Raw genomic sequence first — 57,671 nt, 5'->3', positions numbered from 1 at the left:
TCGAACCAAACGTTAGCGGGAGATCGGCCTTGAAGGCCTCTATGGGATGTATTGTGGTAAATCTCGATTTGCAGGGTCAGCCAAACTAATAGCCTAGGGAAAGTTACAGTGGCATTTATTTCGCCTTGAGGCCTTTGGCTGACACTCGACATAGTAGTCCCAGGTAGGGAGTGTACTTTTCGCATCAATGTCCCAATGACACGCTCCACAATACCACCCCAATGTTTTTTCCCTATGGGTCGCCATTCTACCCGAATATTATTTAGGGAGCAGGCTCGTACAAATTTTGAACTACGAAATTCAACAGCATTATCAACAAATATCAACTCTGGTTTGCCATAGAAAGGGTAAGTTGCCGAGCTTGCTCCGATCGCATTTAGAAAGCTAGCTTTTGTAAAGCACGCCATCGATAACGCTGCTGCAACTGATACCGCCGATGGCGGATGTAGAGCAAGATAAAAGCCTAGTATTACTCGTGTATAGCTGTCGATCACGACCGTGAGCCAAGGTCTCACTGCACGCTCACCGTCTTCGGTACCTGCCAATAATATATCGACTTCCGTGTGATCAATCTGCACTTGTTCCAGCGGGCGAGATAATACTAACTTACCGGTTTTGAGCCCTAACTTTTCCTTGGCATAATCAGCGCCGTGGATCGCGGTCATTTTCTCGAGCGGACTGAGCTTTCTAACCCTACGCTGCACGGTGCTCAGGCTGGGCGGGGATAATTCTAATCGCCTGCACTCTTCAATTATACTGAGGTGAATTTTTTTTACTGTAGCGCCTTTCCCTCTATAATTTTTTGAAATTGCGGCATCCATAACTGCCTCAACCGGCGCCTGTAATGCGCTAAGACCCAACTTTCTCCCTTTTTTATTCGCCAGTAAAGCCATGACGCCGTCCTCCTTTGCGAAGCTACGGCGAAGTTTGTAAATTGTGGATACTGATAGATCGAGTTCTTCGGCTGCTTGAGATACGGTTATTTCATTATTGACACACTTGTTTAGTACCACATACCTCTTTTGAGCGATCTCTGCACTTTCGATAGAGGTATCGTGAAATCTGTACATTGCTTCCGAAAGTCGCGGCTTCGGAACTGAATCTTTCTCGGACAAATTAATGAGTTCTATTTCATCAATCGTAAGAACATGGCGGGATCTATCCTTTTTTAGCTGAATTTCAACCTTTCCGTTAGGCATAAGCTTATTGACGAAAGCCAGCGCTCCCAACGCGATTACAGGCATTCCCTCGGCCAAGGTGATTTCCATACCTTCTCCCGTGCTATCAACGAACCGAATACGCTTTCGGCAGAAGTCATAGAATGCGCTAGAAAAGCTGTAATCGGAGCTGATTTTCCAGCATTCAGTGAGTTTTTTATAAGATATATCGGAAAATCAATTACTTATCGGCGTGGCTAATTTCGTGACTCACCACAGAGTTGCGAGAACTCGCAGGACAGCGACACCACGGCTCACTCAGCAGCCGTGTCAGCGCAACGTGCGCCGACATCGTGAGTCTCTGAGCATCTTGTGCTCTTCGGTGCGTATTACTCCAGACGAACGCTCCGCCTAGACGGACTTCGCTGCTGACTTCACTGCAGCCTCATCGTCAGCATGTGGCTGCTCGGGTTCACGCCCACGACGCCAGCGCTGCAGTCGTTCGGCCCAGATCAGTGGACGTTTCGCGCTGTGTGCCTGCCGCCATGCATCAGCCACCGCAATGCTGGCCTCAGCCATGCTTGGATTCAAATGCACAACGCGATGCAGCTTGTTCAAGCCCAGCTTGTGCTTCATGGCAAGGACGAAAACACCCAGCGCTTCGCTAGCGCCGTCGCCTACGAAGGTCACGCCGAGGATACGGTCGCGGCCACGTTCAGTGATCACTTTGACGAATCCTCGATTGCCGGCGCTCAGGTGAGCCAGTGAGAGTTCTTCAAGATCGAGCAGCGTGACTTCGTACTCGGTTTTTGCGGCCTTTGCTTGCGCTTCGGTTACCCCGACCATGGCAACCTCCGGCGAAGTGAACGCTGCAACGGGCACCACACGATCACTAACCACAATGCGGCGCAAACCGGAGAACAGTGCATTCATCGCGGCAAACCAGGCATGGTGAGCCGCTTCATGGATTGAGGCATCAGGACCGGAAACCGCGCCTACGGCGAAGATGTTCGGGTAACGGGTGGCGAGGTATTCATCCACCTCAACGCTGCCGTCTTCGCGGGTTTTCAACTGTAAATCTTCCAGTCCAAGGTTATCCGCCTGAACCTGCCGGCCCATCGCGACCAACACTCGATCGAAGGATATCGACATATTCTGTTGATCAGCCGTTTGGCATACCAATTGGAAGGCTTCGTCCGTTCTGTCCACCTTTTGTGGGGCGTGGTCCAACAATATCTGAACGCCGTCCGCACGCATCGCGTCGCAGACAGCCTGACGCGCTTCGGGCTCCAGCCCTTCGAGCAAGTCTTGGTCCTTGCTCAGTATCGTCACTTGGCAACCCAGTCTCTGCATGGCTTGAGCCAGTTCGCAGGCATTGCGGTCGCCACCCAGTACCAGCAAACGATCCGGGCGGTCTTCGAGCTGCCAGAGGCTTTGTGGGGTAAGAGGCTCTGCGCGATCAAGGCCCGGAATATCTGGAATGAAGGGTTTGCTGCCCGTCGCCAGGATGATCGAGCGTGAGCTGATTTCGCGGTCACCGACCTGCACAGTCCAAGGGGACGTCAGCCGCGCCTCCCCGGCCATTACTTCAACGCCCATGGTTCTGTAGGCATCCGCCGTAACGCGATCCTGTGCTTCGCCAAGTGTGTGGCGTACCTGCTGCATGACCTGAGTGAAATCGACCTCCTTATTATCGCCACCCAAAGCCTCGCTCTGGCGGAGCGAGTGGGCGGTGTTGGCGGCTTTCATCAGAACTCGGGCCGGTACGCTGCCGCTGTGCAGCGCGGCACCACCTAGCCGTCCGTGCTCGATCAAGGCGACCCGGGCTTTCTTCGAGGCCGCAATACGGGCAGCCGTAAGCCCCCCGCTCCCGGCCCCGATCACCACGAGGTTATGCTCGAAATACTTGGGCTTCTGCCACCCGCGAAACGCCTTACGCGCCTTGAAGTGAGTCAGTAATCGCGTCGCGGCCAGTGGGAATACCGCCAGCAATATCAGGGTGCCGATCATGCTCGGCGAGAGAATGTCGGAAACGGATTGCAACTTCGCCAGCTGGCGTCCGGCGTTCACATAAATCGCGTTGCCCGGGAGCATTCCAGCCTGAGTCGTCCACCAGAACGTCCATACGCTCACACGAGTGAGGCCCAGTGCGGGATTGAGTAGCACGAACGGCACTAATGGAATCAACCGCAACGAGAACAGATAGAAGGAGCCGTCGCGCTCCAGGCCGCGGTTGATGCTTGCGATCTGTTTGGCGAACCGCCGCTGTACCCAGTCGCGCAACAGGAATCGGCTGATCAGCATCGCAATCAACGCGCCGACATTGCTTGCGAAGGACACCAGCAGCGTGCCGCCCATCAAACCGAACAGCGCGCCGGCCAGCAAGGTGAGAATCACCGTACCGGGGAAGGACAGCACGGTCAGCGCGACATAAGCCGTGAAAAAGATGATCCCCGCCCACCAAGGGTGCGCCTGCACCTGGTCTCGAAGCGCCCCACTCCTCGACTGAATGTTTTCGAGGGTCAGGTATTCACCGAGGTCGAACCAAAAGAAGCACACTCCCGCCACGACGAACGCAAGGATGATGAGTATTCGTGTCAGTTTCATCGCTGCCCTGCCCTCCACTGAAAGCCGACACGCACAGGCAGATTACGAATAGCTCGGTGAACCGGTACGCACAGAGGACAGGCTGAGTGGCCAGAAAATGGGCGGCAGATGATCAAAAGGAAGACTCTCGTTCGGGATGCCTATTTTCGAACCTGCCAAATGACTGGTGTTCCGATCTGGCGACGATCAGTCATGACGGCAGGATCAATCATGCAGCGCCAGGATCCTTTTCCAACCTCTATGACGCTGAACGATGAAAGACGCAGGCCGTCTAGAAAGAGGTTGCAGAGACTGCCTCTGCACGAAAGGAACTGACCAATCTGGCGAAGGGATTGCCATCCTCTGACTGGAGATTCCAATGCAATCAGACGATCACCTTCCTTCCCGCCGCAGGCTCATTCAGGGTGCTGCAGCAACACTGGCGGCTGGCGTCGCGATACCCGCCTTCGCCCAATCATCAGCGGGCGCCGCAGCGCAACCCAACTCCCCCGCTCCGTTACGTGACCCTACCAAGCTCTATGCGCAGCCGCCCTTCAAAGAGCAAAAGCAGCCATGGCCCGGGCTTGCCCGTGATATGGAACCCAGACCGGATCATGGCGAAGAAAGCTATCAGGGAAGCAACCGCCTCGCCGGCCGCAAGGCGTTGATCACCGGTGGCGACTCTGGCATAGGCCGAGCGGCCGCTATTGCGTTCGCCCGGGAAGGTGCAGACGTTGCGATCAACTATCTGCCGGATGAAGAGCCCGATGCACAGGCAGTCGTCGAGCTGATTCGCCAGGCGGGCCGCAAGGCCGTTACCTTGCCGGGCGACATTCGTGATGAGGCCTTCTGCCGCAGCCTGGCGGAGAAGGCATCCGAAGCACTGGGCGGCCTCGACATCCTCGTCAACAACGCCGCACGGCAGCAAAGTCATCCATCGATTCTCGACATCAGCAGCGAAGAGTTCGACTGGACGGTAAAAACCAATCTCTATGCGATGTTCTGGATCACTAAGGCGGCGGTGCCGCTCATGCCGGCTGGATCCTCGATCATCAATACCTCATCTGTGGTCACCTACGATCCGCCTGAAAACCTGCTCGATTACTCCATGACCAAGGCAGGCATCGTCAACTTCAGCAAGGGCTTGGCCAAACAGCTGATCGAGAAAGGCATCAGGGTGAACGCGGTGGCACCGGGCCCCTTCTGGACCCCGCTGCAGGTGTGTGGTGGTCAGACGATGGAGAACCTAACGAGCTTTGGCAGTGAATCGCCTTTGGGGCGCCCTGGGCAGCCCGCCGAGATCGCGCATATCTACGTCTATCTTGCTTCCACCGAAGCCAGCTACGTTACCGGCCAGGTCTACGGTGCCTCTGGTGGCAACGGGCACCCATGAGCACCGCGCTAGGAGCGCGCAAGAGGCAAGCAATACGTTTTTGAGTTTGTCTCTTGCGCCAGCGAGGGCGGTGTAACTGTAGGATCGAATTTATTCGACCGGAAAGCGCGCCGTGGTCGATGGGGTTATTCCGTGCTATTGGGCGAACAAGTTCGCCCCTACGGCCGGCTCGGTGTAGGAACGCTTCCTTCCGGCCGGCCGGGCCGGACTAATCTACTGGCAAGCGATGCGGGCAGAGGTGCGCACTAATTGGATGGTGGATTGGCTGAAGCCTGATCCGTCACTTCATCCCCAGCTGCTCGCGCATTTCTTCAGTGATGCTCTGATGCGTCTCTTTCATATCCGCCCAGGGGTCATCAGCGCCCTGCTCTTCCAGCCGCGGAATCAGGTTGCGGATCGTCCAGAGGTTCGCGCCTTTGAGGTCGGCCAACTCTTCGCGGTGGATCGGGACCGATACGCCGAGCCCTTCCCTGGCACGAACCGAAAACGCGGAAACGGTACTGGCGCCCTGGCTGTTGCGCAGGTAGTCGATGAAGATCCGACCCACGCGATTCTTGGGGCCGCTGACTGCCGAAAAATGTTGCGGCATGAGTTTGGCCATGTACTGCGCAATGGCTTGACTGAACGCCTTGACCTCAGCCCAGCTATGCACTGGATCAAGCGGCACCATTATGTGCAGCCCCTTTCCACCACTGGTCTTGAGGAACGACCGCAGGCCGATTTCATCAAGCAGCGTCTGGGTTAGTTGAGTAGCTTCGATCATGCGTTTCCACGGCAGTGCCGGGTCAGGGTCGAGATCGAGCACGAAACGGTCCGGATGATCGAGGACGGGGGCAATCGCGTTCCAGGTGTGCAGCTCGATGGTGCCCATCTGTGCGGCACTGACAAGCGCTTCGACCGTGTCGATGGTCATCAGCGCTGCGTGCTTGGGATACAGCGCCGTATCAAGTTGGGTGACATGCGCAATGCTCAGCTTCTCGATGTGTTTCTGGAAAAACAGCTCGCCGTCGATGCCTTCAGGCGCCCGCACCAATGCCAGCGGCCGCTGCCTTATATAAGGAAGAGCCCAGGGCGCCACCTCAGCGTAGTAGCGGGCAAGCTCCATCTTGGTGGCGCCGATCGACTTGTCGATCACGCGTTCGGGATTGGAAATCTTGATCTGGCCGGCACCGGCTGCCGGCTTCTTACTGTTTGAACGCTTGGTGCTCGAAGTTGGCTTGCCGCCCGCAGCCGCCGCTTCTGGTCGTTCATGGGTAATCGATTGTGCCGGCTTGTCCGAGCGCAGCCCATGAAAGACCGAGTGCCGTACCACACCCTGCCGGGTCATTTCCGCATAAGCGACTTCGCACATCAGATCAGGCTCTAGCCAGTGCGCACCGCGCACGTCCGCGGCGGGCGGCGCTTTGGTCAGGGGGCTCTTATCGACCTCCAATGCCTTGAGTTTGGCGTGCAGGCTCTTCAAGGTCGCCTGATTGAATCCGGTGCCGACTTTACCGGCATACAGCAGGTCGCCCTTGTCGTCATGCAACCCCAGCAGCAGTGCGCCGAAGCCGCTTCGCGCACCCTTGGGATCGGTGTACCCGACGATGATGAATTCCTGGCGATTCTTGCATTTGATCTTCACCCAGCTGTTGCTGCGTTTGGATACGTAAGTGCTGCCGGCGCGCTTGCCGATCAGCCCTTCGAGATTCATCTGGCAGGCGCTTTCCAGCACGCTTTCGGGATGCTCGGTGAAGTCGGCGGAGAAGCGAAGCAGGTCGCTGTCGCTTTGCCCGAGCACCTGATCCAGCGCGGCGCGGCGTTCTTCCAGTGGGACTTCGCGTAGATCCATGCCGTTGAGATAAGGCAGGTCGAACAGGTAATAAACGATAGAGCCGCTTCGGCCGACCTCGAAGGCATTCTGCAGTGCCTGGAAATCCGGCGTGCCCTCTTCGTTCGGCACCACCACTTCGCCATCCAGCCAGGCTGACTCCAGGCCCAGCGCTGCGAGCGCCTCGGCCTGCTGCGGCATCTTCGCAGTCCAGTCATGGCCATTGCGAGTAAACAGCTGAACCTTGCCTGACTCGATTCGCGCCATGATTCGATAGCCGTCGAACTTGACCTCATAACGCCAGTCACCCTCGGGCACGGACTCAACTAGCGTCGCCAGCTGCGGCTTTATGCTGTCTGGCAAAGGTGCGGGTTTGGCGCCGGACAACGTGGTTTTTTTCGGGGCTTTCTTACCTGAAACAGGGGCCGGCGTCTTGACCGGCTTGGCATCGACTTCGAGTTTCTCCTTACCGCGCTTGCGGGGGATCAGCGTTCGATCGCTGAGCACACTGTCGGGCAGCTCCTTGACGATGTCGTAATCTTTCTCGGGTCGGGCAGCCCCGTCGTTGGACTTGATCAGAAACCACTGTTCCTTGCCTCCATCCATCTTGGTCCGGACAAGATTCCAGCTGCCGCTGAGCTTTTCGCCTTCCAGGCTGAATTTGAGCTTGCCCTTGCGATAGCCTTCCAGCGGATCACCCTCTGGCTGCCAGACTCCACGATCCCAGACTATTACTTCACCTGCGCCGTAATGCCCAGCCGGAATGGTCCCCTCGAATGTGGCGTATTCGAGCGGATGGTCCTCAACGTGCACCGCAAGGCGCCGTGACTTCGGATCGAGCGACGGGCCTTTAGGCACCGCCCAGCTTTTCAGCGTGCCATCGAGTTCGAGGCGGAAGTCGTAGTGCAATCTCGTGGCGTCGTGCTTCTGGATGCAGTACTGCAGCGCATGACCGGCGCCGCGCTTGCGCCCCGACCCGGCCTTGCCACCGGGCTCCGGTGTGGCCGCGAAGTCTCGTTTCCGGTTGTATTCGTCGAGCGCCATGGCGCAGCCTCCGTGATTACGCCACTGAGACCTTACTCGAGCGTGCCCGGGTCCGACGCCGAATCAGTCGGCCCACCGTGGTCCGAATGTCGACCTGGCTGCACGGAGCGATCTTCAACGCCCGGGGCAGATTCGCCTTCGGTCTCCGGAGGAGTGGCTACCAGGTCTCCGTCCTCGGTAACGGTCCGGCCCTGGCTGTCCTTGTGCGTATCCAGCGTTTCTTGTGGCGCCGGATTGCCCATAGGGCTGGGCCGCGCACCTTTCTCGGACTCGGGTGTACCAGCCGGCCACTGAGCAAAAGCTGAGGAAGCCACCAGGCTTGCAAATATGAATGTCGTGATCGATTTCATGCTGTCACCTCTCAAACGGAGTTTGCTGTGCGATCAGCCCCACAACGAGGCCAGGTTCGTCCCACTGCCGGCTAGCAGCCAAGGCAAGCGAAACGGCGTTACCGTCGTCTCGGGCGATGTTCCGCCGAGCGGCGTCAAATGAATGTTTACAACGCTGAACGCCCTGCTAGCGTTCAGAGATGCTGCGGTCGAAAAGCCGCAGCGCTCACCTGCGAGCACGCCCGCGGAATCTGGACTCACAATGGGAGGAAGGATCATGGCTTCACGTCTACCTCTGCTGACGATAGAAAACATCCTTCACAACTACCTCCATCCATTCCGGTGTGACTGTCATGTCCAAGATGAAAGCCGTGTCACCGTCCGCCTTTACGAGGCGCATTCGGACGGTGAAGAGCTGACCGTTTTCGGCATCACTGACGAACAATGTCGCGATGCCGCCAATTTGGTACGACTCGCTCAGGAACTGCGCTTCGAACTCTATGCAACGCGAGGCGGCCTGATGACCGCCGAGTTACCCGCGAAGATTGCCGAACGCTGATTGATGCATCCGGCAAACCCGCTCGTTCTCAGCGCTTGGCTTCGGTGTTAGGCGCTTCGGAACGTGTGAGATAAGCCTGCGTCAGTTCCGCAAGATGGCTGCGCATCCAGTCCGCCATGGCTACCTCTTCCGCAAGAATGTTCCTGCAGACTTCTGCCGTCTGATTGTCGCCCACTGCTTCCGCTGCGGCGATCAGGATTTCGTACGAAGCGATTTCAAGGTTCTCAAAGACGTAGCCCATCTGAGCGCCCTTGACGATTTCGTCATTGACCATCATCCCGCCCATGGCCTGCCCCATCGCCATCATCTTGCCGCCCAGATCCTTGAAGCCTGAATAGGACTTGTCGTAGCGCTGCAGGCAGCCCTCGATCAACTTGGACTGGTTCTGGGTCTCGGTGATGTGCTGCTCGATACGGGCCTTGAGCTGCGGGTAGTGCTCGATGCGGCTGGCCTGCTTGTTGAGCATTGTTTCCGCCTGCGCCTCCATCGCGTGAGCGTCACGAAGCCACTCGATCAGGCGTTCAATGCGGACGTCGTTACCGGTTTGTGCGCTTTGCATGGCATCTCTCCCATAGGGTTCTGATTGCGATCTGGTTAGTCAAATCAACCTGATAAATGTGAGAGGAGCTGCGCTGGGGAGTTCCAAACATCCGACTGAGTGCATGCGCAGTCAGGGCTGACATGAACTTTGCAGAGGTCTAGTCAGTCATTGATGCAACTTTGGATGGAGCAGACTTATCGACGCCCTCGAAATCCCGTTGCAGTGGGAACAGTACATAACCGAACCCGCCCTGCGGACGCTGCTGGCCGCCACCCTGGTCGTGGTGCTGTTGAGTGTGTTCAGTCGGGTATTGACCGCAATCATGCTGCGTGTCGGGCGCGGCTTTCTCTTCACCAAGGCAGTGTCCGAGCAGCTTGAAAAACCCATCCGTGTGCTGCTGCCCTTGCTCGGGCTGCAAGCCGTCCTCGCCACCGCCAGCAACGACCTTGCGCTAATTGGCGTCTCCCGTCGCGTTACCACGCTGTTGATCATCGGCTGCTTCACCTGGCTGGCGATGCGGCTGCTGCGCGGGCTTGAACAAGCTGTGCGACTGAAGAATCCGGTTGATGTCAGCGACAACCTGCGCGCCCGGCAGATACAGACGCAGTCGCGCGTGCTGCTGCGCACCCTGGGCTTCTTCGTGCTGCTTGTCGGTGCAGCCGGCATGCTGATGACCTTTCCTGCAGCCCGCCAGTTCGGTGCGAGCCTGCTGGCCTCAGCCGGTCTCGCGGGACTGGCTGTCGGTTTCGCCGCCCGCCCGGTGCTGGCCAACCTGATCGCCGGTATTCAAATCGCGATCACTCAACCGATCCGGCTGGACGACGTTGTAATCATCGAAAACGAATGGGGTCGCATCGAGGAAATCACTGGCACCTACGTGATCGTGCGTATCTGGGACGATCGGCGGCTTGTGGTGCCGCTCCAGTACTTCATCGAGAAGCCGTTCCAGAACTGGACGCGGCGCAATTCGAGCATCATCGGCTCGGTGTTTCTGTGGGTTGATTATTCGTTGCCACTGGAGCCTGTGCGAGAGGAGCTGCGCCGGCTCTGCGGCGAAGTGCCCGAGCTGTGGGATGGTCGCGTCATCGTGCTGCAGGTGACCGATACCAGCGAAAAATCGATCCAGTTACGGGTTCTGGTAAGTTCGCCGGACTCTTCGCGCAACTGGGATCTGCGCTGTCATCTGCGGGAATCGCTCATCGGCTTCATCCATCGACAGTACCCGCATTCGCTGCCCCAGCTACGCGCGGACCTGAGCGTGGGGCACAAGCCGAATATCGACAACAGCGTGCCGGACCACGTGGAGCCTGAACGCCAGCCCCCGGTGTGATGCTGCTCCCTGAGCGGATATGCGGTGCTGCATGACGGGGCGTCAGGCTTGTGCCTGTCACGTCCCGGTGCATCCATGAGGAGTCGACGCGTTCAGTCGTGCTCGCGCAACTTACGCAGCAGTTGTTCGTATTTGCTCGGCAACTGCTCTAGCCCGTACCGAGCTGCCTGTTTGCGAATGGCCACCCTATCCCCTTCGAACTGAACGGTCTCGCTGACACTCACCTGGCGCTCCCCTTGCATCAGCGCATAGGCGTAGCACTGGGTGCCGCCGGTATCTTCTTCGCTGTCGTCGGCGACGCCGGTATTGGAGATTGCGATGTCCGCGACGCTGGCGTTCAGCGCGCCGATGGCCATTTCGGTAGCGACTTCTTCGCTGGTCAGCCCGTAGGTCTCGATCGTTTCGAAACTGACATGAAGCAGGCGGTTCTTCGCCTTTGGCGAATAGACGACGAACCCGCTGTCGAGGACCTTACCGCACCCCGGGATGTCGCCTAACAGCGAAGCCATAAGGCCACAGGTACAGGATTCGGCGGTGGTCAGCTTCATCTCTTTGTCGCTTAGGAAGCGCACGATTTCAGCGAGGTCTTGCATGGTCTTAGCTCCGACTGACAGCACTAATTCACACGGCCTGGATCAATTTTCGGAGCTGCCTGCAATTGGCAAAGTTCCCGGCATGTTCATCCGTCGAAAACTAAGAACTAATTCATAGCGCTCCGGTCTTTTTTTAAGGTAGGGCCACTGCAGCCCTGAGCCGCTGAACAGGCGGCCTCAACAAAAAAAACACTCTTGCCGTGCTCATGGTTCGCAGCTCTCGAAGGGGCTGTGTGGATACAACGTGCTTGTGACTGGCTCGACGCGAAAACGCCGGTCACTTGGGGAAAAGCTTATGAGTATCGCCGCAGTCAACACCCGGCCTGTCCGCCTCATCACAACGCAACGTCCGGGAAACCCCGGCGAACGCCCCGTGCTGCAGCTACGCAGCACTCAGGACGACAAGAAGAAGATTCTTTTCGTGACCTCGGAGCTGACCGATCTGGTCAAGACAGGCGGGTTGGCTGACGTTTCCGCCGCTCTGCCCCGCGCACTCGGTGATCTGCACGACGTACGCGTGCTGATCCCCGGTTACGCCCAGGTCATGCAGCAGGCCGAGTCGATCCGCATCGTCGGCAGCGTGCTGTCTCACGGTGATCTGCCGTCATGCCGCATTGGCCGTCTGGACATGCCCGACGGGCTGATCATCTACGTCCTGATCTGCCCCGAGCTTTATGACCGCGACGGCCTGCCGTATGGCGACGAGCATGGTCGCGACTGGCCGGACAACCCGGTCCGCTTCGCTCGACTGTGCATGGCTGCGGCCGACATTGCAGCCGGAACGGCCGGCATCCGCTGGACGCCCGATCTGGTGCACGCGCATGACTGGCCGACCGGTCTGACGCCCGCCTATATGCACTGGCGAGGGCTTCACACACCCTGTGTGTTTACCATTCACAACCTGGCCTATCAGGGCAACATCGACATGGGCCTGCGCCGCTCCCTGGGTATTCCGCTGGAAGCCTGCGGCCCCGAGCGCATGGAGTTCTACGGTGCACTGTCGCTACTCAAGGCCGGCATCGCCTATGCCCAGCACGTGACCACCGTCAGCGCGACCTATGCCCGGGAAATCACCACACCCGAGTTCGGCTGCGGGATGGAGGGCTTTCTCAGCATGAAGGCCCGCCAGGGCCTGCTGACCGGCTTGCTCAACGGCATCGATGAAAGCTGGGAGCCAGAAAGCTGCTCCTATCTGGTCAGCCCCTTCAGCCCGAATGATTGGTCCGGCAAGCAGGCCAACGCCGCCCACGTTCGCGAGCTGTTCGGTCTTGACCAAGGCAACGGTCCCCTGTTTTCCGTGGTGTCGCGCCTGGTGCATCAGAAAGGCATCGACTTGACCATCGCCATTGCCGAAACCATCGTCGAGCGCGGCGGACAACTGGCCATTCTCGGACGCGGCGAGCCGCATATCGAAGACGAGGTCCGGCGTCTGGCCGAACGCTTCCCGGGCCGTGTTGGTGCACACATCGGCTTCAACGAAACAGACGCTCGGCGTCTGTTCGGCGGCAGCGATTTCCTGCTCATGCCATCGCGTTACGAGCCATGCGGCCTGAGTCAGATGTACGCCCAACGCTTCGCATCCCTGCCCATCGCCCACCGCACTGGCGGGCTGGCGGACAGCATCGATGACGGCGTCACCGGCTTCCTTTTCAACGACGCCACCGTCGAAAGCTATCGCGGTGCCGTAGAACGCGCGATCTACGTACACCAGCACCCACAGCTGCTCAATGCGATGCGCTGCCGCGCCATGAGCGGGGGATTTTTCTGGAGTCACGCGATCGAACCTTATGACCGGTTGTACCAGCAGTTGCTGGGCGGGCGGCGTCAAGCCAATGCTGTTTCCTAACGAGGTCAATCAATGCAAAACAGGCCTGCCCGCAATGGGCAACACGGACCGGTGCTACTCGATGATTCGCGTGCACGGTTCAGGCTCTGGGCTCCAGACGCGCAAAGCGTCAGCCTGGTAATCATCGGCGGCGACACGCTGCCCATGCAGGCAAATGAAGACGGCTGGTACAGCGTCGAAGCCGAGGCCACCGCTGGCACTCAGTATGGCTTTCTGATCGATGACGAATTGCAGGTGCCTGATCCCGCCTCCAGGGCGCAGTCAGCCGACGTTCACGATCCCAGCATCTTGGTCGACCCTGATGCTTATCAGTGGCGCAACTCGCAGTGGCAAGGCCGCCCATGGCACGAAACCGTGCTCTACGAATTGCACGTTGGCACCTACGGCGGCTACGCCGAAATCGAACAGCGCCTGCAGGCCCTGGCGGACCTTGGGGTTACAGCAATCGAATTGATGCCGCTTGCCGAATTCCCAGGCGACCGCAACTGGGGCTACGACGGTGTTCTGCTGTATGCGCCCGAAGCGTCATACGGCACGCCAGAGCAGCTCAAGCACCTGATCGACACCGCGCATGGTCTCGGCTTGATGGTATTCATCGACGTCGTCTACAACCACTTCGGGCCGGACGGCAATTACCTGCACCGTTACGCCAAGCATTTCTTCCGCCACGATCAGCAGACGCCCTGGGGCGACGGTATCGATTTCCGGCGCCGCGAGGTGCGTGACTTCTTTATCGATAACGCCCTGATGTGGCTGATGGAATACCGTTTCGACGGGCTGCGCATGGACGCTGTCCACGCGATTCCGGACCGTACCTTCCTGCCGGAGTTGGCTGAGCGCGTTCGTGCCGAAGTCGAGCCTGGGCGCCATGTGCATCTGGTGCTGGAGAATGAGGAAAACCGCTCCAGCCTGCTGGACAGCCACTTTACGGCGCAGTGGGACGACGACGGCCACAACATCCTGCATACCCTGCTTACCGATGAGAGCCAGGGTTATTACGGGGAATATCACCAGGATTCGACCAACAAACTGGTGCGCTTCCTGGGTGAAGGATTCATCTATCAGGGCCAGAACAATCGTCGTGGTGAATCACGTGGCGAACCGAGCGGCCATCTCTCGCCGACCTCGTTCGTGCTGTTTTTGCAGAACCACGACCAGACTGGTAACCGTGCATTCGGCGACCGGCTTATCGGCCTGACCGACCCGGATGCACTGAAAGCGGCGACAACGGTGTTGCTGCTTTCACCCATGATTCCCCTGCTGTTCATGGGCGAAGAATGGGGCGCGCGCGAGCCGTTCCTGTTCTTTACCAGCCACCACGGCGAGCTTGCCGACGCCGTGCGTGAAGGTCGCCGTGGCGAGTTCGCGGAGTTTTCCGAGTTCGCTGATGAGCAGACCCGTGAGCGCATACCCGACCCGAATGCGGTCGAGACATACGAGGCGTCTAAGCCCGACTTCAGCAAAATGGATGAGCCCGAGCACCGCGAGTGGCAGGAGCTGTATCGCCACCTGCTGAAGATTCGCCACAGTGAAGTCGTCCCCCGGCTTGAAGGTTCCAGTTTCCTCGGCGCCCAGGCCCTTGGCGAAGCGGCCGCCCTCGCCCGCTGGCGGCTGGGGGATGGCAGTGAGCTGCGCCTGGAGCTGAACCTCAGCAGCGTCGACGTGCCGGTCGATCCCATCCCGGCCGGCGCACGGTTGCTGCATGCGAGCCGCGGCGCTGAAGCCGAATCACAAGCGGGCACGTTAGCCGCCCGCTCCGCGAAGATGTACCTGGAGGCTGCACGATGAGCGATGAACGACTTAACCGCCTGGCCAAGGCGGCGGGCCTGTCCATCGACTGGATCGACGCCGATGGTCGCGACCAGCGCGTAACGCCTGAAGTACTGCGTGCTGTGCTAAAGGGGTTGGGACTTGCCGCCGATAGTGATGCCGATATCGAGAGCAGCCTGGAAAAGCTGCATGCCACCAACGGCGGCACCAGCCTTCCGCCGCTGTTGACTCTGGATCAGGGGTCGGCGCTGGACCTGAGCCCATACTTCACGGCGTCGGCTGATTACGTGCTCGAACTGGAAGACGGCACCCGTCGTGAGGGCACGTTGAATGATCAGGCCCGGCTGGCGCCCATCGACGCACCGGGTTATCACCGTCTGCAGATTGAAGGACAACACCTGACCGTCGCCGTGGCCCCCCACGCATGCCCCAGTGTTGAAAGCGTGGCCGGTTCTGATGCATGGGGATTGACTGCACAGCTCTACAGTCTTCGTCGCCCCGGTGACGGAGGCCTCGGCGATACCCTGGCGCTTGAAACACTGGCACGCAACGCGGCTGCTCATGGCGCCGATGCGCTGGGTATCAGCCCGATTCATGCCATGTTCACCGGCAACAGCGGCCAGTACAGCCCTTACTCGCCGTCCAGTCGGCTGTTCTTCAACATACTGCACAGCGCTCCGGAAGCCATTCTCGGTGAAACACCGCTGCGGCGTGCCATCGAATCCTGTGGGTTGGCGGACGAACTTGAGCGGCTGGAGCAGCTGGAGCTGGTCGATTGGGATGCCGTCTCGCGCACTCGCCAATGCCTGCTGCGGGCGCTCTATGAAGACTTCGCCACAGGCGGCAATGCTCAGCAGGCCGACTTCGATAGCTTCCGCGCTGCTGGCGGCGAAGCCTTGGAGAATCACTGCCGTTTCGAGGCACTGCATGCCGCCCTGCTCAGCCCTGAAGGCCATCCACAGCATTGGCGGGACTGGCCCGAGCAGTACCGTACGCCACAAAGCGCGGCCGTTGAGCAGTTCGCAAAAGAACACGCCGAGGAAGTCAGCTATTACGCCTTCTGCCAATGGCTGATCGCACGTGGCCTAGAGCGTGCTCAGACGGCCGCACGCAGCGCCGGCATGAAGATCGGCCTGATCAGTGATCTGGCGGTAGGTGCAGACGGTGGCGGCAGCCAGGCCTGGAGCCGGCAGGACGAAGTGCTGGCGTCACTGAGCGTTGGTGCACCACCGGACATCATCAACCGTCAGGGTCAGAGCTGGGGCATCTCGGCATTTTCACCCTGGGGTCTCAAAGCCCATGGCTACCGAGCGTTTATCGAGATGGTGCGCGCCAACCTGGCTCATGCAGGCGGGATGCGTATCGACCATGTCATGGGCCTGATGCGTCTGTGGGTGATCCCGGCCGGCGCTGGGCCGAATGAAGGCGCGTATCTCAACTACCCCTTCGATGATTTGCTGCGCCTGCTGTCGCTCGAAGCCTGGCGGCGTAACGCCGTGATTCTCGGCGAAGATCTGGGCACCGTCCCTGACGGACTCCGCGAGAAGCTTGCAGATCGGAATCTGCTGGGCATGCGCGTGCTGTTCTTCGAGCGCGATAACAACGGCACCTTCAAGACGCCCGAGCAATGGCCTCGCAGTGCGCTGGCGACTTCCACGACCCACGACCTGCCGACCATCAATGGCTGGTGGCAGGGTCACGATATCGATTGGCGAATCCGCGTCGGGCAGCATGAAGAACATGAAAGGCCAGCCCAGGTGGAAGAGCGTGAACGCGAACGCGCAGGCCTGATACGTCTGCTGCACGAGTACGCCCCGGATATCCAGGGCGACTTGAATGATCCGCACACCCTGGCTGACGCCTGTGGTGCATTTATCGCCCGCACCCCTGCGCCGCTGGTGCTGTTCCCGGTTGAGGACGCCCTCTGCCTACTCGAACAACCCAACATGCCGGGCACTACAGACATCCACCCCAATTGGCGTCGCCGTTATCCCAGCGATAGTGCCACGCTGCTTGACGATCCGAGCTGCACGCGCCGCTTGAAGATGCTGGCTGACGCTCGCAAGCAGACCACTGGAAACAACATTCGATGAGAGACCTAAACGCGACGCTGCGCCTGCAGTTTCATCGTGATTTCACCCTCGATCACGCCACCGCGCTGGTCGACTACTTCGCCGATCTCGGCATCAGCCACATCTATGCCTCGCCTTTGCTGACGGCCCGTCCCGGCTCGATGCACGGCTACGACGTGATCGACCCGACCCGCATCAACCCTGAGCTGGGCGGCGAGCCGGCCCTGCGTCGCCTGGTCGATGCGTTGCGTGCCAAAGGCATGGGACTGATCCTCGACATCGTTTCCAACCACATGGCTGTGGGCGGCTCAGGCAATGCCTGGTGGCTGGACGTGCTCGAATGGGGCCGTCGCAGCCCCTACGCACAGTTCTTCGACATTCAGTGGAATTCGCCGGACCCGCTCCTTGAAGGCCAACTCCTGGTTCCCTTCCTGGGCAGCGACTATGGTGAGGCGCTGCAGGACGGCAAGATTCCGGTGAAGTTGGACGTGGACACCGGCGCGCTCTACGCCGAGCACTATGAACATCGCTTTCCCATCACCCCACCGAGCTATGGCGAGATCTTGCGGCTTACGGACAATCCGGAGCTGCGTACCCTTGCCGGCCATTTCGACGCGCTGAAAACCGAACCCGCGCCGTACCAGACGGCCCGCCGCCTGCGTGCCGACCTTGCGCAACTGCTCGAGAACAGCGAGACCCGTCAAACGCTCGAACACGCCCTCGCACACTACGACTCGACGACCGAAGAAGGCTTCAAGCGCCTGCATGGCCTGTTGGAGCGTCAGCACTACCGCCTCGCCAGCTGGCGCACCGCGGGTGATGACATCAACTGGCGGCGCTTCTTCGACATCAATGAGCTGGGCGGCTTGCGCGTCGAGCGGCCGGTGGTCTTCGAGGAAACCCACGAGAAGATCTTCGAGTTGATCAGTGAAGGGTTGGTAGACGGGCTTCGTATCGACCACGTCGACGGCCTGGCCAACCCACGCGGTTACTGCCGACAGTTGCGGCGTCGCGTCGACCGGCTCAATGCCGCTCGCCCGGCGGAGGCTGCGCAGGACCACGTGCCGATCTACGTGGAGAAGATTCTGGCGGAAGGCGAACACCTGCCCGATGACTGGGGTGTGGACGGCACCACCGGCTACGAATTCATGAATCAGGTGTCGCTGCTGCAGCACGATCCGGCCGGCAAGGCAACGTTGTGCGCACTATGGAGCGAAACCGCAGAACGCCCAGCCGACTTCATGGAAGAAGTGCGACTTGCCCGTCAGCTGGTGCTCACCGGCCCGCTGGCAGGCGACTTCGAAACCGTCGCGCAATCGCTGTTGCAGGTTGCACGTTACGACGTGATGACTCGCGACATCACCCTTGGCGCCATTCGCAGGGCCCTGCTCGAGTTGATCGTCCACTTCCCCGTCTACCGTACCTACATCGGTGCGAGAGGTCGGCGGGAAACGGATGAGCCGTTCTTCCAGCGTGCACTGGCCGGCGCGAAAACCACCTTAGGCGAAGCTGACTGGCCACTGCTGGACTTGCTTGACCGCTGGCTCGGCGGCGAAAGCCTGCGCTCGCTGCCGCCAGGGCCGGCGCGGCGTATTCGCCGCTATGCCTGCACCCGGTTCCAGCAACTCACCTCCCCTGCTGCGGCCAAGGCTGTGGAGGACACCGCGTGCTATCGCTCTGGTGCGCTGCTGTCGCGTAACGATGTGGGCTTCGACCCGCAGACGTTCAGCGCCCCGGTGGATGCCTTCCATGCCGAGTGCCTGGAACGCGCCGAGTATTTCCCACGCAACCTGCTCACCACCGCCACCCATGACCACAAGCGCGGGGAAGATACCCGCGCACGGATGACAGTCATCAGCGAACGGGCCGAATGGTTTGCCACCAAGGTTCGCCACTGGCGGCAGCTCGCTTACGGCCAACGCCAGGAGCTGGCCGATGGCCCTGCCCCATCGGCTGGCGATGAAATGCTGCTGTACCAGATCCTGGTCAGCTGCTGGCCGCTGGATCTGGCAGTCGATGATCGACAAGGCCTGGAAGCGTTCTGCGAGCGCTTGATCAAGTGGCAGGAGAAAGCCGTTCGCGAAGCCAAGCTGCGCAGCAACTGGACCGATCCCAACAGTGATTATGAGGGCGCGTGCCAGCACTACCTGCGCGCATTGCTGCTCGGTGACGAGTGCAGAACGCTGCGCACTGATATCGCTGAAGCAGCAGCAAGTCTGGCTCCGTCCGGGGCGCTGAACAGCCTGACCCAGACCTTGCTGCGCATGACCACTCCGGGCGTGCCGGACCTCTATCAGGGCACCGATTACTGGGATTTCAGTCTGGTCGATCCAGACAATCGACGTCCGGTGGACTTCGACGCCCGTCGCTCGAGCTTCAACCTCGAAGCCGACCCTGCCAAGCTGCTGGCAAGCTGGAAGGACGGTCGCATCAAGCAGTGGTTGATTGCCCGCACGCTCCGTGCGCGCCGCACCGAACCGCGGCTGTTCACCGAAGGACGCTACTTGCCGTTGAAGGTCGAAGGTGAACACGCGGACAGCCTGATCGCATTCGCCCGTGAGCTTGATGGCACCTGGTTGATCGTGATCGCCGCGCGCCTGGCAAGTGCTCTGGTTGGCGATGGACAGGCCCCGCAAATCTCGCCTGAGCGCTGGGGCAATACCCAGGTGCTATTGCCCGATGCGCTGAGCGGTCATGCATTGGAGCGACTTTTTGACGGAATGACAGTCACACCCAAACAAGCGGGTTTGCATGCGACCGAGGTTTTGCAACAACTGCCCGTGGCGCTTTTACAGGTTTCAATCAGTTCAACAGGAGAATCAGAACGATGACTAAAGACGAGCAGCGCATCCGCGATTTCGCATACGACATCTGGGTTTCGGAAGGAAAGCCACACGGTCAGGACGCGCGCCATTGGGAAATGGCCCGCAAGCTAGTCGAGGCGGAAAACGGTAAGTCCGCCACCAAACCCGCCAGCCGCGCGCGCAAGACGGCCACCAAACCGACTGACGCGACCCCGGCCGCCAAGCCTGCGAAAACGGCGAAAGCGACCAAGGATGCCAAGGAGCCGAAAGAGGAAAAACCTGCGAAAGCGGCTCCAGCGGCCAAGACCGCCGCGCGCCCAAAGGCGAAGGCCGACACCGAAGCCGCGGAGGGCACGCCCGCAGGCGTCAAGAAGACCCGGAGCCCACGCACCAAAAAAGAAGTCTGAATGTCGCCACGGAGCGATCCGGCACCTCAAAAAGCCGGACCTCCGTGGCGTCCAATCGCCTTGCAGAGGCTCGACACCGAGCCGTCATCGGAGAGTACATGAGTAAAAAGACACCTGCGGCGCCCGAGATTCTGAACCCTTCGCGCATCCGCGAAGGACAACCTTTCCCGCTAGGCGCCACATGGGATGGGTTAGGAGTCAACTTCGCGATCTTTTCCGCGAACGCCACCAAGGTTGAGTTGTGCCTGTTCGATACCGATGGCGAAACGGAGCTCGAGCGTATCGAACTGCCGGAATACACCGACGAGATCTGGCACGGCTACTTGCCCGACGCTCATCCGGGCCAGATCTATGGGTACCGTGTGCACGGCCCATACGACCCGAAGAACGGCCACCGTTTCAACCCGAACAAACTGTTGATCGACCCGTACGCCAAGCAATTGGTCGGCGAGCTGAAATGGTCCGAGGCCCTGTTCGGTTACACCATTGGGCATCCTGATGGTGACTTGAGCTATGACGAGCGCGACAGCGCGCCCTTCGTGCCCAAGTGCAAGATCATCGATCCGGCCTTTACCTGGGGCCACGACCGCCCGGTTCAGGTGCCATGGGATCGCACCATCATCTATGAGACCCATGTACGTGGGTTCACCATGCAGCACCCTTCGGTAGCCGAAGACATGCGCGGCACCTTTGGTGGCTTCAAGGCACCAGAGGTCATCGACTACGTACGCAAGCTTGGCGTGTCGTCCATCGAGTTCCTGCCGATCCACGCCTACGTCCAGGACCAGCATCTGCTGGAAAAGGGCATGAGCAATTACTGGGGCTACAACAGCATCGCGTTCTTCGCGCCGCACCCCAAATACCTGGCCAGCGGCAAGATCAGCGAATTCAAGGAAATGGTCGCGCACCTTCACAAAGCGGATCTCGAGGTGATTCTCGACGTGGTGTACAACCACACCGCTGAGGGCAATGAGCTCGGCCCTACCTTGTCCATGCGCGGTATCGACAACGCCTCGTACTACCGGCTGATGCCGGATGACAAGCGCTACTACATCAACGATTCCGGTACCGGCAACACCCTCGACATGAGCCACCCTTGCGTGGTGCAGATGGTCACCGACTCCCTGCGTTACTGGGCTGAGGAAATGCATGTCGACGGGTTCCGTTTCGACCTCGCAACCATTCTGGGTCGCGAGCACGATGGCTACGACGAGCGTCATGGTTTCCTCGTGGCCTGTCGCCAGGACCCGGTGCTGGCCAAGACCAAGTTGATCGCTGAACCCTGGGACTGCGGCCCCGGTGGCTATCAGGTCGGTGGCTTCCCGCCCGGCTGGGCCGAGTGGAACGATCAGTACCGCGATACCGTGCGCGCATTCTGGAAAGGCGACGGCGACCAGTTGCCGGACTTCGCGGCGCGCCTGACCGGTTCTGGTGACCTGTTCAATCAGCGTGGTCGTCGTCCGTTCAGCTCGGTGAACTTCATCACCGCGCATGACGGCTTCACGCTCAATGACCTTGTCTCCTACAACGACAAGCACAACGAGGCGAACGACGAAGGCAACCGGGACGGCAGCAGCAACAACATCTCCTGGAACCACGGGGTCGAAGGCGCTACCGACGATGCCGAGATCAACGAGCTGCGCTTCCGCCAGATGCGCAACTTCTTCGCCACGCTGCTGTTCTCACAGGGCACGCCGATGATCGTGGCTGGCGACGAGTTCGCGCGTACGCAGCACGGCAATAACAACGCCTATTGCCAGGACAGTGAGATCGGCTGGGTGAACTGGGATATTCCGGAGGAAGGCCGCTCTCTGCAGTCGTTCGTGCGCAAGCTGATTCGTCTGCGTCAGCGCTACCCGATGTTGCGTCGCGGGCGTTTCCTCGTCGGCGCCTACAACGAAGAGCTGGGTATCAAGGACGTGACCTGGCTGGCGCCCCACGCAGAAGAGATGACCATCGAGCACTGGGAGGATGGCAACAATCGCTGCATGGGCATGCTGCTAGACGGGCGCGCGCAACCGACCGGCATCCGCCGCGCCGGCTCCGACGCCACCCTGCTGCTCGTCGTGAATTCCCATCACGATGTGGTGAACTTCACCTTGCCGGAGGTCCCGCAGGGCATTTATTGGAACCGTCTGATCGACACCAATAGTGCCAATGCACGGGCCGAGCGCTTCGAGTTCAACGACGAATACGCTCTGACCGGACGCTCGTTGCTGCTGCTGGAGTTGATCAAGGAAGAAGAGCAGTAAGGTTATGCCTGACTGAGTCACTACAGGGCCCCGGATTACGGGGCCCTGTCGTTTCTGGCCTTGAGATCTGGTCGGCTGCCGATGTTTGACTCGATCGCCAATATTGACGGCTTCAAACCCACTCGGAATTAACCCTCAATCGTTCGTTGGATCTCGACGTGCGGTAGTGAACCACGCAGCAACTCTCTAGTCCGAACCCCTGCGCGGCACTCTTGAAACCAACGGATTTGTCCTGCCTGCCGCAGGCAGTTTTCCCATCCGTGACGGATCACATGTTTATGGCTTCGACCCGGCTGATCATCTCTTTTGCTCTGCTGCTGTGTATCTCTACACCTGCCCTTCCGGCTTTCGCCGGTGGCGCAATTACCAATGCGACGCTTCCAGCGGGTAAAAAACCTGGTGACGTCCGGCTGTTCGTCAATCGCGCCGGCACCGGCAAGGCGATGGATGTACGCAATGACACCGACGTACCGGTCGAAGTGGTGCTCCGGTTGACCCGGATGGTCAATGTCGCGGGTGTAGGCAAAGGCGTGATTCGCAAAACCGTTCCCGCAAGGACTCGCATGCGGATTGCCACGCTGAGTAAACGCCAGCCGGGTTACCCGCTGATGTATCAGCAGTCATTCAACTATTCGCTGATCTACTCGCCTGACCCGACCAAGAAAGGTTCGGTTGGTGGTTACGCCTACGCACTGCCCTGGAAAGGTGGGCCTTTCCATATTTCCCAAGGTGCCGGTGGTGATTTCAGCCACAACTCGCCCAAGGGCCGTTATGCGGTGGACGTCGCCATGCCGGTGGGTACACCCATAGTGGCCGCTCGAGCCGGTACGGTACTGAAGATTCGCAACAGCCAGGCCGGGCGCATGCCAGACCCGGCCGGTAATTTCGTGCGCATTCTTCATGATGACGGCACGCACAGCGCTTATCTGCATCTCAAGCAAGGCTCGGTGAAGGTAAAAGCGGGGCAGCAAGTGAAAGCGGGTGCCCTGCTCGGCCATTCCGGCAACACTGGACGCAGTACCGGCCCTCATCTTCACTTCGTGGTGCAGAAACACTACGGGGACTCGCTGGTGTCCATCCCCTTCCGCTTTTCAAAGCCCGTCAGCGCGCTGCCCAATTTCGCTTCGAACTGAGGCGCGCTGTTAGCGGCGGTCAGAGCATGCGTTGCATGATGTCGTCACGCTTGACGAGCTTGTGGTAAAGCGCAGCGCCGATGTGGCCGACCACCAGCAACACGGTCAGCCAGGCCAGCGGCGGATGCAGGCTGCCGACTGAAGCCGCCCAATCGATCTCCGGACCCTTGGCGACCAGCTGCATGCCGAACACCTTGAGTCCATAGCCATTGCCGAGCATGTAACACAACCCGGTGATGGGCATCAGAACCATGCACAGATACAACGCCATGTGCCCGCCCTTGACCAGACCAGCCGTGGCCGGGTCCTGCAAGGGGCGCTGCTGAAGCTGGCTGCGGGCCCAGAAAATGCGAACCACCACCAACACCAGGATCAGCACGCCGATCGAGACGTGCCACGGCACCAGCGTCTCGCCAACCCAGTGTTCGCCTTCGGAGATGCGGTCACCAAGCTTGAGAAACTGCCAGAAGATCAGCAGCGCCATAAGCCAGTGAAAGAAGCGGGACACGCTACCGTACTTGCTTCTCGAATCATTGATCATGGACATCTCCTAATGGCGCCTCAGCGAGAGGTGTTCGGGCTTCAGGACCAGTCGAATGTCAGCGCTTCTTCACCGGCCATACGCTGCAGATGATCAGCTACGACGGTCTGCATGCGCGGCAACTGCTCCTCCTCGGTCGCCTGCAACTTCACGGCCAGTCCGCCATCGACGGTCTGCAATCCACAAACCCCAATGGGCAGTTTGATCTCGGCGCCTTTTGAATCGATGTCGACAGGAAATTTGTGCCGCCAGTGGTTGCACAGCCTTTTGGTCAGCCGCTCGGCATTCGCGGTGGCGACTTGCGTGTGGGATTCATACATTCGGTTCGTTCTCCTGCTTAGTTAAGACCATTCGGATGGTGTCAGCCGAAACGGTAAGCCGACAAGGTGGTTTCCATCACCCGGTCGGTAAAGATCTGGCGCCCCTCGGATTCACCGCCCGCGCCGGCAGCCACCAGCAAAGGCAACAGATGTTCCTCCTGGAGTTGCGGGTGACATTGCCGCGCCATGGGCGCTCGATCCCACTCAGCCAAGGCCGCATCACGCTGCTCAGGCTTCGATGCGATCGCCGCCGTCAGCCAGGCATCGAAGGTATCGGACACCGGGCCGAACCGCGGATCGCCGTAGCCCCGCATGTTGTGAAAGCTCATCCCGCTGCCCACGATCAGGATGCCCTCGTCACGCAATGATGCGATCGCACGGCCGATATGCAGGTGTGCCCGGGCATCCAGATCCTTGCGCAGCGACAGCTGAACCACGGGTATGTCGGCATCCGGATACATCAACTTCAAGGGGATGAACATGCCGTGATCGAAACCACGCTGCGGATCTGCTCCGGCATCGATTCCCGCCTGCTCGAGCAACTCGACCAGTTGCGATGCCAATGCGGGCGCACCTGGCGCTGGGTATTGCAGTGCATAGGTATGAGCCGGAAAGCCGCCGTAATCGTAGATCAGCTCGGGGCTAGCGCTGGCGGTGACCATGACTCTGGAAGCCAGCCAATGGCCGGATATCAGCACGATGGCACGCGGGCGCTCCGGAAGCGTTGCGGCGATGCCTTTAAGAAATTCAGCCATGCGATCCCAGGTATTGACGGGGTCCCAGTCCATGAAAAAGCACGGCCCGGCGCCGTGTGGCACGAAAAGGGTCGGCATCTGTATTGTGCCGACCGGTTTGTCCGAATTGCGCATGGCATCCTCGTCGTTCAGCGGTGGGCGAGAAGTATGGATTACACTTCGTTTGGCATGAACCGGGCAAAGCGACCTAACAGTTCCAACCAGGAGTAGGAGCCAGATGCTCGATCGAATCACTGGAATGCGGGTGTTCGCGCGGGCTGCGAGTGCCGGTTCTCTTTCTGCTGCGGCACGTCATCTGGGCATGTCGCCGGCGATGGCAACCAAGCACGTCGATGCGCTGGAATCTCGACTCGGGGTCAAACTATTCCATCGAAGCACGCGCCGCCTCAGCCTTACACCAGCCGGAAGCAGCTATCTCGATGCCTGCCAGCGCATCCTGCCGGAAATCGAAGAAGCTGAAGCCAGCGTTGCCTCGCAACGCGTCGAAGCCACCGGACTTCTACGGATGAACGTGCCGCTGTCCTTCGGGACCCGCTTCATCGCGCCACTGATGCCCGCATTCAGCCAGCGCCACCCGGCGGTCAAGGTCGAGCTAGGTCTCACCGACAGCCAGGTCGACCTGATCGATGGTAGCTGGGACATGGCCGTGCGCATTGGTCGGCTCGCAGACAGCCCTTTGCAGGCCCGGCGCCTGGCAGACAGCCCGATGCTTGTCTGTGGTTCTCCAGGTTATCTGGACCGGCATGGCACGCCAGCACGGGTAAGCGATCTGTCCCGGCACAACTGCCTGGGCTACAGCCTTTCAGCGCTGCATGGCGGTCGCGAATGGGCGTTCGGTGCTGGCGCGGAGATTCGCGTGCCCATCGAGGGCAATCTGATCGCCAACAACGGCGCAGCGCTGGTGGCCGCGGCCGTTGGCGATCAAGGGCTGATCTATCAGCCGCTGTTCATCGTGGCTGCGGCGCTGCGCCGGGGGGAGCTGGTGACCGTGGAGCTGGATCAGCCATCTCTCACCGTTGGCGGCATCCATGTGGTCTATCCGCCCGACCGCCGCCCGCCTGCCAAGGTGCGGGCAATGATCGACTACCTCGTCGAGGCCTTCTCCGGCAATTTGCCCTGGGACGTATAAAGCTGCTGACGTGCCGCCACGACAGCTTCAATAGCCCACGGATTCTTTAGCCCCCTGCTACACCCACACCGAAACGCCCCTCTGCGCCGTGAGCCGGGTTCTTCCAGCGGAAAAAAAGATGAACCGGCAAAGCCATGATCAGTCGGAATGAAGGTGCACCTGCTCGGCATCGTCCGTCGCTGAATGGCATGCGGCCCCAAAGCCGAGCCCCATCGAAGCAGCACGCCGATTGGCGCTGATCGCGAACCGAACGCAGGACGTCACCCATCATTCTTTCGCCCGAGCCCATCGGCTGGAGCGGAGCGTTACGGAGTAGCCATGAAAGCTGTCGTTTATCACGGTGTCGGTGATATCAGTCTCGACGACGTTGCTGATCCACGTATCGAGGCCCCGACCGACGCCATCGTTCGTATAACCGCCTCGGCGATCTGCGGCACCGACCTGCACTTCGTTCGCGGCACCGTCAGCGGCATGCAGCCGGGCACCATTCTGGGCCACGAAGCCGTGGGCATCGTCGAGGAGCTGGGCAGCGACGTCCGCAATCTGCAAATCGGTGATCGGGTCGTCATCCCTTCCACCATTGCCTGTGGCAATTGCTCGTACTGCCGTTCCGGCTATTTCGCCCAATGCGATGTGGCAAACCCCAACGGCAAGGAAGCAGGCACCTCTTTCTATGGCGGCCCATCGATGACCGGACCGTTTCATGGTTTGCAGGCAGAAAAGGCACGGATTCCCTTCGCCAACATCGGACTGGTCAAACTGCCCGCCGATGTCAGCGATGACCAGGCCATCCTGCTTTCCGATATTTTCCCCACCGGCTACTTCGGTGCGGAAATGGCCGAGATCCGCCCCGGCGATACCGTTGCCGTGTTCGGCTGTGGTCCGGTTGGTCAGTTCGCCATTGCCAGCGCGAAGCTGTTCGGTGCCGGCCGCGTTTTCGCTGTCGACCAGTACGAAGACCGTCTGCGCATGGCCCAGCAACAGGGTGCGGAAATCATCGATTTCAACCGTGAAGACCCGGTCGAAACCCTCAAGCGGCTCACGAAAAGCATCGGCGTCGATCGCGTTATCGACGCGGTGGGTATCGATGCGGATCACGGCTGCTGCGGCGGCAAACCCGCAGACGGCGCGAATCTCGGGCAACAAACCCAGTGGCAACCCGGTGACGGGCCGTCTCAGGCCCTTGAGTGGGCGGTCGACAGCCTGGCAAAGGCAGGCACCCTGTCGATCATCGGCGTGTATCCGCCGGATGCGATGACCTTTCCCATTGGCATGGCGATGAACAAGAACATCACCATGAACATGGGCAACTGCCATCACCGCAAATACATTCCGCGCCTGATCGAGATGATCCAGGCGCGAAGGATCGATCCGGCGAAGATCCTGACCCAGGTGAAACCCATGACCGATGCCATCGCCGCATTCAAGGCGTTCGACCGTCGAGAACGCGGCTGGATCAAGGTCGAGCTGCAGCCGCAGCGCAGCGGCCCGGCGGCGAACGGCTCGGAGGAGAACGTCGTTGACAAGGCGGTCGCCGACACCTTCCCAGCCAGCGATCCGACCAGCATGCAGAACCCACGGTAGGAGACCGCGATGGCAGCCATCCATATCGGAATGTCAGGCTGGCGCTACGCACCCTGGCGAGGCGACTTCTACCCCAAGGGGCTCACCCAGAAAAACGAGCTGAAGTTCGCCTCGCGCGCGGTCAGCAGCATCGAAATCAACGGCTCGTTCTATTCGCTGCAGCGGCCGGAGCTGTATGCCGGCTGGTATGACGAAGTCCCCAAAGGCTTCGTATTCAGCGTGAAGGCCCCGCGCTACATCACTCATATCCTGCGTTTGCGCGATGTAGAAAAGCCCATCGCCAACTTCCTGGCCTCGGGCGTCCTTGCGCTCAAGGACAAGCTCGGGCCGATCCTCTGGCAGTTTCCCCCCTCTTTCAAGTTCGATCCCGAAGCCTTCGAGACCTTCCTCTCCCTGCTGCCCCACGACACCGAGGCTGCTCTGGAAATGGCGAAAGGTTGTGAAGCCCGGATGGAGGGTCGTAGCTACCTGGAGATCGACCGCAAGCGCAAGTTGCGGCATGCCGTGGAGATCCGCAACGAGAGCTTTGTCGATCCCGCCTTCATTGCGCTCCTGCGCAAGTACAAGGTCGCGCTGGTCGTCGCCGATACCGCGGGCAAATGGCCCTATCGCGAAGACCTGACCAGCGACTTCGTCTACATCCGTTTGCATGGTGCCGAAGAGCTGTACACCAGCGGCTACACCGACGAGGCGCTGGACAACTGGTGCCAACGCATCACGCTCTGGCACAACGGCAAGCAGCCCGAGGCCGCTCACCTCATCTCCTCGGCCAAGCCTGCGGCACGCAAGACCCGCGAGATTTACTGCTATTTCGACAACGACGTGAAAGTAAGAGCCCCCTACGACGCGCGACAACTGTTGCGCAGGCTTGGATTGGAGGAAGACCTGGAGACCACTCCGGGCCACCTGGAAGGAGCATTGGATTGAATCTGGACAAGAATCACCCGCTCGACAGCAGCGACCTGGACGCCCACATGTCCACGGCCGTCAATTCGGTACGCCTGCTGACCGTCAATACGCACAAAGGATTCACCGCACTCAACCGTCGATTCATCCTTCCGGAACTGCGCGAAGCGGTCCGGTCGGTTTCCGCCGATGTCGTGTTCCTGCAGGAAGTGCTGGGCACCCATGAAAAGCATGCGATGAAATTTCACGACTGGCCCAAGATGTCCCAGTACGAGTTTCTCGCCGACAGCATCTGGACCGATTTCGCCTACGGCCGTAACGCGGTCTACCCCGATGGGGACCACGGTAATGCGCTGCTGTCGAAGTTTCCGATCACGCGCTACGAGAATCTCGACATTTCCATCGCCGGCCCCGAGCGTCGGGGCTTGCTGCACAGTGTGCTGCAGGTTCCGGGACATGATGAGTTTCATGCGATCTGCGTGCATCTGGGGCTGCGCGAAAGCCATCGCCAGCAGCAACTGGCACTGCTCTGCGAGCTGCTCGACTCATTGCCAAAGGACGCACCGGTGGTGGTCGCCGGCGACTTCAATGACTGGCAGTTGAAGGGTGCCAAGGTGCTTGATCGCTGCGCGGGTATGCATGAGGTGTTCGCGGTGTCTCATGGCAAGGTGGCAAAGACCTTCCCGGCCCGTTGGCCCTTGCTGCGTCTGGATCGCATCTACGTCCGCAACGCCACGAGCCACAGGGCACAAATTCTTGGTAACAAACCCTGGACGCACTTGTCCGATCATCTGCCCTTGGCGGTGGAGATACACCTATGAATTTTCACTGGAGAGACGGGAATCGTCTTCAGTTGCTGGAAAACGGCGAGGAGTTCTTCCCTACCGTGTTCGAGGCCATTGCGGCCGCCGAAAAGGAAGTCCTGCTGGAAACCTTCATCTTCTTCAAAGATAAGGTTGGAACAGAACTGCAACAGGTACTGATTGCGGCTGCGCAGCGCGGCGTGAGTGTTGACGTAACCGTAGATGGCTATGGCTCCGCCGATCTCGATGGCGAATTTGCTGCTGCGATGACGCGCGCCGGCGTGCGCATCCACATGTTCGATCCCGGCAAGCGGCTGCTTGGCAAGCGCGTTAATGTGTTCCGCCGTATGCACCGCAAGATCGTGGTGATCGACGGCAACCTTGCGTTCATTGGGGGTATCAATTTTTCCGCGGATCATCTGGGCGACTTCGGCCCTGCTGCCAAGCAGGACTACGCGATGCAGATCGAAGGACCTGTGGTCCACGACATTCACCGCTTTGCCCTGAGCACCATCGCCCCGGCGCAATCCAACCGGCGTTGGTGGCACCGCAGGGTGCGTACGCAAAGCAATGGGTTCGTCGGCGTCAGCCGGGGTGAAGCGCGAGCACTCTTTGTCACTCGTGACAATCATGACCACCGCACAGACATCGAGCAGCACTACTTGCAGGCCATTCGCGATGCTCGCTCGCGGCTGCTCATCGCCAACGCTTATTTCTTTCCCGGCTACCGGGTACTGCGTGAAATCCGCAACGCGGCCAGGCGCGGCGTTCGGGTCAGGTTGATCCTCCAGGGCGAGCCGGATATGCCGATCGCCAAGTTCGGCGCGCGGATGCTCTACAACTACCTGATGAGCGATGGCGTCGAGATTTACGAGTATTGCCGTCGCCCCCTGCATGGCAAGGTCGCGCTGGCGGACTATGAGTGGTCGACCGTGGGGTCGAGCAACCTCGATCCGCTCAGCCTGTCGCTCAACCTCGAAGCGAACCTGATCATCCGGGATCACGTTTTCAATCGTCAGCTGCACGAGAAGCTGGATCAGCTGTTGCAGGAGCACTGCCGTCGCATTCCACTGGAACGCATGATTCGCGGCTACTGGTGGCGTGCACCGCTGGCATTCGTCATCTTCCACTTCCTGCGACACTTTCCGCAGATGGTTGGCTTTTTCCCTGCGCACCGGCCGAAATTGCAACTGCTCGACCCCGAGCCTGTGGAGCCCGCCCCAGCCCCCTTGCAAAGGGATCAGCAATGACCGAATCGGCCCCTGAGAAGTCGGCCAGCGGCTGGAAACGCCGCTGGCCGCTGATCAAGAAGATCCTCACCTACGTCTTCTTTATTCTTGTTGCCGGACTGCTTATTAGCCTGGCTCGTAACATCGACTGGAACGAGGTCTACAACACGCTGCGCAATTACAGCGCGAAAACGTTGTGGATGGCAGGCGCCGCGGCCTTTGCCAGCTACGTGGTTTATTGCTTCTTCGATGTGCTCGGACGGCAGTACGCCCAACACAATCTGCCGATCCGGCAGATCCTGCCCGTCACGTTCGTCTGCTACGCCTTCAATCTGAACCTCAGTGCCTGGGTGGGGGGCATCGCGCTGCGTTTTCGGCTGTATTCCCGCTTCGGTTTACAACCCGCGCAGATCACCCGCGTCTTTACCATGAGCGTGTTGACCAACTGGCTGGGATACATCTGGCTGGCGGGGCTGATCTTTGCCCTTGGCTGGATTACTCCGCCTGATTCGTGGGAAATCGGGCATACCGCGTTGCGGGTGCTGGGCGGCGCGATGCTTCTGTTCGCACTGGTGTATCTCTGGGCCTGTGGCTTCTCGAAGCGGCGGCACTGGACCATTCGTAAACACGATATTCACCTTCCAAGCCTGCGCCTGGCAGCAGTGCAGATGCTTCTGGGGGCCATGAACTGGTCGCTGATGGCGCTGGTGGTCTACTTCATGCTTTCGCAGAAGGTGGCCTATCCAGAGGTGCTCGGCATCCTCATGATCAGCAGCATTGCCGGCGTGATCGCTCACATCCCGGCCGGCTTGGGCGTAATCGAAGCGGTGTTTGTTGCGGCGCTGGCTGACGACATGAGCAAAGGTGCCATCGTCGGTGGCCTGATTGGCTACCGCGTGGTGTATTTCCTGGTGCCGCTGTTCTTCGCCACCATCACCTATGTGGTGCTTGAAGCCGGGGCCAAGAAGCTGCGTAACGGCAATGCGTCGTCCGCTGAACGAGACGGCGAACGCCCTGAAGAGCATCCACCTACGGCTGCCTAGCCAGACAAGGCATCAGCAAGCGTTGCCACAAGCAATCCAAAAAAGCAGGACATGAAAAAGCCGGGACCCAGGTCCCGGCTTCTTTTTGCCGCATGTATTTGGATCCAGGCGCCCGCCAGCAGGCGCCCTCTCCCCCTAGACTTGCGGCCGCAGGATGATCACGCCCAACGGTGGCAATGTCAGCGACAACGACATCTCCTGCCCATGTGCCGGCACCTGTTCGGCAAGGATTCCGCCGCCGTTGCCGACATTGGAGCCGCCGTAACACTCGGCATCACTGTTGAAGATCTCCAGCCAGCGACTGTCCACCGGCACACCGATCCGATAGCTCTCACGTACCACTGGCGTGAAGTTACCCACGACCAGCAAAGGATGACCTGTCGAACTCTTGCGCAACCAGGCAAACACGCTGTTGGCACGGTCATCACCAATCAGCCATTGGAAGCCCTGCGGGTCGGCATCTAGCTCGTGCAGTGCCGGCTCTTGGCTGTACAGCCGGTTAAGGTCGCGGACCAGATTCTGCGTACCGCGATGATCGGGTTCCTCAAGCAAGTGCCAGTCGAGCTCACGGTCATGGCTCCATTCGCGCCACTGACCGAACTCGCAGCCCATGAACAGCAGCTTCTTGCCTGGATGCGTCCACATGAACGAAAGGTAGGAACGCAGGTTGGCGAACTTCTGCCAGCGATCGCCCGGCATCTTGTCGACCAGCGAGCCTTTGCCGTGCACAACTTCGTCATGGGAAATCGGCAGCACGAAGTGCTCCGAATAGGCGTAAACCATGCCGAAGGTCAGCTTGTCGTGGTGGTACTGGCGATTGACCGGGTCTTCCTGCACGTACTGAAGAGTGTCGTGCATCCAGCCCATGTTCCACTTGTAAGCAAACCCGAGTCCGCCGTCGGAGGTTGGCTTGCTGACCCCCGGAAACGCCGTGGACTCCTCGGCGATCACCAAGGCGCCTGGCGTCTCGGTGGCCACCACGTCGTTCAGATGACGGAGGAAGTCGATCGCTTCGAGATTTTCACGGCCGCCGTGGCGGTTAGGGATCCATTCGCCTTCCTTGCGCGAATAGTCGCGATAGAGCATCGACGCCACTGCGTCGACGCGAAGCGCATCAACGTGGAACTCACGCAACCAGTGCAGCGCAGAGGCCAACATGAAGCCGTGCACCTCGGTACGCCCAAGGTTGTAGATGTAGGTGTCCCAATCCTGGTGGAACCCTTCGAACGGATGCGCGTATTCGTAAAGCGCAGTGCCGTCGAACTCGCCAAGGCCATGAGCGTCGGTGGGGAAATGCGCGGGCACCCAGTCGAGGATCACGCCAATGCCGGCGTTGTGACAGGCATCGACGAAGGCGGCGAAGTCATGCGCATTACCGTAGCGGGCGCTTGGTGCGAACTGCGAAAGCAACTGATAGCCCCAGGAGCCGCCGAATGGGTGCTCCATGATTGGCATCAGCTCGATATGCGTAAAGCCCATGTCGACGACATAAGGGATCAACCGCTCGGCCAGCTCGTGCCAGTCGTAGATGCGGCCGTCATCACCGCCGTCACGGCGCCAGGACCCGACATGCAGTTCGTAGATCGTCATCGGCGCCTGCAGCGAGTGGCGCGCGGCGCGTTGTTGCAGCCAGGCTTCATCCTTCCACTCGTAATCCAGCGGACGGGCGATTACCGAAGCGGTTCCCGGTGGATGCTCGGTAGCCAGCGCGATCGGGTCGGCTTTTAGCGGCAATATCCCGTGCTGGCCGAGGATCTCGTATTTGTAGCTTTCGCCGGGCTGCAGACGCGGGATGAAGATTTCCCACACACCGGACGGGAAACGCAGCCGCATCGGATGCCGGCGGCCGTCCCAGCCATTGAAGCTGCCCACTACCGACACACGCCGGGCGTTGGGCGCCCAGACTGCGAAGCGCACACCCTGTACGCCATCGATTTCCATCGGCTGTGCACCGAACACGCGACCTATTTCCCGGTGGTTACCCTCGGAGAACAGGTACATGTCCATCTCGCCCAGCTGGGGCCCGAAGCTGAACGGGTCTTCGGTGATCTGCTCGCCTCCAGCCCAGCGGATTTTCAGCATGTAGGGCTGCGGATTGGTCAGCCGGGTAAAGAAGAAGCCGGGCACCTGGCCCTGCTCCATCGCCGCTAGAACCCGTCCGCCGGTCCGTTCAAGCACCTCCACGCCAAGGGCGTTGGGCAGGTACGACCGGATGACCAGGCCTTCACCGTCTGGATGCGGCCCGAGAATGGAAAACGGGTCGCCATGTTCGGCACGCACCAACGCGTCGACATCGGCGTCGCTGGGCAAAAGGGTCTCACCGGGCATTGTTACGACCGGACGATCATTCATTGGGAACCTCCATCGGAAATCTGTTGGGCCAGTTCAGCCAGCCCCTGAAGCGGGACGGACAACCAGGCCGGGCGGTTCTCTGCCTCGTAGGCAACTTCATACGCAGTCTTCTCCAGGCTGAACAACGCCAATGCTGCGTCGGCACCTGCGTCATCCTTCCAGGCGTGCGGCATCTCTCTGGTGGCCTCGCGATAGGCTTCCAGGAAAACCGCACGCGCACCCTGTTGATAGGTTTCTGAAATGGATCGGCGAGCCTGATCAGCCGCATCCGAGCTGTCACTGATCTGCGCGTTGCGCATGACCATGGCAGCGGCATATTCAAAGGATCGCAGCACGCCTGAGACATCCTTGAAGGGGCTCAGTTTGCTTCGACGCTCTTCCAGCGAGCGAGCCGGTTCGCCCTCGAAGTCGATGAAGTACGCATCGCCCTGAGCCACCAGAATCTGGCCAAGGTGCAAGTCGCCATGGACGCGGATACGCAGCCCGCCTGCGGTGCGGTCGGCCAGTCGCTTGACCTCGGCAATGAGCTGCTTGCGTTGCTTGTGCAGTTGATCGACAAGCGCCGCACCCTTGCGGTCCAGATCGCCACGGCGGTTCTGCAACAGGTCCAGCGCACGCTCGACCTGTGCAGAGATGGCTTTGGTCCAGTCCTTGATGTCCGCCGGACGAGTCGCCTCGCTGGCGAATGCGGTGTCGTCTGTTTTCGCGGCCAGGGCCATGTGCATTTCGCCCAGGCGTTGGCCCAGCAGTCGGTTGAAGGCTTCCAGTTCCTCCAGCGCGCTGAACTGGTTTTCGTGCAGCGATACGCCTCCGGCAATCTGATCGCGAACGGCCCTGTCGAGGGTATTGAGCGTCCACTCCCAGGCGTCGCCCTGGTTGTCCAGGAACCGTTGCACCACCATGAGGGCGTGCTGCATGCCCTGTTTGTCTACACGGGTGACCTGGCCCAGCATCGCGGAAATGTGGGTAAAGCCCTGTTCGGTGAGGAAGCGTCCCATCTCCAGTTCAGGATGAACGCCCGCTGAAACCCGGCGCAGCACCTTGATCATCATGCTGCTGCCGATGATCGCCGAACTATTGGACTGCTCGGCCGTGAGATAGCGCACTTCAGCATCCGCCGGCAGTTCAACCTCGGCCAGCCCGCCAATCGGTTCGAAGCGGATCTCGCCGTCGCCGCAAGGCAGCACCTGGCTCTCGCGCAGCGCTTGAATAACGCCCAGCACAAACTGGTTCAAGGCAAAGGCATCGGTCAACAGCCCCACTTGCGGACCACGACGAACCCGCGCCATCGCCAGTTGCTGCGGCAATGCGATGTCGAACTCGCCTTCGTCGAGAAAGCCCAGCGGCAACTGGTACATATCGGTACGCCCTGCCGCTTCAACCGCCACCTCACTCAGCAGTACAGGCCGCTGAGGGTTACCAAACGGCACGCTGTAGCAGATCTTGATCGAATCGATCTTGGCGTCCTTGCTAGCGAACCAGCGCCTCTTCGGCAGGTACGCCGGTAACGCTTCGGTCTCGAGGATCTTCTTGTTAGCCGTGGTGAGCGTATCAAGACGCTTGAGCACCAGGGTTTGAAAGTCGGGCATGGTTTCCACCGGTTCCTGGTGCCAACTCGGCATCTGGTGACTGGTTGCCAGCTGGAACCAGTAAAAGCCGAAAGGCGGGAGAGTCAGCAGATACGGCAACTGACCGATCGGGGGGAAGGCACTGCCGCCGACCATTTCAACCGGCACCATTCCGGCGTAGTGCGACAGCTCGAGCTCAGCCGCCTGGGCCGAACGCGATACGTTGGCAACGCAGAAGATGACTTCGGTCTCACCGGTTGGAGTAGTGAATTCACGGATATAAGCAAGGATTCGGCGGTTGCTCGGCGCCAGCATCTTCAACGTGCCGCGACCGAACGCCTTGAACTGCTTGCGGATGGACAGCAGGCGACGCGTCCAGTTGAGCAGCGAATGCGGATCGCGCTGCTGAGCCTCGACATTGATCGCCTGATAGCCGTACAGCGGGTCCATGATCGGCGGCAACACCAGGCTCGGCGGATCGGCACGCGAGAAACCACCGTTGCGGTCCACCGACCACTGCATAGGTGTACGTACACCGTCACGGTCGCCGAGGAAGATATTGTCGCCCATGCCGATCTCGTCGCCGTAATAGATGACTGGCGTGCCGGGCATCGACAACAGCAGGCTGTTCAGCAACTCGATACGCCGACGATCACGTTCCAGCAATGGCGCGAGGCGACGACGAATGCCGAGATTGATCCGGGCGCGCTTGTCACTGGCGTAGTAGTTCCAGAGGTAGTCGCGCTCCTTGTCGGTCACCATTTCCAGCGTCAGCTCGTCGTGGTTACGCAGGAAGATTGCCCACTGGCAGTTCTCCGGAATGTCCGGCGTCTGTCTGAGGATGTCGGTGATCGGGAAACGGTCTTCTTGCGCCAGCGCCATGTACATACGCGGCATCAGCGGGAAGTGGAATGCCATATGGCACTCGTCGCCCAGCCCGCCATCTTCCCCGCCGAAGTACAGCTGGGTGTCTTCAGGCCATTGGTTAGCCTCGGCCAGCAGCATGCGGTCAGGATAATTTGCGTCGATCTCGGCGCGAATCTGCTTCAGCACCACGTGGGTTTCGGGCAGGTTTTCGTTGTTGGTGCCGTCACGCTCAACCAGATAGGGAATCGCGTCCAGGCGCAGGCCATCAATCCCAAGGTCAAGCCAGTAGCGCATGACGCTAAGGACCGCCTTCATCACCTGCGGGTTGTCGAAGTTCAGATCCGGCTGGTGGGAATAGAAGCGGTGCCAGAAGTACTGCTGAGCAACCGGGTCCCAGGTCCAGTTCGACGTCTCGGTATCGAGGAAGATGATCCGGGTACCGTCGTACTTGTCGTCCGTGTCCGACCACACGTAGAAATCACGAGCCGCCGATCCCTTCTTGGCCTTGCGGGCACGCTGAAACCATGGGTGCTGATCCGAGGTGTGGTTGATGACCAGCTCGGTGATTACGCGCAATCCACGTTTGTGCGCTTCAGCAATGAAGCGGCGAGCATCAGCCATGGTGCCGTAGTCGGGATGTACACCCCGGTATTCGGCAATGTCGTAGCCATCGTCACGCCGCGGCGAGGGATAGAACGGCAGCAACCAGATGGTGTTGACTCCCAGGTCAGCGATGTAGTCGAGCTTCTCGATCAATCCCTGGAAATCGCCGACGCCGTCGTTGTTCGAGTCGTAGAAGGATTTGAGGTGAACCTGATAGACAACCGCATCCTTGTACCAGAGGGGGTCCTTGATGAAGGCGGCAGGTTTGCGCGCTTTGGCCATGTTCTCGTTCCTTTTGTGTCCTCGGCGCCACTCACCCAAGTGAATGGCGCAGGCCTACAAAGTGATGCAACAGGTTATCTAGAAATAACAGAAGGTTTTAAATGCAACCTGTTGAGCTGTAACGCATAACTGGCGAAACCTAGAAGTTACTTCAAGTCTGGGTCCACTTCGTTTGCAGTGAATCGCCAAATGCCGAACGGCTGATGTCCAGGCTCGATACGCATCCACTGGGTCTTGCCGTACCAGGTCCAACGATGACCATTCATGAGGTCTTCACCTCGCGTCTCTGCATGGTCGGGCAGGCCAAGCTCCCAAAGCGGCAATTCGAAATGCGCTTCCTGTGCGTTGTGCGGATCGAGGCTGATTGCGACCAGGATGAAGTTGGAGCGGTCCGGTGTGCGCTTGCCGAAGAACAGGATGTTGTCGTTGTAGGCGGTGTAAGCCATGAAGCCCAGATGGGTCTGCAGCGCCGGGTTCTGACGACGGATGCGGTTTAGCTGAGCGATCTCGGCAATGATGTTGCCCGGCGCGTGATAGTCCCGCACGCGGATCTGGTACTTCTCGGAGTCGAGGTATTCCTCTTTGCCAGGTAGCGCCGCCGATTCGCACAGCTCGAAGCCCGAGTACATACCCCACAGTCCGGACCCCATGGTCGCCAGCGCCGCTCGAATGAGGAAGCCAGCCCGACCGCAGTCATGCAGGAAGAACGGGTTGATGTCGGGCGTGTTGACGAAGAAGTTCGGACGGTAGCAATCGCGCAGTGGCGGTTCGTTCAGCTCGGTGAGGTACTCACTCAACTCGGCCTTGGTGTTACGCCAGGTGAAGTAGGTGTAGCTCTGGTTGAACCCGGCCTTACCCAGGCGAGCCATCATGGCCGGCTTGGTGAAGGCCTCCGAAAGGAACATCACATCCGGGTCGCGCTCGCGGATATCGGCAATCATCCACTCCCAGAACGGCAGCGGCTTGGTGTGAGGATTATCGACGCGGAAGATCTTCACGCCCTGCTCGACCCAGTGCCAGATAACGTCGCGCAATGCGAGCCACAGACCGGGCATGGCGTCCTCGGCGTAGAAGTCTACGTTGACGATGTCCTGGTATTTTTTAGGCGGGTTCTCTGCATAACGAATGGTCCCGTCTGGACGCCACGAAAACCAGCCCGGGTGCTCGTTGAGCCAAGGGTGATCCTGGGAACACTGGATGGCGAAATCGAGTGCGATCTCCAATCCGTGTTCGCGTGACGCGGCGACCAGCTCGCGGAAATCATCGAGCGTGCCGAGATCCGGGTGCACTGCATCGTGACCACCGGCTTCACTTCCGATGGCGTACGGGCTGCCTGGATCATTAGGCCCGGCTTGCAGCGTATTGTTAGGCCCTTTGCGATGCTGGCGGCCGATCGGGTGAATCGGCGTGAAGTACAGAACATCGAATCCCATGTCACGGATCGAAGGCAGGCGCTTATGCACATCGCGGAACGTGCCGTGACGATTCGGATCGTCCGTCTCCGAGCGCGGAAACAGCTCGTACCAGCTGGCGAACTGTGCCAGCGGGCGCTCAACTTCGACCGGGTATACCGGGCTTTGGCTGCAATGCTCGCGCGGATCCGCATCAGCCATGGCAGCGGCGGTCTCGGCAGCCAGCATGAGCGATACGCGCTCGTCGTCCAAATGCGAGGTTGTCAGACGGTGCAGCACATCGTCGATGATGGCCTTGGTCTCGCCCTGGGCCCGGGCACTCGCTCGTTCCAGCAGCAGACGACCTTCTTCAAGCTCAAGCTGAACCGGTACGCCCGCCACATGCTTCTTGGACAGTTCGTAGCGATAGGTTTCATAGACATCCCACCAGGCTTCAATCATGAATTCATGACTGGCGACCTGTGTCGGGGTGAACACCCCTTCCCAGCTGTCATTGCCGATTAGCTTCAGGCGCGCCCGGCGCCAACCGCTTTCGTCCCTGGTGCGCCAGCAGATCGCCGCACCAAGCTGGTCGTGGCCATCAGCGAAGATCTTGCTGGTGACGTTTACGGGGTGACCGATGATGGCTTTGGCAGCGAAGCGACCACCGTCGAGCACGGGCTCGGTCGACTCGATCGCGATACGCGGCATCTTCAAAGCTTGTTCCAGACGGGGATGAATCGTTACGTGCGGTTGTGCGTCGCTCATCGAACGGGCTCCTGGGTACCTAGGTAGCGATACAACAAACCCAACCCGCGTCAAAGCGGGTCCGGCGAGCTGGGTTTGCCGTGTAAAAGCCCATTGGCGGGCTTTTTCGGGCTCTGTTCTTCCGAACCAAGGGAGGCTGTAAAAGTTCAGCTAGACGGACGTCTAGCGCGCAGTTGCCCACCGCAACGCGACAGACGTTGACAGCGATCAGCAAATGGCGAGGCAATGAGCGTCGGGAATGACGCAGTCAACAGTCAGAGGTTGAAGTGCGCCGTCTGGCAGCCTGTCGAGAGCGGATGCTCAGCAAGACCATACGACCGTAGTGTCACCGCATCCACAGCTCAACGTGGCTCAACGCAGTCCATACGAGCATGGCGTCGGCCGCAGGTGCGTTGCACTGCGATTGGAGCGCTGGCCACCCTAAGGCGGCCAGTTTTAACGAATGAGGAACCTGAACGCTTTGCGCGATCAGTCGCCGGCGATCAGCAGCGGGTTGTAACCGCTGCGACCGTATTCGTCCTGCTCGCCCAATAGCAGATCGAGCGCGAGGCTTGCCAGGTCGTCAGCCACAGGGTCGGCACGGCCATGCTCCTCACGCAGCATGACTTTCAGATAACTGTGGCATTCACCGCAGGCCTCGGCCTGCACTGGCAGAAACGGCTTGCCCTTCTCATCATCAAGGGTCAGATAGACCAGCTTGCCGGCGCTGTCGCAGACGCTGCACTTGATGCGCTCCAGGTGCCATTCGGTGGCACAGAGTGAGCAATGCAGGTAACGCACACCAGCGCGATGACGCTCGTTGTGAATGACGCTTGCCACCGGTGGCGACCCGCAACAAGGGCACAGCGCTCTTGCTTCGCCGGTTGGCTTGTCGGGCGGCCGCGGCAATGCCATGGCCAGGCGCTGCCAGCTGATTTGCAGCGCGGCAGCAACCAGGGGCAACAAAGGGCGTGTTGTCTCGGTTCCGGGTTTGGCCCCGAATACGTCATCGGCCAGGGCGTCGAGTTGCTCTCGCTCCATCTCGCGCAGTGCAGCGAGCAGTGGGCGTTGGCGCTCACCGACGTGCAGTTCGATAGCATCGAGCATCGCCAGCAGGTCCTCATGCCACTGCACGTCACGGCGCAATGCCTCGAAGCCAAGCGGTGGCATGCCGTGCTTCAACGCCTGGTCGAAGGCATCGCTTGCCGGTTTCCAGGCGGGCTCCCGCTCATTCAGTACCTGATGTTGGGCTTGCACCAGACGCGCCATGAACGCCAGGAACTCATCGAGCGGCGGGACCTGCAGAATCAGTTCCCGCAGGCGGGTGGCGCGTTTGCTGAAAACCTTGGCACCCGGCAACACCACATTCGGCGCCTCCATGATCCCTGAAGGCGCACTTCCGTAAGAGTGGTTCACCTTTGCTCCTTAAGTTCGTTTGGACGGCACATCACGGTCTGGGGACAGTCCGCCCGGATCGTCGTACCCCTCCTTGCGGCGGACCTCGTCGTACCAGAGCCCATGATGATGGCGTGCCCATGCGTGGCTCACGCGACCCTGGGTCATCGCCCGTACCGAGCCCTTCACCCAGATGGCCGAGTAGATATGGATGACCAGCGTGATAATCGCGATGAAAGCCGTGTAGGCATGGATGGTAACCGCCCAACGCAACGCCCAGACCGGCATGCCGTCGGCAATCCAGGGCCGCCACAGGACGATGCCCGTGATCAGCAGGATCGGGACGGTAGCCAGGAAGATCCAGTACACCAGTTTCTGCCCGGCGTTGTTCTTGCCCACTGGCGGCAGCCGCTCGTCGCGGTTGCCGAGCACGTCGCGTATCTGCTTCATCCATTGCACGTCATGGCGACGAAACAGGTTGTCGCCGAAGAAGCGCACCGCCTGGACGACGAAGAACAGCGACATGAACACGCCGATATACGGATGCACGATACGAGTCGGCTCCGGCCCACCAAACAGCGTGGTGAGGCCGAAGAAGAACGGGTAGAACAAAGCCAGACCGCTCAGCACCAACAGCGTGAAGCTGATCGCTATGAGCCAATGATTCACCCGCGTCCACCAGCCGTACCGCAAGATGCCGTGCTTGACGTTGGAATGGCTCATAACCGGTCCTCCCCCCGACGATCCAGTTCGCGATCAGCTGCCGCCAACTCTGGATCAGGATCATCCTCAGGTTCTTCCTTGGGCCCTTTCATCACGTAGTGGAAGAAGCCGGCCAGCACGGACATGCCCAACGCCACCGACATGATGGGCTTGGTCACGCCTTTCCACAGCTCCACGGTGGGACTGATGTGCGGATCACGCGGCAAGCCGCTGTAGATCTCCGGCTTGTCGTTGTGCTGCAACACGTAAACCACGTGCGTGCCACCCACACCCGGCGGATCGTAGATACCGGCGTTCTCGTAGCCACGCCCTTGGAGGTCGGCAACCCGCATGGCGCCGTAGTCGAGCATGTCTTCCTTGGTGCCGAACATGATGGCCGAGGTCGGGCAACTTTTCACACACGCCGGTTCCAGCCCGTTGAACACCCGGTCTGAGCACAGCGTGCATTTGTAGGCCTTGTTGTCCTTCTTCGAAATCCGGGGGATGTCGAAAGGGCAACCAGCCACGCAATAGCCACAGCCGATGCAATGTTCGGAATTGAAATCGACGATTCCGTTGGCGTACTGCACGATCGCGCCGGGTGACGGGCAAGCCTTGAGGCAGCCCGGCTCGGCGCAATGCATGCAGTTGTCCTTGCGGATCAGCCACTCGAGATTGCCTTGCTCGTTCTCGTATTCCGAGAAGCGCATGACTTCGAATGACTCCGGCGATAGGTCCTGCGGGTTGTTATAGGTGCCGTCGCAATGCCCCACGTCGTCGCGCAGGTCATTCCACTCGGAACATGCCACCTGACAGGCCTTGCAGCCAATACAGACGGACACGTCGATGAGCTTGGTGACCTTTTCGATACCGCCGCTGCGCACTTGCGGCGACGGGGTCGTAGTGGCCGAACGGGCAATGATGTTCTGCAGATTGATCTGGTCGCCGCGCATCAGACGGTCCCTCCCACTCGTTCCACATTCACCAGGAATGACTTGAATTCCGGTGTCTGTGTATTTCCGTCACCCACGAAGGGCGTCAAGGTGTTTGTCAGGTGGGCTTTTTTCGCCACGCCCTTGAAACCCCAGTGGATGGGAATACCGATCTGGTGCACGGTGCGACCATCGATCTGCAACGGCACGATGCGCTTGGTCACCACCGCAACGGCCGTGATGAAGCCTCGCTTGGAGCTGACCTTGACCCGGTCCCCGGCGGCGATACCTAACTCGCCGGCCAACACCTCGCCTATCTCGACGAACTTTTCCGGTTGGGCGATGGCATTGAGTCGCGCATGCGTCGTCCAGTAGTGGAAGTGCTCTGTGAGGCGATAAGTCGTCGCTGCGTAAGGGAAGTCCTTGTTGCTACCGAACGAATCACGATCCTCCTTGAACACGCGAACGATGGGGTTATGCATCGCCAGCGCATTGTTCGGACTCATCGGATTGCGGTCGATCGGGCTTTCCATCGGCTCGTAATGCTCAGGGAACGGCCCCTCGTTCAGCCACTCGCAAGCGAAGAAATGTCCGCCCCCGGTTTGGGTCACGATGAATGGTCCAACGCCCTGTTCAGGCGGTGACGTCACCGGGAAGTCCGGTACGTCCGCACCCGTCCAGCGCTCGCCGTTCCACCAGACGAAGGCCTTGTTCGGCGCCCATGGCGTGCCGTCCGGCCGCGCTGACGCGCGGTTGTAGAGCAGCCTGCGGTTCATCGGCCATGCCCAGGCCCAGCCCAGGGTATTGCCGGTGTCGTAGGGGTCGGAATTGTCCCGACGGGCCATCATGTTCCCGTCTTCGGTCCAGGCACCGGAATAGATCCAGCACCCACAGGCGGTCGAGCCATCGGCGCGCAGTTCACTGAAGTCCTGCAACTGCTCGCCCTTGCGCCGAATGACCTTGCCGCTGTCATCAGTGATATCGGCAAGGGCCCGCCCGTTGTATTCCATGGCGAGTTCGGATGCTTTCGGCGCCGTTGGTACCTTGTAGTTCCAGCTCATGTTCAGGATCGAATCCGGGAAGGCCCCGCCCTCCTCCTGATACATGTGCTTGAGGCGCAACATGACCTCGCCGAGGATTTCGGTATCGGTCATCGCTTCGCCCGGCCCCGGTGCAGCCTTATCGTGCCACTGCAACCAGCGCGAGCTATTGGTGATGGAGCCGTCGTCCTCTGCAAAGCAGGTAGTTGGCAGCCGGAAAACCTCTGTACCGATCTTCGATGGATCGACGTCGTGGTATTCGCCGAAGTTCTTCCAGAATTCGCCCGTTTCCACCGTCAGCGGATCCATGATCACCAGGAATTTGAGCTTGGACAGGCCATCCATGACCTTCGCCTTGTTCGGAAAGGCCGCAAGGATGTTGAAGCCCTGGCAGATGGCACCGGTCATCTTGCCCAGCGTCATGTCATTGATCGCGTAGAGCACGTCATAGATCGGCTCTGAGAGCTTTGGCAACCAGTCGTAGCACCAATTGTTCTCTTTGGTGGCTACATCGCCGTACCAGTCCTTCATCAAGCTGACGAAGAAGCGCTCGTAAAACTTCCAGTAGGACACCTCGCCTTCAAGCAGTGGCTGCTTGATGCGTGTCTTCATGTAGTCGTCGTAGCTCTGCAGGTTTACCGATGGCAGGTTCAGATAGCCCGGTAACAGGTTGGACAGCAGCCCGATATCGGTCAGCCCCTGGATGTTCGAATGGCCGCGCAGCGCGTTCACGCCACCACCTGGCATCCCCATGTTGCCCAGCAACAGCTGGACCATGGCACCACAGCGAATGATCTGCGAGCCGATGGTGTGCTGAGTCCAGCCCAGCGCATAGAGGATCGTCATGGTCTTGTCGGGCGCCGAAGTGGCGGCCATCAAGTCCCACAGCTCCAGAACCTTTTCCTTGGGCATGCCGCAGATGTTCTCGACCTGATCCACCGTATAGCGGCTGTAGTGCTGGCGCATCAGCTGCAGAACGCAACGCGGGTGCTCCAGGGTCGGATCACGTCGAGCGAAGCCGTTCTCGTCCAGCTCGAAGTTCCAGGTTTTGCGGTCGTAGGTATGGTCCTCGGAGTTATAGCCGGTGAACAGCCCTTCCTCGAAGCCGAACCCTTCTGCCACGATCAGACTGGCATCGGTGTACTCACGCACATATTCATGCGCATACCGGTCGGTTTCGATCAGGAAGTTGATGAAACCACCCAGGAACACAATATCCGTCCCGGTTCGTAGGGAGGCGTGATAGTCCGCCACCGCAGTGGTGCGGTTGAAGCGCGGGTCAATCGAGATCAGGATCGCCTTGCTGCGCTGCTTGGCTTTCATGACCCAGCGGAAGCCTACGGGATGTGCTTCAGCCGAATTGCCGCCCATCGACAGAATGACATTGGCATTGGCAATGTCTGTCCAGTGGTTCGTCATGGCACCGCGACCAAATGTTGGGGCAAGACCTGCCACCGTTGGTCCGTGTCAAACGCGCGCCTGGTTGTCGAGTTTGAGGATGCCGAGTGCTCGGGTGATCTTCTGCGTGAGATAAGCCGTCTCGTTAGTGCAGGCCGAAGCCGCCACCATCGAAGTCGTCATCCACCGATTGACCAACCTGCCCTGCTCGTCATGGGTTTCGAAATTCTTGTCGCGGTCGTCCTTCATGTGCCGGGCGATGCGTGAGAACGCCTCCTCCCAGCTGATGCGCTTCCACTCGTTGGTAAATGGCTCGCGCACTTCGGGGTACTTGACCCTCGAAGGACTTTTTATGAAATCCAGCACGCCTGCGCCACGAGGGCACAGCGAGCCACGGCTGACTGGATGATCCGGGTCACCTTCGACGTGATAGATCTCGTCCACCACATTGATCGCACCGTCACCACGGGAGTACAGGAGCATTCCGCAACCCACTGAGCAGTAGGTGCAGATGTTCCGGGTCATTTTTGCGCCGGTCAGTTTGAAGTGACGAATCGACGCTACGGCTTCATCAGGCGCAAATCCCATCATGGCCATGCTCGATGCGCCCACACCAGCCGCACCGAACTTCAGGAACTGTCGCCGGGATACTCGCACGGTCATCGGTATCTCCTGTTACTTATTATGTCTACCCCATCGGTGAATCGACTCCGACCGCTCTGGAATGGTTCCTCCAGAGAGACAAACGGGGCGGCGCAGGTCGCTACGCTTGGATAAGGCTAGCTGAGGAAACGGCGAAGGACAGGTCACCGGTCGCGTCATCACCGCACGGTGAGACGCTGCAACAACTTCGAAGACAGTGACTGCCGGGTGGACGCGTAGTCGGCCCATGGATCAGCTGCCTCACGGCCCAGGCGCTCATGCAGGTTGAGGATGTTCCACTGGTCCGCTCCGCTGAGCGATTCAAGTTCGTCTCGCGCGATGGGAACCGAAACCGGCAGCCCGGGCCGAGCACGTGCGGAGAACGCCACAACGGTACTGGCGCCCCGCTGGTTACGTAGGTAGTCGACGAATATCTTGCCGACCCGGTTCTTGGGCCCCATCTTGGCGGCGATTCGTTCCGGCGCCTCCTTGGCCAGGCGCAAGGTCACGCCGTGGGCGAATTCATTCGCGCAGTCCCAGCCCTGGCGCCGATCAATCGGTACCACGACATGAATCCCGCGACCGCCACTGGTTTTCAGGAAAGCACGAAGGCCGAGTTCATCCAGCAGATCGAGAGTCATGCAGGTGGCTTCGACCATGCTCGACCAGGGCAGCTCGGGGTCCGGGTCCAGATCGAAAATGACCCGATCGGGCTTGTCGATACGGTCACTACGGGCATTCCAGGTATGAAACTCGATGGTGCCCATCTGAGCCGCTTCGACCACAGCAGCGACGCTGTCCGCCTGAATCAGGCGCGCATGCTCAGGGTCCAGTGCCTTGTCCAACAGCCGCATGTGCGGCATTTTCAGCCGCCCGCAATGTCGCTGGAAAAAGCTGTCGCCACCCACGCCTTCCGGCGCGCGGACGATAGAAAGAGGACGGCCACTCAGGTGCGGCAACATCCACTTGCCGACCGCCTGGTAATACTGCGCAAGCTGCAACTTTGTGGCGCCGCTCTCGGCGTCGATCACCCGCTGGGGATTGCTGATGCCGATACCGCCCACATCTGGGCGGCTCTTGTCCGCTTTGGCAGCCATGCGCCCTCCTCGTAGGCTCAGCCGGCTTTCTTGGTACTGGGCTTGCTGGCAGCGGGCTTACTGGTGCTGGTCTTGCGAGCCGTCGTGGTCTTGCCAGACGCCGCCTTGCCAGCCGTGGACTTGGCCGGTGTCTTGGCTTTGCTGGCGGCGCTTTTGCTTGCAGTGCGTTTAGCTGGCGCGGCGTCTTCGTCCGAGTCGTCTTCTTCGTCGACCTCCTCTGCCGGCGGTGCCGCCTTCTTGGCTGATTTGCCTGCAAGGCTGCGCTTGAGCAGTTCAGTCAGGTCGATGACGTCGGCACTGCGGCGATCAACTGCCTCTTCCGGCCCGCCAACCGCTTCGATCTTGCCTTCGCGCGCCTTGGTTTCCACCAGATCCATGATCTGATCCTGGAAGGTGTCCTTGTACTGGTCAGGGTTCCACTCTTCACTCATGTCCTCGACCAGCCGTTTGGCCATGTCGAGTTCCTTCGGGTTGAGGTCGGACGTGAGCGCCTCGTCTTTCATCTCCAGATACTCAACGCCACGGACTTCCTCCGCCCAGCGCAGGGTATTCATTACCAGTGCCTTGCCAAGCGGCATGACGACTGCAAGGTGCTGCTTGTTGCGCAGCACCACGTTGGCGATACCGACCTTGCCGGTCTGGATCAGCGTCTCGCGCAACAGCGCATAGACCTTTTCCCCGCGCCGATCCGGTGTCAGGTAGTACGGCGTATCGATATAGAGAAAAGAAATGTCCTTGGCATCGACGAACGCGACGATATCCACCGTTTGCGTTGCCTTGGGGTGAGCGCCCTTAATTTCATCGTCACTGATGACGACGTAGTTTCCCTTCTCGTACTCCACACCCTTGACGATGTTCTCGCTGTCGATGTCTTCGCCGGTTGTCTTGTTGATGCGCTTGTAGCCGACGCGGTCCATGCTGCGCTTGTCCAGCCAGTCGAAGTCGATGCCCGAGCGCGTGGTTGCAGGCACCAGGGCGACAGGGATGTGAACCAGACCGAAACTGACGGCACCCTTCCAGATTGTGCGAGGCATAGCCTTTCTCCTGTATGGGTCGACGTTTAGCCGTTGACCACGGTTCCGCCGTTTACGTGGATGACCTGGCCGCTGACGTAAGACGAGTCGGTGCTGGCGAGGTAGACGTAGGCAGGTGCGACTTCATCGGGCTGGCCTGGGCGCTCCATCGGCACGTTGGCGCCAAACTTCGCCACCTTCTCTTCATCGAAGGTCGAGGGGATCAGGGGCGTCCAGATCGGGCCGGGGGCGACGCCGTTAACCCGAATGCCGCGCTCGGCAAGATTCATCGACAGCGAGCGAGTGAAGGCGGTGATAGCGCCCTTGGTAGCCGAATAGTCCAGCAATTGCGGACTGCCCTTGTAGGCGGTGACCGAGGTGGTGTTGATGATCGAGGCGCCTTTGCCCAGGTGCGGCAGCGCGGCCTTGGTCATTTGGAACATGCCGAAGATGTTGGTGCGGAAGGTCTTCTCCCATTGCTCTTCGCTGATGTCCTCGAGCTTTTCCTGCGGATGCTGTTCAGCCGCGTTGTTAACCAGGATGTCGAGCTTTCCAAGCTTGCCGAGCGTCTCATCGATGACCTTGCGGCAGACATCGCGGTCAGCGACATCACCCGCGAACGTCAGGCACTTGCGGCCATGCTCCTCCACCACGCGACGGGTTTCGTCGGCATCCTGATGCTGATCGAGATAGAGAATCGCCACATCAGCCCCCTCACGAGCGAACAGTACGGCTACCGAGCGACCGATTCCGCTGTCGCCCCCCGTGATGATCGCGACCTTGCCGTCGAGCTTACCGGCAGCCTTGTAGTCCTCTCCCCGGTACTCGGGGCGCGGGGTCATCTCGCCTTCCTTACCAGGCTCTGGTTGATGCTGTGGGGGCAGGGTCTGGTTTTCGTCGGGCATGCTGAAACCTCCGTCAAGGGTTGAAAGCCTGTATTCGGAGGACTTGGCGCCGCGGGGAAAAGTTTCTGTGAAGCGATGAGAGGCCTCTGTTCCGAGGCCTCCAAATCAATCGACGCGAATCACTACGCGTCCGCGGGGGATGCCGCTTTCGACGTACTCGTGCGCCGCGACCACCTCGTCAAAGCCGAACACCTTGTCCACCTGCGGGGTTATCAGGCGGTCAGCCGTCATCTGGTTGATATGCAGCAGGGCACGCTGCACGGCTTCGCGGTTCTGCTCGATGCCCAATTCCGGCTGACCGGTGAAATCACACAGGCAATGGAGGAAGAACTTGAAGTTCTTCTTGAACGCCGCGCAAGCAGGGAACGCCGTCTCGTTGCCGCCGATCAGGCCATAGAGAATCAACTTACCCCGGGGGGCGATAACGTCGCCCAACAGCTTCATCTGCGAGCCACCACAACTATCGAGCACCACCTCAACGCCCGCCCCTTCAGTAACCTTTTGCAGACGACCTACAAGATCCTCTTCTTCGGTGACAATGACGGTCTCGGCGCCAAGCTCACGCAAAAAGTCGCGGTCTTCAGCTGTGTCGCAGGTGGCGATCACGCGTGCACCCAAGGCCTTGGCCATCTGCACCGCCGATGGTCCGGTGCAGTGCCGGGCCTGTGTTACGAGCACGAACTGCCCTGTTTCCAGCTTGGCCAGCTCCACCAGCGCGAAATACGACACAAGAGCTGGCGTGTAGTGAATGCAGGCTTCGACAGCACTGAGCATTTCCGGGTGGTGGACAAGGGATGTATGCGGCAGCAGCACCTGCTCGCCGTACAACGGGTATCGATTGAGGTCATGGCCGGGGAAGCTGGCCACACGGTCACCGACCGAAAAACAATCCACCGCCTCGCCAACCGCAAGCACTTCGCCAGCGATCTCACTGCCTAGCCCGGCCGGAAGTTGGGCGTGACGCGGCGCCAGGTCCTGACGCCAGAGCACGTCGTTCCAGCTGATGCCGATCGCTTTGACGCCGATCAGAACCTCACCTATGCCAGGCTGTGGCACGTCACGCTGCTCATAGCGCAGCACATCGGCTGGCCCGAACTGGTGGAAACGGATGATGCGGGACATGAAAAAGACCCCTCGATTACTACTGTGTTAGTGACTCTATCTGTACCGGCGGTACAACTCCAGCCGCGATCCCTGCATTCCGCTCGATAGTCGCCATGCGCCGGAATGATGATGTGCTGTATGTAAGGCCGCACCCGATGCAGCAGGTTTGTGTAATTGCAAAGCGGAAATGGACATGTCGACGTCACCCCGATCTGTCTAGAATGCAGACGCAACCTCATCAGGTCAGTCGCTTCCTAAGTCTGACCACAGCTTGAAGTGAACGGCATGAATCGCAACGACCTTCGCCGCGTAGACCTCAACCTGCTCATCGTTTTCGAAACGTTGATGCACGAACGCAGCGTGACCCGTGCTGCCGAGAAACTCTTTCTCGGCCAGCCGGCGATCAGCGCTGCGCTGGCACGACTACGGACGCTGTTCGACGATCCGTTGTTCGTGCGTACCGGCCGCAGCATGGAGCCGACCGCTCGCGCACAGGAAATTGCCGGGCTGTTGTCACCGGCGCTGGACTCCATCTCCACCGCGGTGAGCCGTGCCTCGACTTTCGATCCGGCTACCAGCGAGCTGGTGTTCCGTATCGGCCTGACTGATGAAGTGGAGTTCGCCCTGCTGCCGCAAATGCTCAGGCGCATCCGCGCTGAAGCGCCGGGCGTGGTGCTGGTGGTGCGGCGTGCCAATTATCTGCTGATGCCAGGCCTGCTGGCGTCCGGGGAAATCTCGGTAGGCGTGTGCTACACCGAAGAGCTGCCCGCCAATGCCAAACGCAAGGTACTGCGCAGGCCCAAACCCATGCTGCTGCGCGCCGACAGCATTCCCGGCCGCATGACCATGGAAGACTACTGCTCGCGGCCCCACGCGATGGTGTCCTTCGCCGGTGACCTGAACGGCTATATCGACGACGAGCTGGCGCTGCATGGCTGCAAGCGCAAGGTGGTACTGGCCGTGCCGCAGTTCAATGGCCTCGCCAGTCTGCTAGCCGGGACGGATCTGGTCGCGACGCTACCCGACTACGCCGCATCCGCCCTCGCCGCGAATGGCGGAGTGCGCGCCGAGCCGCTGCCTTTCGAGACCAGCCAGGATTTCGAACTGTCCATGGCTTGGCGCGGTGCGCAGGACAACGATCCTGCCGAGCGCTGGCTGCGCTCACGCATTCAGATGTTCGTAGGTGATCCGGATAGCCTGTAAGGCTGGTGCCCTACCATGACCGGGTACTGATTCGCTCTCCCTCAGGGCGAACAAGTTCGCCCCACATAAATCGCAGACAGCGGATCCAGAAGCGCACCTGTAGGGGCGAATTTATTCGCCCAAGCGCCCCGAGACATCTACGGTCATCTCCATTCCCATGTGCAGCACCCCGCCGTAGGCCGCGGGCGAACAAGTTCGCCCCTACATGAAGCTCAGAAGCGAATACAGAACCTCACCTGTAGCGGCGAATTTACTCGCCCAAGCGCTCCGAGACATCTACGGTCGTCTCCATTATCCATGCGCCGCGTTCCGCCGTTAGGCCGCGGGCGAACAAGTTCGCCCCTACATGAAGCTCAGAAGCGATTACTGAAGCTCATCTGTAGGGGCGAATTTATTCGCCCATGGGTTCCAAGCCAACACCGCAATCACCGCAATCCCGTGCTCACCATCGATGAAACACCATGCAACATCAGCGCGAATGATATTTACATTCGCCCCGTTCGATTTCTGCATTGCAAGGCTGCCACGCACACTCCCGCCATCGATAAAAAAACGATTTGCGGAGTCAAGCATGGAACGTTCACTCAAAGCCTTGCGTTACCCTTTGGTTGCGGTTGCCGCAGCCCTTATCGGCGCATGCGGGCAGGCGCCGGAGGCCACCGAAGCAGCCATGCCGGCACCCGCGGTCAGCGTCGCGGAGGTCATCGAACAACGGATCACGGAGTGGGACGAGCTCACCGGCAGGCTGGAAGCGCCGGAATCGGTCGAGATTAGGCCGCGTGTGTCCGGCTTCATCGACAAGGTCGCGTTCGATGAGGGCGCACTGGTGAAGAAAGGTGATCTGCTGTTCCAGATCGACCCACGCCCCTTCGAGTCTCAGGTCAAACGCCTGCAGGCCGAGCTACAACAAGCCCGCGCCACCGAGCAGCGCACCGCCAGCGAAGCCCAGCGCGGCGAGCGGCTGAGGGCAAACAACGCAATTTCCGCTGAACTGGCTGATGCCCGGGTCAGCGCTGCCAGTGAAGCCAAGTCTGCAGTCGCCGCCATCCAGGCGCAGCTCGACGCCGCCAAGCTAGACATGGCCTTCACCCGCGTCACCGCCCCAATAGACGGTCGCGTCGGCAGTGCCTTGATCACCGCAGGCAACCTGGTTAACGCAGGCGAAGCCTTGCTGACCACGCTGGTCTCGACAGATAAGGTCTACGCCTACTTCGAAGCGGACGAGCGCACCTACCTCAAGTACCGCGAGCTGGCACGCAATGGCACTCGCGGCGCTGAAACGCCGGTCTACCTCGGGCTTTCCAGCGAGGACGGCCATCCACACCTTGGTCACATGGACTTTATCGACAACCATGTCGACCCGCGTACCGGCACCATTCGGGGCCGCGCTGTGTTCGACAACCGCGACGGCAGCTTCACACCCGGTCTCTACGCTCGCCTGAAACTGGTCGGTAGCGCCACCTACGAAGCCGTGCTGATCAAGGACGTTGCCGTCGGAACCGACCTCGGTAAGAAGTTCGTCCTGGTGCTCGGCGATGATGGCAAGGTCGCCTACCGCTCCATCGAACTCGGCCCGAAGCTGGAAGGCATGCGCATCGTCCGCAACGGGCTTGAGCAAGGCGAAACCATCGTGGTCAACGGCCTGCAGCGGGTTCGCCCTGGCACAGCAGTCGAGCCACAACAAGTGCCGATGGCAGACGCCGACACCCTTGCGGCCCTCGAAGAACAACAGCGCGCCATCACCGCCGCGTTCAAGACCGAAGTCGTCGACCGCAGCGTGACCCGTCGCCCGAGCAGCTGAGCACCGCTGTAGCCCGCTAAGCCTGCGCCACGGCGCATACCCATAAAACCGATTCCGTCAGGGCGCGTCATGCGCGCCCTCTCCCCCGGAGTGCGTCATGAATTTCTCTCAATTCTTCATCCAGCGGCCGATCTTCGCAGCGGTGCTGTCTCTGGTGATCCTCATCGGCGGCGCGATCTCGCTCTTCCAGCTGCCGATCAGTGAATACCCGGAAGTAGTACCGCCGACCGTGGTGGTCCGCGCCAACTTCCCCGGCGCCAACCCCAAGGTCATCGGTGAAACAGTGGCCTCACCGCTCGAGCAGGCGATCACCGGCGTAGAAGGCATGCTTTATATGTCGTCCCAAGCCACTGCCGACGGCAAGCTGACCCTGACCATCACCTTCGCGCTGGGTACCGATCTGGACAACGCCCAGGTGCAGGTACAGAACCGCGTGACGCGCACCCAGCCGACGCTGCCGACCGAAGTGCAGCGACTGGGTGTGACGGTCGACAAGGCCTCGCCAGACCTCACCATGGTGGTGCACCTGACGTCGCCCGACGAGCGTTACGACATGCTCTACCTGTCCAACTATGCAGCGCTCAACGTCAAAGACGAACTGGCGCGACTGGACGGCATCGGTGACGTACAACTGTTCGGCATGGGTGATTACTCCCTGCGCGTATGGCTCGACCCGAACAAGGTGGCTTCGCGCAATCTCACTGCCTCGGACGTGGTCAATGCGATCCGCGAGCAGAACCGCCAGGTAGCAGCCGGTTCGCTGGGTGCACCGCCAGCGCCGGGCGCGACTGACTTCCAGCTCTCGATCAACACCCAGGGCCGTCTGGTTACCGAGGAAGAGTTCGAGAACATCATCGTCCGCGCTGGTGAAGACGGTTCGATCACTCGACTGCGCGATATCGCCCGCATCGAGCTTGGCTCCAGCCAGTACGCCCTGCGCTCGCTGCTCAACAATCAACCCGCTGTTGCCATTCCGGTGTTCCAACGCCCTGGCTCGAATGCCATCGAGATTTCCGATTCGGTGCGCGCCCGCATGGCCGAACTGAAGAAGGACTTTCCCGAAGGCGTGGACTACGAAATCGTCTACGACCCGACCATCTTCGTGCGCGGCTCCATCGAGGCCGTGGTGCATACGCTGCTCGAAGCCATCGTTCTCGTTGTATTGGTCGTGATCCTGTTCCTGCAAACCTGGCGCGCATCGATCATCCCGCTGGCTGCCGTACCGGTTTCGCTGATCGGAACATTCGCCGTGATGCACATGCTCGGCTTCTCGCTCAATGCGCTGTCGCTGTTTGGCCTGGTCCTGGCGATTGGCATCGTGGTGGACGACGCCATCGTCGTGGTGGAGAACGTCGAAAGAAATATCGGGCTTGGCAAATCCCCAGTCGAAGCCACCAAGCAGGCGATGAAGGAAGTGACCGGACCGATCATCGCGACGGCACTGGTCCTGTGCGCGGTATTCATCCCAACCGCATTCATTTCAGGTCTCACCGGGCAGTTCTATCAGCAGTTCGCGTTGACCATCGCGATCTCCACGGTGATCTCGGCGTTCAACTCGCTGACCCTTTCGCCAGCCCTGGCAGCCGTGCTGCTACGTGCTCACGACGCGCCAAAAGACGGATTCTCCCGTCTGCTGGACAAGCTGTTCGGTGGCTGGTTGTTCGCACCCTTCAACCGCGTGTTCGAGCGCGCCAGTCACGGTTACGTCGGGGCGGTCAAACGCATTCTGCGCGGCAGCGGCATTGCACTGGTGGTCTATGTGGGGCTGGTCGGGCTCGGCTACATGGGCTTCGCCAGCACACCAACCGGTTTCGTGCCAGCGCAGGACAAGCAGTACCTGGTGGCCTTTGCGCAACTGCCTGACGCCGCGACGCTGGACCGTACGGAAGACGTCATCAAGCAAATGTCAGAAATCGCTGGCAAGCACCCGGGCGTCGAAAACACCATCGCCTTCCCCGGGCTGTCGATCAACGGCTTCACCAACAGTCCGAACAGCGGCATCGTCTTCGTCGCCCTGAAAGACTTTGGCCAGCGCACGGAAGAGAACATGTCCGCAGGCGCCATCGCCGGTGAGCTCAACGGTCAGTTCTCAGGCATTCAGGAAGCCTACCTCGCTATCTTCCCGCCGCCGCCGGTTCAGGGGCTGGGCACCATCGGTGGTTTCCGGGTGCAGGTGCAGGATCGTGGCAACCTCGGCTATGAAGAGCTGTACACGCAGGTGCAGAACGTTATCGCCAAGAGCGCCGACTATCCCGAGTTGGCCGGGCTGTTCACCAGCTATCAGGTAAACGTGCCGCAGATCGATGCCGACATCGACCGGGAAAAGGCCAAGACCCATGGCGTACCTATCGACCAGATCTTCGACACCATGCAGGTCTACCTCGGCTCGCTGTACGCCAATGACTTCAACCGCTTCGGCCGTACCTATCAGGTCAACGTCCAGGCTGAGCAGAAGTTTCGCCTGACCCCTGACCAGATTGGTCAACTGAAGGTACGCAACAACAGAGGCGAAATGGTGCCGCTGTCGACCTTCGTCAAGGTCAGCGACAGTGCCGGCCCGGACCGGGTGATGCACTACAACGGCTTCCTGACCGCCGAGATCAATGGCGCGGCGGCATCGGGCTACAGCTCGGGCGAAGCGGAAGATGCCATGGAGCGTCTGCTCAAGGCCGAGTTGCCCAACGGCATGAGCTACGAATGGACCGAGCTGACCTACCAGCAGATCCTGGCTGGCAACACCGCGATGTTCGTCTTCCCGCTCTGCGTGCTGCTGGCCTTCCTGGTACTGGCCGCGCAATACGAAAGCTGGAGCCTGCCGCTGGCGGTCATCCTGATCGTTCCGATGACGCTGCTCTCGGCAATCGTCGGGGTAATCCTGTCGGGTGGCGATAACAACGTCTTCACGCAGATCGGCCTGATCGTGCTCGTCGGCCTGGCATGCAAGAACGCCATCCTCATCGTCGAGTTCGCCAAGGATAAACAGGAAGAAGGAATGGACCGGCTGTCCGCGGTTCTTGAGGCCTGCCGTCTGCGGTTGCGCCCGATCCTGATGACCAGCTTCGCCTTCATCATGGGTGTGGTGCCGCTGGTGCTCTCCTCCGGGGCCGGTGCCGAGATGCGCCACGCCATGGGTGTTGCGGTGTTTAGCGGGATGCTCGGCGTGACCTTCTTCGGGCTGCTGCTGACACCGGTGTTCTACCTGGTCATTCGCGCCTACGTCGAAAAGCGCGAAGAGAAAAAGGCTGTACTTAAGGAGGCACATGCATGAAGGACTTGATCACCACACCGCTGTTGCTCGCAGCCTTTCTCGCGCTGAGCGCCTGTGCCGTAGGGCCGGATTATCGGACGCCCGAGACGGCCCCAGCCGAAATCGATCAGGCCGCGTCGGCACCTTTCGACCGGTCGCGCTTCGAGGCTGCATGGTGGCGACAGTTCGAGGATCCGACGCTCGATGCGCTGGTTGGCGAAGCGCTGTCGGAAAACCGCGAGCTACGCATAGCCTTCGCGCGATTGCGTGCGGCTCGCTCGATTCGCGACGATGACGCCAACGATCGCTTCCCCACCGTAACCGCGGGCGCCAGTGCGGATATCGGCAAGGCGCAACAGCCTGGCTTCGGTGAGGAGCGTGTCAACAGCGAACGCTACGATCTGGGCCTCGACATGGTTTGGGAGCTTGATCTGTTTGGACGTATCCAGCGTCGAATCGAAGCCAGCGAAGCCCAGAGCGATGCAGTGGAAGCCGAGCTTTACCAGCTGCAGGTGAGCATCATCGCCGAGCTGGTGGATGCGTACGGCCAACTCCGTGGCGCACAGCTGCGCGAGCGCATCGCACGGGAAAACCTGGAGAACCAGCTTGATTCGCGTCAATTGACCGAGCATCTGCGCGAAGCCGGAGTCGGTAGCGAGCTGGATGTACTGCGCGCCGATGCGCGTCTTGCGTCTACCGAGGCCAGTCTGCCGTTGCTCCAGGCGCAGCAGACCCGCTCGCGTAACCGCATCGCCACCCTGCTCGGCCAGCGCGCCGACCAGCTCAGTGTCGACCTGTCGCCCCGTGAGCTGCCGGCCATTGCCAAGGCATTGCCCATAGGGGATCCCGGCGAACTGCTGCGTCGTCGCCCGGACATCCTTGCAGCGGAGCGGCAACTGGCCGCGGCAACAGCCAATGTCGGCGTGGCGACGGCCGACCTGTTTCCGCGGGTAAATCTGTCTGGCTTCCTTGGCTTCATAGCCGGCCGCGGTTCGCAAATCGGGTCCAGCGCCGCGCAGGCATGGGGCGTGGCGCCAAGCATCACCTGGGCGGCGTTCGACATGGGGAGCGTTCGGGCTCGCTTACGCGGTGCCGAAGCAGATGCGGACGGCGCGCTGGCGAGCTACGAGCAGCAGGTCCTTCTGGCACTCGAGGAATCCGAGAACGCTTTTAGCGACTACGCCCGGGCTCAGGAACGCTTGCTGTCCCTGCTGCGTCAGTCAAGCGCCAGCCGAGCCGCCGCCGAACAGGCAGAGATCCGCTATCGCGAAGGCACCGTGGACTTTCTCGTCTTGCTGGATGCCGAGCGTGAGCGCCTAGCCGCGGAGGACGCGCAAGCCCAGGCAGAGGTTGAGCTGTACCGGGGCATCGTTGCGCTTTACAAAGCGCTGGGCGGAGGCTGGCAGCTCACGACTGGCTAACGCTGATCGCTCTAGTCCGCCACTT

At 60.1% G+C, this 57,671-nt stretch carries 41 protein-coding genes (1 of these 41 only partly in view); 20 read left to right on the top strand and 21 right to left on the bottom strand.

Going from position 1 to position 57,671, the window contains the following annotated elements; all coding sequences use genetic code 11:
• A protein-coding gene (locus tag NA619_RS18005) for a Mu transposase C-terminal domain-containing protein (RefSeq protein ID WP_127839241.1) crosses the window boundary here: on the bottom strand, window positions 1-1,268 show its 5' portion. It extends 526 nt beyond the left edge of the window; the window shows 1,268 of its 1,794 coding nt (coding positions 1-1,268); its start codon is at window positions 1,266-1,268; the stop codon falls past the left edge of the window.
• A 300-nt stretch (window positions 1,269-1,568) separates the two neighbouring features.
• Window positions 1,569-3,764: an FAD-dependent oxidoreductase gene (locus NA619_RS18000; RefSeq protein ID WP_255963184.1), complete on the bottom strand. Its 2,196-nt coding sequence runs from the start codon at window positions 3,762-3,764 to the stop codon at window positions 1,569-1,571.
• Window positions 3,765-4,122: 358 nt separating this feature from the next.
• On the opposite strand from NA619_RS18000, the gene NA619_RS17995 reads away from it, so the two are divergent.
• The gene (locus tag NA619_RS17995; RefSeq protein WP_255963183.1) at window positions 4,123-5,136 is read left to right on the top strand and encodes an SDR family oxidoreductase; all 1,014 of its coding nucleotides are present in this window, start codon (window positions 4,123-4,125) and stop codon (window positions 5,134-5,136) included.
• Between the two features lie 280 nt (window positions 5,137-5,416).
• Here the strand turns inward: NA619_RS17995 and ligD (NA619_RS17990) are convergent, their stop codons facing one another.
• Together ligD (NA619_RS17990) and NA619_RS17985 are read right to left on the bottom strand one after the other, a co-directional pair.
• Window positions 5,417-7,990: a DNA ligase D gene (gene ligD / locus NA619_RS17990; protein ID WP_255963182.1), complete on the bottom strand. Its 2,574-nt coding sequence runs from the start codon at window positions 7,988-7,990 to the stop codon at window positions 5,417-5,419.
• 32 nt (window positions 7,991-8,022) lie between these two features.
• Window positions 8,023-8,340, bottom strand: coding sequence for a hypothetical protein (locus tag NA619_RS17985; protein WP_255963181.1), 318 nt, complete (start codon window positions 8,338-8,340; stop codon window positions 8,023-8,025).
• 256 nt (window positions 8,341-8,596) lie between these two features.
• On the opposite strand from NA619_RS17985, the gene NA619_RS17980 reads away from it, so the two are divergent.
• Window positions 8,597-8,878 carry a DUF1652 domain-containing protein gene (locus NA619_RS17980; protein WP_255963179.1) on the top strand — a complete coding sequence of 94 codons (282 nt, stop codon included), beginning with the start codon at window positions 8,597-8,599 and terminating at the stop codon, window positions 8,876-8,878.
• 28 nt (window positions 8,879-8,906) lie between these two features.
• On the opposite strand, the gene NA619_RS17975 is transcribed toward NA619_RS17980, so the two are convergent.
• Window positions 8,907-9,437 carry a ferritin-like domain-containing protein gene (locus tag NA619_RS17975; protein WP_255963178.1) on the bottom strand — a complete coding sequence of 177 codons (531 nt, stop codon included), beginning with the start codon at window positions 9,435-9,437 and terminating at the stop codon, window positions 8,907-8,909.
• 199 nt (window positions 9,438-9,636) lie between these two features.
• Here NA619_RS17975 and NA619_RS17970 point away from each other — a divergent pair, with 199 nt between their 5' ends.
• Complete coding sequence (locus NA619_RS17970) at window positions 9,637-10,749, top strand: mechanosensitive ion channel family protein (protein ID WP_255963177.1); 1,113 nt, start codon at window positions 9,637-9,639, stop codon at window positions 10,747-10,749.
• Between the two features lie 92 nt (window positions 10,750-10,841).
• On the opposite strand, the gene NA619_RS17965 is transcribed toward NA619_RS17970, so the two are convergent.
• A complete protein-coding gene (locus tag NA619_RS17965) occupies window positions 10,842-11,342 on the bottom strand; it encodes a CinA family protein (protein WP_255963176.1) in 501 nt (166 codons plus the stop codon).
• A 295-nt stretch (window positions 11,343-11,637) separates the two neighbouring features.
• Between NA619_RS17965 and glgA the strand changes: the two genes are divergently transcribed.
• The 7 genes from glgA (at window position 11,638) to NA619_RS17930 (ending at window position 23,626) form a co-directional block, all read left to right on the top strand.
• Window positions 11,638-13,188: a glycogen synthase GlgA gene (gene glgA / locus NA619_RS17960; protein WP_255963175.1), complete on the top strand. Its 1,551-nt coding sequence runs from the start codon at window positions 11,638-11,640 to the stop codon at window positions 13,186-13,188.
• Window positions 13,189-13,200: 12 nt separating this feature from the next.
• A complete protein-coding gene (gene treZ / locus NA619_RS17955; protein WP_255963174.1) occupies window positions 13,201-14,976 on the top strand; it encodes a malto-oligosyltrehalose trehalohydrolase in 1,776 nt (591 codons plus the stop codon).
• Window positions 14,973-17,051, top strand: coding sequence for a 4-alpha-glucanotransferase (malQ, locus tag NA619_RS17950; protein WP_255963173.1), 2,079 nt, complete (start codon window positions 14,973-14,975; stop codon window positions 17,049-17,051). The genes treZ and malQ overlap by 4 nt, the downstream gene beginning before the upstream one ends.
• Window positions 17,048-19,861, top strand: a complete 2,814-nt coding sequence (locus tag NA619_RS17945; protein WP_255963172.1) for a malto-oligosyltrehalose synthase — start codon at window positions 17,048-17,050, stop codon at window positions 19,859-19,861. Before malQ ends, NA619_RS17945 begins: the two co-directional genes overlap by 4 nt.
• The gene (locus NA619_RS17940) at window positions 19,858-20,241 is read left to right on the top strand and encodes a DUF2934 domain-containing protein (protein WP_255963171.1); all 384 of its coding nucleotides are present in this window, start codon (window positions 19,858-19,860) and stop codon (window positions 20,239-20,241) included. The genes NA619_RS17945 and NA619_RS17940 overlap by 4 nt, the downstream gene beginning before the upstream one ends.
• Before the next feature lie 98 nt (window positions 20,242-20,339).
• A complete protein-coding gene (gene glgX, locus NA619_RS17935) occupies window positions 20,340-22,493 on the top strand; it encodes a glycogen debranching protein GlgX (protein WP_255963170.1) in 2,154 nt (717 codons plus the stop codon).
• A gap of 278 nt (window positions 22,494-22,771) precedes the next feature.
• The gene (locus tag NA619_RS17930) at window positions 22,772-23,626 is read left to right on the top strand and encodes a M23 family metallopeptidase (RefSeq protein WP_255963169.1); all 855 of its coding nucleotides are present in this window, start codon (window positions 22,772-22,774) and stop codon (window positions 23,624-23,626) included.
• Between the two features lie 19 nt (window positions 23,627-23,645).
• On the opposite strand, the gene NA619_RS17925 is transcribed toward NA619_RS17930, so the two are convergent.
• The 3 genes from NA619_RS17925 to NA619_RS17915 are packed head-to-tail and all read right to left on the bottom strand — an operon-like array spanning window position 23,646 to window position 25,356.
• The gene (locus tag NA619_RS17925; RefSeq protein ID WP_255963168.1) at window positions 23,646-24,167 is read right to left on the bottom strand and encodes a cytochrome b; all 522 of its coding nucleotides are present in this window, start codon (window positions 24,165-24,167) and stop codon (window positions 23,646-23,648) included.
• Window positions 24,168-24,208: 41 nt separating this feature from the next.
• Window positions 24,209-24,487, bottom strand: a complete 279-nt coding sequence (locus NA619_RS17920; protein WP_255963167.1) for a DUF2218 domain-containing protein — start codon at window positions 24,485-24,487, stop codon at window positions 24,209-24,211.
• 41 nt (window positions 24,488-24,528) lie between these two features.
• Complete coding sequence (locus tag NA619_RS17915) at window positions 24,529-25,356, bottom strand: DODA-type extradiol aromatic ring-opening family dioxygenase (protein ID WP_255963166.1); 828 nt, start codon at window positions 25,354-25,356, stop codon at window positions 24,529-24,531.
• 103 nt (window positions 25,357-25,459) lie between these two features.
• Here NA619_RS17915 and NA619_RS17910 point away from each other — a divergent pair, with 103 nt between their 5' ends.
• From NA619_RS17910 to NA619_RS17885, 6 genes are all read left to right on the top strand, one after another.
• Window positions 25,460-26,371, top strand: a complete 912-nt coding sequence (locus NA619_RS17910; RefSeq protein WP_255963165.1) for a LysR family transcriptional regulator — start codon at window positions 25,460-25,462, stop codon at window positions 26,369-26,371.
• Between the two features lie 318 nt (window positions 26,372-26,689).
• Window positions 26,690-27,955, top strand: coding sequence for a zinc-dependent alcohol dehydrogenase (locus NA619_RS17905; protein ID WP_255963164.1), 1,266 nt, complete (start codon window positions 26,690-26,692; stop codon window positions 27,953-27,955).
• Between the two features lie 9 nt (window positions 27,956-27,964).
• Window positions 27,965-28,882, top strand: a complete 918-nt coding sequence (locus tag NA619_RS17900) for a DUF72 domain-containing protein (RefSeq protein ID WP_255963163.1) — start codon at window positions 27,965-27,967, stop codon at window positions 28,880-28,882.
• A complete protein-coding gene (locus NA619_RS17895) occupies window positions 28,879-29,682 on the top strand; it encodes an endonuclease/exonuclease/phosphatase family protein (RefSeq protein ID WP_255963162.1) in 804 nt (267 codons plus the stop codon). Before NA619_RS17900 ends, NA619_RS17895 begins: the two co-directional genes overlap by 4 nt.
• Window positions 29,679-30,914, top strand: a complete 1,236-nt coding sequence (gene clsB / locus NA619_RS17890) for a cardiolipin synthase ClsB (RefSeq protein ID WP_255963161.1) — start codon at window positions 29,679-29,681, stop codon at window positions 30,912-30,914. The genes NA619_RS17895 and clsB overlap by 4 nt, the downstream gene beginning before the upstream one ends.
• Window positions 30,911-31,936 (top strand): lysylphosphatidylglycerol synthase domain-containing protein, encoded by a 1,026-nt coding sequence (locus NA619_RS17885; protein WP_255963160.1) that lies wholly within the window; start codon window positions 30,911-30,913, stop codon window positions 31,934-31,936. The genes clsB and NA619_RS17885 overlap by 4 nt, the downstream gene beginning before the upstream one ends.
• 135 nt (window positions 31,937-32,071) lie before the next feature.
• On the opposite strand, the gene glgB is transcribed toward NA619_RS17885, so the two are convergent.
• The 11 genes from glgB to NA619_RS17830 all read right to left on the bottom strand — a co-directional run bounded on the left by glgB (window position 32,072) and on the right by NA619_RS17830 (window position 49,992).
• Window positions 32,072-34,288 carry a 1,4-alpha-glucan branching protein GlgB gene (gene glgB / locus NA619_RS17880; RefSeq protein WP_255963159.1) on the bottom strand — a complete coding sequence of 739 codons (2,217 nt, stop codon included), beginning with the start codon at window positions 34,286-34,288 and terminating at the stop codon, window positions 32,072-32,074.
• Window positions 34,285-37,608: a maltose alpha-D-glucosyltransferase gene (gene treS / locus NA619_RS17875; RefSeq protein WP_255963158.1), complete on the bottom strand. Its 3,324-nt coding sequence runs from the start codon at window positions 37,606-37,608 to the stop codon at window positions 34,285-34,287. The genes glgB and treS overlap by 4 nt, the downstream gene beginning before the upstream one ends.
• Window positions 37,609-37,754: 146 nt before the next feature.
• Window positions 37,755-39,767 carry an alpha-1,4-glucan--maltose-1-phosphate maltosyltransferase gene (locus tag NA619_RS17870; protein ID WP_255963157.1) on the bottom strand — a complete coding sequence of 671 codons (2,013 nt, stop codon included), beginning with the start codon at window positions 39,765-39,767 and terminating at the stop codon, window positions 37,755-37,757.
• Between the two features lie 468 nt (window positions 39,768-40,235).
• Window positions 40,236-41,126 carry a formate dehydrogenase accessory protein FdhE gene (gene fdhE, locus NA619_RS17865; protein ID WP_255963189.1) on the bottom strand — a complete coding sequence of 297 codons (891 nt, stop codon included), beginning with the start codon at window positions 41,124-41,126 and terminating at the stop codon, window positions 40,236-40,238.
• 45 nt (window positions 41,127-41,171) lie between these two features.
• Window positions 41,172-41,864, bottom strand: coding sequence for a formate dehydrogenase subunit gamma (locus NA619_RS17860; protein WP_255963156.1), 693 nt, complete (start codon window positions 41,862-41,864; stop codon window positions 41,172-41,174).
• Complete coding sequence (fdxH, locus tag NA619_RS17855) at window positions 41,861-42,796, bottom strand: formate dehydrogenase subunit beta (RefSeq protein WP_255963155.1); 936 nt, start codon at window positions 42,794-42,796, stop codon at window positions 41,861-41,863. Before fdxH ends, NA619_RS17860 begins: the two co-directional genes overlap by 4 nt.
• Entirely contained in the window at window positions 42,796-45,870 is a 3,075-nt protein-coding gene (fdnG, locus tag NA619_RS17850) for a formate dehydrogenase-N subunit alpha (RefSeq protein ID WP_255963188.1), read from the bottom strand. The genes fdxH and fdnG overlap by 1 nt, the downstream gene beginning before the upstream one ends.
• Window positions 45,871-46,034: 164 nt before the next feature.
• Entirely contained in the window at window positions 46,035-46,952 is a 918-nt protein-coding gene (gene ligD / locus NA619_RS17845; RefSeq protein ID WP_255963154.1) for a non-homologous end-joining DNA ligase, read from the bottom strand.
• Between the two features lie 17 nt (window positions 46,953-46,969).
• Window positions 46,970-47,986: a Ku protein gene (locus NA619_RS17840; protein ID WP_255963153.1), complete on the bottom strand. Its 1,017-nt coding sequence runs from the start codon at window positions 47,984-47,986 to the stop codon at window positions 46,970-46,972.
• Between the two features lie 26 nt (window positions 47,987-48,012).
• Window positions 48,013-48,870, bottom strand: coding sequence for an SDR family oxidoreductase (locus tag NA619_RS17835; protein ID WP_255963152.1), 858 nt, complete (start codon window positions 48,868-48,870; stop codon window positions 48,013-48,015).
• Window positions 48,871-48,975: 105 nt separating this feature from the next.
• The gene (locus NA619_RS17830) at window positions 48,976-49,992 is read right to left on the bottom strand and encodes a zinc-dependent alcohol dehydrogenase family protein (RefSeq protein WP_255963151.1); all 1,017 of its coding nucleotides are present in this window, start codon (window positions 49,990-49,992) and stop codon (window positions 48,976-48,978) included.
• A 267-nt stretch (window positions 49,993-50,259) separates the two neighbouring features.
• Here NA619_RS17830 and NA619_RS17825 point away from each other — a divergent pair, with 267 nt between their 5' ends.
• Complete coding sequence (locus tag NA619_RS17825) at window positions 50,260-51,177, top strand: LysR family transcriptional regulator (protein ID WP_122166418.1); 918 nt, start codon at window positions 50,260-50,262, stop codon at window positions 51,175-51,177.
• Window positions 51,178-51,540: 363 nt separating this feature from the next.
• Here the strand turns inward: NA619_RS17825 and NA619_RS17820 are convergent, their stop codons facing one another.
• Window positions 51,541-51,750 (bottom strand): hypothetical protein, encoded by a 210-nt coding sequence (locus tag NA619_RS17820; protein ID WP_255963150.1) that lies wholly within the window; start codon window positions 51,748-51,750, stop codon window positions 51,541-51,543.
• Here NA619_RS17820 and NA619_RS17815 point away from each other — a divergent pair.
• The 3 genes from NA619_RS17815 to NA619_RS17805 all read left to right on the top strand — a co-directional run bounded on the left by NA619_RS17815 (window position 51,749) and on the right by NA619_RS17805 (window position 57,646).
• Complete coding sequence (locus tag NA619_RS17815) at window positions 51,749-52,978, top strand: efflux RND transporter periplasmic adaptor subunit (RefSeq protein WP_255963149.1); 1,230 nt, start codon at window positions 51,749-51,751, stop codon at window positions 52,976-52,978. The two genes, NA619_RS17820 and NA619_RS17815, sit on opposite strands and share 2 nt — an antisense overlap.
• Window positions 52,979-53,075: 97 nt before the next feature.
• Window positions 53,076-56,246, top strand: coding sequence for an efflux RND transporter permease subunit (locus tag NA619_RS17810; RefSeq protein WP_255963148.1), 3,171 nt, complete (start codon window positions 53,076-53,078; stop codon window positions 56,244-56,246).
• A complete protein-coding gene (locus NA619_RS17805; RefSeq protein WP_255963147.1) occupies window positions 56,243-57,646 on the top strand; it encodes an efflux transporter outer membrane subunit in 1,404 nt (467 codons plus the stop codon). The genes NA619_RS17810 and NA619_RS17805 overlap by 4 nt, the downstream gene beginning before the upstream one ends.
• Window positions 57,647-57,671: the final 25 nt, after the last annotated feature.

Origin of the sequence: Stutzerimonas stutzeri (assembly GCF_024448895.1) — a bacterium.
Taxonomy (GTDB): Bacteria; Pseudomonadota; Gammaproteobacteria; order Pseudomonadales; family Pseudomonadaceae; genus Stutzerimonas; species Stutzerimonas stutzeri_Q.
This window is presented reverse-complemented; position numbering and strand designations above follow the sequence as displayed.

Excerpts from the sequence above, each read along its gene's own strand:
- NA619_RS18000 (WP_255963184.1), bottom strand. The coding sequence starts at position 3,764 with ATGAAACTGACACGAATACTCATCATCCTTGCGTTCGTCGTGGCGGGA.
- NA619_RS17995 (WP_255963183.1), top strand. The coding sequence starts at position 4,123 with ATGCAATCAGACGATCACCTTCCTTCCCGCCGCAGGCTCATTCAGGGT.
- ligD (WP_255963182.1), bottom strand. The coding sequence starts at position 7,990 with ATGGCGCTCGACGAATACAACCGGAAACGAGACTTCGCGGCCACACCG.
- NA619_RS17985 (WP_255963181.1), bottom strand. The coding sequence starts at position 8,340 with ATGAAATCGATCACGACATTCATATTTGCAAGCCTGGTGGCTTCCTCA.
- NA619_RS17980 (WP_255963179.1), top strand. The coding sequence starts at position 8,597 with ATGGCTTCACGTCTACCTCTGCTGACGATAGAAAACATCCTTCACAAC.
- NA619_RS17975 (WP_255963178.1), bottom strand. The coding sequence starts at position 9,437 with ATGCAAAGCGCACAAACCGGTAACGACGTCCGCATTGAACGCCTGATC.
- NA619_RS17965 (WP_255963176.1), bottom strand. The coding sequence starts at position 11,342 with ATGCAAGACCTCGCTGAAATCGTGCGCTTCCTAAGCGACAAAGAGATG.
- glgA (WP_255963175.1), top strand. The coding sequence starts at position 11,638 with ATGAGTATCGCCGCAGTCAACACCCGGCCTGTCCGCCTCATCACAACG.
- treZ (WP_255963174.1), top strand. The coding sequence starts at position 13,201 with ATGCAAAACAGGCCTGCCCGCAATGGGCAACACGGACCGGTGCTACTC.
- malQ (WP_255963173.1), top strand. The coding sequence starts at position 14,973 with ATGAGCGATGAACGACTTAACCGCCTGGCCAAGGCGGCGGGCCTGTCC.
- NA619_RS17945 (WP_255963172.1), top strand. The coding sequence starts at position 17,048 with ATGAGAGACCTAAACGCGACGCTGCGCCTGCAGTTTCATCGTGATTTC.
- NA619_RS17940 (WP_255963171.1), top strand. The coding sequence starts at position 19,858 with ATGACTAAAGACGAGCAGCGCATCCGCGATTTCGCATACGACATCTGG.
- glgX (WP_255963170.1), top strand. The coding sequence starts at position 20,340 with ATGAGTAAAAAGACACCTGCGGCGCCCGAGATTCTGAACCCTTCGCGC.
- NA619_RS17930 (WP_255963169.1), top strand. The coding sequence starts at position 22,772 with ATGGCTTCGACCCGGCTGATCATCTCTTTTGCTCTGCTGCTGTGTATC.
- NA619_RS17925 (WP_255963168.1), bottom strand. The coding sequence starts at position 24,167 with ATGATCAATGATTCGAGAAGCAAGTACGGTAGCGTGTCCCGCTTCTTT.
- NA619_RS17920 (WP_255963167.1), bottom strand. The coding sequence starts at position 24,487 with ATGTATGAATCCCACACGCAAGTCGCCACCGCGAATGCCGAGCGGCTG.
- NA619_RS17915 (WP_255963166.1), bottom strand. The coding sequence starts at position 25,356 with ATGCGCAATTCGGACAAACCGGTCGGCACAATACAGATGCCGACCCTT.
- NA619_RS17910 (WP_255963165.1), top strand. The coding sequence starts at position 25,460 with ATGCTCGATCGAATCACTGGAATGCGGGTGTTCGCGCGGGCTGCGAGT.
- NA619_RS17905 (WP_255963164.1), top strand. The coding sequence starts at position 26,690 with ATGAAAGCTGTCGTTTATCACGGTGTCGGTGATATCAGTCTCGACGAC.
- NA619_RS17900 (WP_255963163.1), top strand. The coding sequence starts at position 27,965 with ATGGCAGCCATCCATATCGGAATGTCAGGCTGGCGCTACGCACCCTGG.
- clsB (WP_255963161.1), top strand. The coding sequence starts at position 29,679 with ATGAATTTTCACTGGAGAGACGGGAATCGTCTTCAGTTGCTGGAAAAC.
- NA619_RS17885 (WP_255963160.1), top strand. The coding sequence starts at position 30,911 with ATGACCGAATCGGCCCCTGAGAAGTCGGCCAGCGGCTGGAAACGCCGC.
- glgB (WP_255963159.1), bottom strand. The coding sequence starts at position 34,288 with ATGAATGATCGTCCGGTCGTAACAATGCCCGGTGAGACCCTTTTGCCC.
- treS (WP_255963158.1), bottom strand. The coding sequence starts at position 37,608 with ATGGCCAAAGCGCGCAAACCTGCCGCCTTCATCAAGGACCCCCTCTGG.
- NA619_RS17870 (WP_255963157.1), bottom strand. The coding sequence starts at position 39,767 with ATGAGCGACGCACAACCGCACGTAACGATTCATCCCCGTCTGGAACAA.
- fdhE (WP_255963189.1), bottom strand. The coding sequence starts at position 41,126 with ATGGAGGCGCCGAATGTGGTGTTGCCGGGTGCCAAGGTTTTCAGCAAA.
- NA619_RS17860 (WP_255963156.1), bottom strand. The coding sequence starts at position 41,864 with ATGAGCCATTCCAACGTCAAGCACGGCATCTTGCGGTACGGCTGGTGG.
- fdxH (WP_255963155.1), bottom strand. The coding sequence starts at position 42,796 with ATGCGCGGCGACCAGATCAATCTGCAGAACATCATTGCCCGTTCGGCC.
- ligD (WP_255963154.1), bottom strand. The coding sequence starts at position 46,952 with ATGGCTGCCAAAGCGGACAAGAGCCGCCCAGATGTGGGCGGTATCGGC.
- NA619_RS17840 (WP_255963153.1), bottom strand. The coding sequence starts at position 47,986 with ATGCCTCGCACAATCTGGAAGGGTGCCGTCAGTTTCGGTCTGGTTCAC.
- NA619_RS17835 (WP_255963152.1), bottom strand. The coding sequence starts at position 48,870 with ATGCCCGACGAAAACCAGACCCTGCCCCCACAGCATCAACCAGAGCCT.
- NA619_RS17830 (WP_255963151.1), bottom strand. The coding sequence starts at position 49,992 with ATGTCCCGCATCATCCGTTTCCACCAGTTCGGGCCAGCCGATGTGCTG.
- NA619_RS17825 (WP_122166418.1), top strand. The coding sequence starts at position 50,260 with ATGAATCGCAACGACCTTCGCCGCGTAGACCTCAACCTGCTCATCGTT.
- NA619_RS17815 (WP_255963149.1), top strand. The coding sequence starts at position 51,749 with ATGGAACGTTCACTCAAAGCCTTGCGTTACCCTTTGGTTGCGGTTGCC.
- NA619_RS17820 (WP_255963150.1), bottom strand. The coding sequence starts at position 51,750 with ATGCTTGACTCCGCAAATCGTTTTTTTATCGATGGCGGGAGTGTGCGT.
- NA619_RS17810 (WP_255963148.1), top strand. The coding sequence starts at position 53,076 with ATGAATTTCTCTCAATTCTTCATCCAGCGGCCGATCTTCGCAGCGGTG.
- NA619_RS17805 (WP_255963147.1), top strand. The coding sequence starts at position 56,243 with ATGAAGGACTTGATCACCACACCGCTGTTGCTCGCAGCCTTTCTCGCG.